The following is a 57,429-nucleotide window of genomic DNA, read 5'->3' as shown; positions in this document are numbered from 1 at the left end:
GGAGTACGTCGCGATCCGCGAGAACGTCTCCCCCGAGGTCGTCCGCGAGGAGATCGCCGCAGGTCGCGCGGTCATGCCGGTCAACGTGAACCACCCCGAGATCGAGCCGATGATCATCGGCAAGCGGTTCCTGGTGAAGGTCAACGCCAACATCGGCAACTCCGCGGTCACCTCCTCGATCGAGGAGGAGGTGGACAAGATGACCTGGGCGACCAAGTGGGGCGCCGACACGGTCATGGACCTCTCGACCGGTCGCAACATCCACACCACCCGCGAGTGGGTGCTGCGCAACTCCCCCGTGCCGATCGGCACCGTGCCGCTGTACCAGGCGCTGGAGAAGGTCGACGGCCGCGCCGAGGACCTGACCTGGGAGATCTACAAGGACACGGTCATCGAGCAGGCCGAGCAGGGCGTCGACTACATGACGGTCCACGCCGGCGTGCTGCTGTCGTACGTGCCGCTGACCGCCCGCCGCAAGACCGGCATCGTCTCGCGCGGCGGCTCGATCATGGCCGCCTGGTGCCTGGCGCACCACAAGGAGAACTTCCTCTACACGAACTTCGAGGAGCTCTGCGAGATCCTCGCGGCGTACGACGTCACGTACTCCCTGGGTGACGGCCTGCGCCCCGGTTCCATCGCGGACGCCAACGACGCGGCGCAGTTCGCGGAGCTGAAGACGCTGGGCGAGCTGAACACGATCGCCAAGCGGCACAACGTGCAGACGATGATCGAGGGCCCCGGGCACGTCCCGATGCACAAGATCAAGGAGAACATCGACCTTCAGCAGGAGATCTGCGAGGAGGCGCCGTTCTACACGCTCGGCCCGCTGACCACCGACGTCGCGCCCGCGTACGACCACATCACCTCGGGCATCGGCGCCGCGATGATCGCCTGGTGGGGCACCGCGATGCTCTGCTACGTCACGCCCAAGGAGCACCTGGGCCTGCCGAACCGCGACGACGTGAAGACCGGTGTCATCACGTACAAGATCGCGGCCCACGCGGCGGACCTGGCCAAGGGCCACCCGGGCGCCCAGGAGTGGGACGACGCCCTGTCGGACGCACGGTTCGAGTTCCGCTGGGAGGACCAGTTCAACCTGGCCCTCGACCCGGACACGGCCCGTGAGTTCCACGACGAGACCCTCCCGGCCGAGCCGGCCAAGACCGCGCACTTCTGCTCCATGTGCGGTCCGAAGTTCTGCTCGATGAAGATCTCCCAGGACATCCGCCGCCAGCACGGTGGCGACCTGGGCGCCGAGGAGATCGAAGCGGGCATGGCGGAGAAGTCCGCCGAGTTCGCGGCCTCGGGCAACCGCGTGTACCTGCCGCTGGCCGACTGACCACCGACCCGGTACGCACGCACGGACGGACGGCCCGCGACACCGAGGGGGGAGTCGCGGGCCGCCGTTGCGTACGCCGTGTGCACGGCGGGCTCCCGAACATCCGGGCTCCCGGAGGCTCCGCCGGGGCTTGTGATGGAGTGCGCTTCAGCTTTTAGAGTGCGGCCCATGAGCATGCGATACCGAATTCTGGGCGGGACCGGCATCGAGGTCAGCGCGCACTGCCTCGGCACGATGATGTTCGGCGCGGTGGGCAATCCGGATCACGAGGACTGTGTGCGGATCGTCCATGCCGCGCTCGACCACGGGATCAACTTCGTCGACACCGCGGACATGTACTCCGGCGGGGAGTCCGAACAGATCGTGGGCAAGGCCCTCAAGGGCCGGCGGGACGATGTCGTCCTCGCGACCAAGGTGCACTTCCAGATGGGCGAGGGCCGCAACCGCAGCGGGAACTCCCGGCGGTGGATCACGCGTGCCGTCGAGGACAGCCTGCGCCGTCTGGACACCGATTGGATCGACCTCTACCAGGTGCACCGGCCGGATCACGGGACGGACGTAGAGGAGACCTTGTCGGTCCTCGGCGATCTGGTGCGGGCCGGCACGATACGGGCCTTCGGCTGTTCCACCTTCCCGGCCGAGGAGATCGTCGAGGCGCAGCACGTCGCCGAACGGCGGGCGCTGCCGCGTTTCCGGACCGAGCAGCCGCCGTACTCGATCCTCGCGCGCGGGATCGAGAGCGGTGTGCTGCCGGTGGCCCGGCGGTACGGGATGGGGGTCTTGACCTGGAGCCCGCTCGCGTCCGGGTTCCTGAGCGGGAAGTACCGGCTCGGCGGGGCCATCGACCTGACTTCGGGGCGTGCGGCGCTGACTCCTGCCCGCTTCGATCCCGCGATTCCGGGCAACGTCGCGAAACTGGAAGCGGTGGAGGAGCTGGTGGAGCTCGCCGACTCGATCGGCTGCACACTGCCCGAGCTGGCAGTGGCCTTCCCGCTCGCGCATCCTGCCGTCACGTCGGTGATCATCGGGCCGAGGACCATGGAGCAGCTCGAGTCGCTGGTGAAGGGCGCCGGGCTGGTCCTCGACGACGCGACCCTCGACCGGATCGACGAGATCGTGGAGCCGGGACGGAATCTGTACCACCCGGACGGGGCCTGGCGCCCGCCGGCGCTGGCGGATGTCGCGCAGCGGAGGCGGGCACTGGGAGACCGGTCCGCCGGTTAGACGGGTGAGCGCTCCGATGTTTCACGTGAAACAGGGATCGATGTTTCACGTGAAACAGGGATCGATGTTTCACGTGAAACATGGCTCGCGGCGAAGCCGCGGTTGATTTCGGTCTGGCGGCGGTAGGGCTCGGGCAGGTCGGGGAGGGCGAGCAGCCGGTCGCAGGCCCGTAGCGAGGTGTCCATGTCTCCCACCCAGTACGCGGTGATGGAGTGCTCGAAGAGCAGACCCCACCGGTACACCCAGGGCTGGACGAAGAGCAGGTCGTTGGGGGCCGGCCGGTCCAGGACCGCCCCGGTGATCGCGTGCGCGGCGTGGTGGTGACCCAGGAGACGCAGCCTGGCGGCGAGTTCGTAGCAGGCTTCCAGGCGGGCCGGCCGGGATTCCCAGGCGCGGGAGAGTGCGTCCAGGGCGGCGGGGTGGTCTCCTGATTCCCCGTGCAGGATGCCGACTTGCAGCAGGGCGTAGTAGACCTCCTCGTCCCATCCGCCCATGGCCGCACGGCGTTCGTAGAGCCGGGCGGCCTCCGCCGTGTCGCCCATGTCGCGCATGGTCTGGGCGAGGTAGAAGACGGTGCGTGTGTTCGAGGGGTCCCGCTGGAGCTCGGCGCCGAGCAGGCGGGCGTCCCGTTCGAACTTGTCGTGCCGGGAGCCGCCGTCGGCGTAGTCCTCGATCACGAGCGCGTCCAGGTTCTCCTGTACCCCCGGGCGCTGGTCGTTCTCGTGGGGGCGGTCGCAGGTGAGGTACTCGTGGGTGACGCCCTCGTACCGCCAGGGGATGTCGCCGCGGACCAGGCGCTTGATCCGGTACTCCAGCGTGCCTTCGTGGCGCAGCATGTACGAATCCGCGGTGAGCGGGGGCAGCGGTCCGGTACGGCGCAGGACGAGGTCGGCGTCGAGGAGCAGCAGGTAGTCGGCCTTGTCGCGGGCGTGGCCGATGTTGAGGCTCCGGTTGTGCCCGAAGTTCGCCCAGGGCTCCTCGTGGAGCTCCCCCGGGATCCCGTGCAGAGCCTTGCGGATGAGGTCCTGGGTGCCGTCGGTGGAACCCGTGTCGGAAATGACCCAGGTGTCGATGAGGTCCCGCACGGAGTCGAGGCAGCGCTCGATGACGGCGGCCTCGTTCTTCACGATCATGCAGAGGCAAATGGTCGGCTTCACGGCGGCTGACCCTAGGGAGGGCTCTCAGCCCGATGGGTGCGGCACGCCGGGGCGCCGGGGCTCGAACCCGAGTGGCCGTGTGGCAGTCCGCCAAGTGGCGGTGTGCACTGCGCCGTTCCGCTGACCGGTGGGCGCGCCGGTCCGTGTCGCGGCGGCGGGGGTCCTCAGGATGGCCCGCGGAGCCCGGTCCTATTTCCGGACTTCGCAGATCTGATCCATCCGGTGTGCGCGAGGAGCGGTAGATGAGTTCTGAGAAGAAGGCCCGCAACTACCTGGGGCCGATGCCCCGACGGGCCGCCTGGCTGACGGGAGGCACGCTCGCCTCGGTGGCGCTGGTGCTGGCCGGCTTGGCGTCCCCGGCGGTGGGGCTGGCCTCGACGCCGGTCGGTGCGGACAAGTGCAAGTCGGGACACAACAGGCCAAATGCGAAGGCGCAGGAGGCGGCGGTCGGAGCCGGGCAGCTGGTACACGGCGGCGACAAGTGCAAGGTGGGCCCGGCGGGTCCGCGGGGTCCGCGCGGTCCCAAGGGCAACACCGGTGCGACGGGTCCGCGGGGTCCGCAGGGCCTGACGGGCCCGCGGGGCCTGACCGGCCCGCAAGGTGTGACCGGGCCGCGGGGCGTCACCGGTCCCACCGGTCCCTCCCTGTGCGTGGACATCGACTCCGTCCGGGACAACGCCGACCGCGAGTTCAAGGCAGTGCTCCCGGGAGACGGCAATGCGTACGCCGGCATCCGTGAACTCACCATGGGTGGCGCCGAGGTAGGGCCCTGGACCTGGTACGACCTGACCCTCAACCCCATGGGCAGGTATCCGGCCGATGCCTGCGGAATCTCCATCGGCCACCAGAACAACCGGCTGGTGATCGAGACGGTGACGAGTGCGGGCGTCATCTGGGAGACCTTCTGCACGGTCAACACCGGAACCAACACCCTGGCGTGTAACGGCGTGTGGCGCCCGGACGTCCCCCAGCCCGACGCCAACGACCCTGACCTCCGCGCCCGGTCCGCAGGGGCGCCGATCAGCCCGATCGATGCCAACCACCTTCCCAAGGCCCTGAAGTAAGGGCCCGGGCCGAGTGCCCTGAGTCCTACTCCGATGTGGTCTCCGGACCTCCGAAGTCCGGGCTGGTGAAGTCCGGAGACGCGTAACCGGGACGGGGCCCCTCCGCCGGGGCCCCCGGACTGGTGAAATCGGGCCGGGTGTATCCCAGGTTGGGGATGCGCCCGGCTCCCGGCTTTCGGGGGGCCGGAAAGCCTGCCCTCGCGCTGGGATCGGCCAGCGCGTCCCGGAGGAAGGGCATGATGCCCCGCTCCAGCAGGGCGTTGCGCCAGGCCTCCCGGGCCCGCGCCACCTCGTCGGGCACCGCCTCGGTCTCGTCGGCCGCCACCTCCGTGGAACTGTTGCGGAGGGCCGTCACGAGCAGCCCGACCACGGCGAAGAGCAGTGCGGCGGCGGTGAGCCCGCCGAAGAGCCAGCCCGCCGTCAGCATCGTGTCGGCGAAGGCCGGTTCGGGTTCGATCATCTTCAGGATGTAGCCCACCAGCAGGAAGATCAGCATGGCGGTGCCGGCCAAGACCGGTGCGAGGACCGCGACCACGGCGCTGACGCCCGCGCCACCGCCCGCGCCCTGCCCGTCTCCCTCCTCCGCCGTCGTTCCGGGGGTGGACAGGATCTCGTCCTGCCGCTCCTTGCGGACCTTCACGTAGTGGTCGTACTCGGCCGCGGCCGCGGCCGTCAGCAGCGAGGTGGCCCCCATGGCCATGGTGCGCAGCTGTTCGGCGTTCAGCCGTTCGCCGAGGGCGGCGAGCTCGGGCCTGGCGTTCGCCGTGCGCAGCGCCTCGTCGAGGAGCCGATCGAACTCCGGTCGGTCTTCGGTGAGCAGGTGCGGAGCGCTGGTCATGTGCATCCCCCGATGCTCCGTAGGGACCGGTATGCCCGCGTAGAACGGGGCGCCGGCACAAACGGAGGAGAGCCTGCTACGGATAGAGCGATGGTAGAGCGCCCACGCCGTACGTCGACAGGGGCTTTCCGGAAATACCCAGCCCCAGGAAGCCTCAGTCGTTCAGCGGGAGTTGCACGACGAGTAGTTTGCCCGCCATCGTCACGCCGCCGTCCATCGCGATGGCGAGGCCTTCCGCGTAGACGTGCGGGCCTACGACGGCCTCCGGACCGTGCGCGCCGTCCCCGTCCTCGGTGCCCACCTCGCCCAGCAGGTACGGGATGGGGCTGTGGCCGTGCACGACGCGACTGCCGCCGTAGGTGCCGATGAGCTCGCGGACGGCCTGCGGGCCGGTCTCCTCGTCGCGGAAGGCGAAGCGTTTGGTGAACTTGCGGAACAGGTCCCAGGTGATGTCGGCGTCGTTGCGGTTGAGCAGCTCGTGGATGGTGTCGTTGACGTCCTCGACCGAGTCGCCGTAGTCGAGATAGGCGGTGGTGTCGGAGTGGAGGAGCAGGTGGTCGTCCACCAGGACCGCCGCGTCCAGCCGGGACATCCACTGGAGGTGGACGTCCTGCAGCCGGTCCATGTCGGTGCGCTGGCCGCCGTTGAGGAGCCAGGCGGCCTGGAAGGTCGCGGTGCCGGCGCCGGAGACGACGGGGGTGTCCCCGAACCGCTTGGCGCCGATGAGCAGCAGCTCGTGGTTGCCCATGAGGGCCTTGCAGTAGCCGCCCGCGGCGGCTGCTTCGGCGGAGAGCCGCATGACGAGGTCGATGACCCCGATGCCGTCGGGGCCGCGGTCGGTGAAGTCGCCGAGGAACCAGAGCCGGGCGTTGCCGGCGGACCAGTTGCGGTCGGCGTCGATGAGGCCCTGGAACTGTAGTTCGGCGACGAGTTCGTCGATGTAGCCGTGGACGTCGCCGACGACGTAGAGGGGGCCGGGCCCCTCGCTCGGGGTCTCCTGGGGGACGTACTGGACCTGGACGGTGTCGCCGGGGCCGCCGAGGGCGCCGCGCCCGATGACGGGCAGGTCGCGCTGCGTCGGGGTGTACCCGTCGGGGTCGCTGTCCTCGGAGACGTGGCCCATCGGGCGGCTGGGCTCGCCGAGGGCGGCGGTGGCACCGTACGGGGCGTCGTGGCCGTACCCGTGCTGCGCGGGGACGGGGGCCGGGCCCGCGTCGTAGTACGCGGGGTACTCGCCGTAGACGGGGGCGTCCGCCCCGAGCCCGACGGAGCCGCCCGATCGGGCTGCTGCGGTTCCCGGGGGAACGGTATGCGAGGCGGGTACGGCGACCGGCAACCGGAAGTCCCGCTCGGTGTCCGTCCGCACCGCGGGTCCCTGACCGGCCCCCTGAGTCATCGACCCCTCCACCACCGTCGCGCTGCCGTACACCTGCGGACCTTGCCGCCGCCGGGGCGGCGGGTCCGTGATGTCGTGCGCCCATCATAGGAATGCAGCTCGCGCTCTGTGACGCACCAGGGGTGGTGAATCCTGGTCGGAGCTGACTCTTCCTGCCGGTTTATCCCAATATCGGTGTTGTTCAGTTCCTCGGCGGGGCCAGTGGCCCCGCCGTTGGGCCGGCGTGGTGGTCAGTCCTGTGCCGGGGATCGGGGCGGGCTGACGGTCGTACGGGGCTGCCTGCGCTGGGACGAGGTGCGGATGATCAGCTCGGTCGGGATGACCTGTTCGACGGGTCCGCCCGTGTCGACGCCCTCGATGGCGTCGATGAGCAGCTGGACGACGGCGGTGCCGATGCGGCGCGGTTTGAGGGACAGGGTGGTGATGGGCGGTTCGGTGTTGGCGTACACGGTGGATTCGCTACAGCACACGAGCAGTAGATCCTCGGGAACGCGCAGGCCGTAGCGTCGGGCGGCGGCGAGCAGGTCGGTGCCGTTGGGGTCGAACAGGCCGTAGACGGCATCGGGTCGGTCGGGCCGGGCGAGCAGCCGGTCGGCGGCGACGGCGCCGGCGCACGGATCGTGGGCGGGGTAGGACTCGTAGACGGGATCCTGGCCCACGCGCTCGCACCAGCGCAGGTAGGCCGTGGTGGAGAGCCGGGTGTAGGTGTCGGTGGTGGTGCCCGTCAGGAGCCCGATGCGGCGGGCTCCCGCGGCGGCGAGGTGGTCGAGGAGGCCCAGTACGGCGGCCTCGTGGTCGTTGTCGACCCAGGCGGTGACGGGGAGTGAGCCGGCCGGGCGTCCGTCGGAGACGACGGGCAGACCCTGGCGGACCAGTTCGGTGACGACGGGATCGTGGTCGGAGGGGTCGATGACGACGGTGCCGTCGAGGGCCACGTTGGACCAGACGTCGTGTCGTGAGGTGGCGGGGAGGATGACGAGGGCGTAGCCGCGAGCGAGCGCGGCGGAGGTGGCCGCTCTGGCCATCTCGGCGAAGTATGCGAATTCGGTGAAGGTGAAAGGTTCATCCCCGTACGTCGTCACGGTCAGGCCGATGAGGCCCGACTTGCCGGTACGGAGGGTGCGGGCCGCCGCGGAAGGGCGGTAGCCCAGTCGGTCCGCGACCTCGCGAACGTGGCGGCGGGTGGCGTCCGGCAGCCGTCCCTTGCCATTGAGGGCGTCGGAGACGGTCGTGATCGAGACGCCCGCCGCGGCGGCCACGTCCCTGATGCCGGCCCGGCCTTGTCGGCCGGCGGCCCGCCGGGTGGTCTCGGTCCGGCTCACCTGATGCTTCCCTGCTGCTGTCATGGCGAGCCGATAGTAGGGCGCGGTGGGCAGGACGGTCCGGATGCATATGCACGCGTTGACAGCAACGATTCTGCACGGTTCGCCACCCCCAATGACCTTGGAAATAAAGGTGTTTGGCTGCGCGGAGGGTGTCGTGCCCTTGTCGACGGGACCGTGCATGCCAAAACGGTGCGCTCTCGGGCTCTACTCAACTCACCTGTACGAGGGACGCGCGCCACGGCGCAGGCCACCGGCGCACGCATATATGCGTGCGCTCTCCCGCATTCCTGGCGCCTGCCGTTCTCGGATGGACGGAATCCTCATAAGGTGAGGAGTATTGAGTCGACGGCGACGTCGTACGGGACGGTCGAGGAGGACCTGCGGTGAGCGAGAAGAGCCCGAAGCTGCGCGCCGAGCTGGACGGCATCCCCACCTACAAGCCCGGGAAGCCCGCTGCGGCGGGCGGCCCGGTCGCTTTCAAGCTGTCCTCGAACGAGAACCCCTACCCGCCCCTGCCTGGGGTGCTGGAGAGCGCGGTCGCGGCGGCCGGTCACTTCAACCGGTATCCGGACATGGCGTGCACGGGTCTGGTGAACGAGCTCGCGGAGCGGTTCGGGGTCCCGGTCGAGCACATCGCCACCGGCACCGGCTCGGTCGGGGTCGCCCAGTCGCTGATCCAGTCGACGGCGGGTCCGGGCGACGAGGTCATCTACGCCTGGCGGTCTTTCGAGGCTTATCCGATCATCGTTCAGATCTCGGGTGCGACCTCGGTTCAGGTCCCGCTGGCCGAGGGGGACGTGCACGACCTGGACGCCATGTTCGAGGCGATCACCGAGCGGACTCGTCTGATCTTCGTCTGCAACCCCAACAACCCCACCGGCACCGCCGTGCGCCGTGCGGAGCTGGAGCGGTTCCTGGACCGGGTGCCCTCCGACGTCCTCGTCGTCCTCGACGAGGCGTACAAGGAGTTCGTCCGCGACGTCGAGGTACCGGACGGCATCGAGCTCTACCGCAGCCGCCCCAACGTCGCCGTGCTGCGTACGTTCTCCAAGGCGTACGGCCTCGCGGGCCTGCGCGTCGGCTTCGCGGTGGCGCACGAGCCGGTGGCCGCGGCGCTGCGCAAGACCGCGGTGCCCTTCGGCGTCAGCCAGCTCGCCCAGGACGCGGCCGTCGCCTCGCTGCGGGCCGAGGACGAGCTGATGGGCCGGGTCGGGTCGCTGGTGGGCGAGCGCGCCCGGGTTTACGGGACGCTGCTGGCCCAGGGCTGGACGGTGGTGCCCGAGACGCAGGCCAACTTCGTGTGGATGCGGCTCGGGGAGCGGACCGCCGACTTCGCGGCGGCCTGCGAGAAGGCCGGCGTGGTGGTCCGGCCCTTCGCTGGCGAGGGCCTGCGGGTCACGATCGGTGAGCCCGAGGCGAACGACCTCTTCCTGCACACGGCGGCGGCGTTCTTCAAGGAGTTCTAGGGCTTTCCGGAACCGGTGGGGCCGGTTCCGGTCAGGCCAGTTCCACGCGGATGGGGTCGCCGTCGCGGACGGTGGCCAGCAGGCGGGGGTCGCCGTCGAACGAGCCGAGGACGTTGCACGGGCTCGCCAGGCGGCTCTCGCCCCCGCGCGAGATCGGGGTGGGGCCGTAGGGCAGCGCGAGCGCGTCGCCCTCGGTCCAGAACGCGACCGTGCCGGGCTCGACGACCTGCTGGGCGTCGTGCTCCAGGGCCACGGAGACGCCGGTGTCGAAGTAGACCTCCTCGCCCCAGGTGTTGGCGGCGGCGGAAATGGGGAGCGCGTCGGCGAGGGCCTTGGCGGTCGGGGTCTCGTCGAGCGTTGCGGTGAGCTGGCCGGCGGGCCAGAGGAATCGAATCTTCATGGGTCGCATTCAACAATCTGTTGAATCCATTCGCTAGGGGTACCCCCCTGAAAGATGCCGACAGCGGTACGACATAATGCTTGTGAATGTGAACGCGTTCACAAGCGCGTCCTCTTCCTCCCGGATTGAGTGGGATGCAAGGGGCAAACTGCGGCTGTGACCACGGCGAAACGAAGGAGACGACGACGTGGACCTAGCTTTGGCGCCAGAGACCCTGGCGCGATGGCAGTTCGGTATTACGACCGTCTATCACTTCCTCTTCGTTCCCTTGACGATCTCGCTGGCCGCGCTCGTCGCGATCTTGCAGACCGCCTGGGTGCGTTCGGAAAAGGAGAAGTACCTCAAGGCCACCAAGTTCTGGGGCAAGCTCTTCCTGATCAACATCGCGATGGGTGTGGTCACGGGCATCGTGCAGGAGTTCCAGTTCGGCATGAACTGGTCCGACTACTCGCGGTTCGTCGGTGACATCTTCGGAGCCCCGCTGGCCTTCGAGGCGCTCATCGCCTTCTTCTTCGAGTCCACCTTCATCGGCCTGTGGATCTTCGGCTGGGACAAGCTGCCGAAGAAGATCCACCTGGCCTGCATCTGGATGGTCTCGATCGGCACCATCCTGTCCGCGTACTTCATCCTCGCGGCGAACTCCTGGATGCAGCACCCGGTCGGCTACCGGATGAATCCCGAGCGGGGCCGTGCCGAGCTCACCGACTTCTGGCTGGTGCTCACGCAGAACACCGCGCTGACCCAGTTCTTCCACACCATGACGGCGGCCTTCCTGGTCGGCGGCGCGTTCATGGTCGGCATCGCGGCCTTCCACCTCGCCCGCAAGAGGCACATCCCGGTCATGCGCACATCGCTGCGACTCGGCCTCGTCGTCATGATCATCGCCGGTCTGGGTACCGCCATCAGCGGCGACCTGCTCGGCAAGGTGATGTTCAAGCAGCAGCCGATGAAGATGGCCGCCGCCGAGGCGCTCTGGGACGGCGAGGCGCCGGCCCCCTTCTCCCTCTTCGCCTACGGCGACGTGGAGAAGGGCCACAACACGGTCGCCATAGAGATTCCGGGCCTGCTGTCCTTCCTGGCCAACGACGACTTCACCTCGTTCGTCCCGGGCATCAACGACGTCAACAAGGCCGAGCAGGAGAAGTTCGGGCCCGGTGACTACCGGCCCAACATCCCCGTCGCCTACTGGGGCTTCCGCTGGATGATCGGCTTCGGCATGGCCTCGCTCGGGGTCGGCATGCTGGGGCTCTGGCTGACCCGCAAGAAGTTCATGCTGCCGCCGGGGCTGCGCACCGGTGAGGAAGAGGTCCCGCACCTGGTCCTCTTCAAGAAGGCGCTGAGTCCCAGGTTCACCAACTGGTACTGGATCATCGCGCTCTGGACCATGGGCTTCCCGCTGATCGCCAACTCCTGGGGCTGGATCTTCACCGAGATGGGCCGCCAGCCCTGGGTGGTCTACGGGGTCCTGCGCACCAGGGACGCGGTCTCGCCGAACGTCTCCCAGGGTGAGGTGCTCACCTCGATGATCGGCTTCACGCTGCTCTACGCCGTGCTCGCGGTGATCGAGGTCAAGCTCCTCCTGAAGTACGTGAAGGCCGGCCCGCCGGACCTCACCGAGGCCGACCTCAACCCGCCGACCAAGATCGGCGGAGACGACAAGAACCCCGACCGGCCGATGGCCTTCTCGTACTGAGGCTGAGGAGACCACACCATGCAACTCCACGACGTCTGGTTCGTGCTCATCGCCGTTCTGTGGATCGGCTACTTCTTCCTGGAGGGCTTCGACTTCGGAGTCGGCGTCCTGACCAAGCTGCTGGCCCGCAACCGTACGGAGAAGCGGGTCCTGATCAACACGATCGGGCCCGTGTGGGACGGCAACGAGGTCTGGCTGCTCACGGCCGGAGGCGCGACTTTCGCCGCCTTCCCCGAGTGGTACGCCACGCTCTTCTCCGGCTTCTACCTGCCGCTCCTGATCATCCTGATCTGCCTCATCATCCGCGGGGTCGCCTTCGAGTACCGGCACAAGCGGCCCGAGGACAAGTGGCAGACCAACTGGGAACACGCGATCTTCTGGACCTCGCTGATCCCCGCGTTCATGTGGGGCGTGGCCTTCGCCAATATCGTGCGCGGAGTGAAGATCGACCAGGACATGGAGTACGTCGGAACGTTCTTCGACCTGCTCAACGTCTACTCGATCCTCGGCGGCCTGGTCACCCTGACCCTGTTCACCTTCCACGGCGCGGTGTTCACCTCGCTCAAGACGGTCGGTGACATCCGGGACCGCTCGCGCAAGCTGGCCACGCGGCTCGGGGTGGTGACCGCCGTCCTGGCGCTCACCTTCCTGATCTGGACCCAGGTCTCGCGCGGTGATGGCTGGAGCCTGGTCGCCATGACCGTGGCGGTACTCGCCCTGGTCGGAGCCCTCGGCTTCAATTTCGCGGGCCGGGAGGGATGGTCCTTCGGCCTGTCGGGGGTCACCATCGCGGCGGCCGTGGCGATGCTCTTCCTGACGCTGTTCCCGAACGTCATGCCGTCCTCGCTGAACGACGCCTGGAACCTCACGGTCACCAACGCCTCGTCCAGCCCGTACACCCTGAAGATCATGACCTGGTGCGCGGCGGTGGCGACCCCGGTCGTCCTGCTCTACCAGGCCTGGACGTACTGGGTGTTCCGCAAGCGCATCGGTACGCAGCACATCGTCGACGTGCACTGAGACGTGCACTGAGACGTGCGCCGTCGACTCCGTCCGCTCCGCTCCGCCTGCTCCTGCCTGGGGGATGTTTCACGTGAAACCGATCGACCCGCGCCTGCTCCGGTACGCCCGGTCCACCCGACTCTTCCTGGGAGCGGTGGTGGGCCTCGGGCTCGCCGGGGCGGGGCTGGTCGTCGGCCAGGCCATGCTGATCGCCGAGATCGTGGTCGGTGCCTTCGAGGACGGACTGGACGGCGGAGCCTTGCGGACGCCCCTGCTGCTGCTCGCGGCGGTGGCGCTCGGCCGGGGCCTGGTCGCCTGGCTGACCGAGTTGGCCGCGCACCGGGCGAGCGCGGCGGTCAAGTCGGAACTGCGGGGCCGGCTGCTGGAGCGGGCGGCGGACCTCGGACCCGGCTGGCTGAGCGGACAGCGGACCGGCTCCCTGGTGGCCCTGGCCACCAGGGGCGTCGACGCGCTCGACGACTACTTCTCGCGGTACCTGCCGCAGCTGGGGCTCGCGATCGTCGTCCCCGTGGCGGTGCTCGCGCGGATCGTCACCGAGGACTGGGTGTCGGCGGCCATCATCGTGGTCACGCTCCCGCTGATCCCCCTCTTCATGATCCTGATCGGCATGGCCACCCAGTCCAGGATGGACCGCCAGTGGCGGCTGCTGTCCCGGCTGTCGGGGCACTTCCTGGACGTGGTGGCCGGCCTGCCGACCCTCAAGGTCTTCGGCCGTGCGAAGGCGCAGGCGGAGTCCATCCGCACGATCACCGATGACTACCGACAGGCGACCATGCGCACGCTGCGCATCGCGTTCCTGTCCTCGTTCGCGCTCGAACTGCTGGCGACCCTGTCGGTGGCCCTGGTCGCCGTGACCATCGGGATGCGGCTCGTCCACGGTGAGCTGGACCTGTACACCGGCCTGGTCATCCTGGTCCTTGCGCCCGAGGCGTACCTGCCGCTGCGTCAGGTCGGTGCGCAGTACCACGCGGCGGCGGAGGGACTGGCCGCCGCGGAGGAGATCTTCGAGGTGCTGGAGACCCCGGTCGCCGCTTCGCGGGGGACGGCCGCCGTCGCGGTCCCGGGACTGCGGATCGAGCTCGACGGGGTGGCGGTCCGGTACGAGGGCCGGGGCGAGGACTCCCCCGGGCCGGTATCGCTGACCGTGGGACCGGGCGAATGCGTGGCCCTCACCGGGCCGAGCGGCGCGGGCAAGTCCACGCTGCTCCAGGTGCTGCTGGGCTTCGTGACGCCGAGCGCGGGCCGAGTCCGGGTCGGGGGCGTGGACCTGGCCGGGCTGGCGCCCGAGCAGTGGCGGGAGCGGATCGCGTGGGTGCCGCAGCGGCCGCACCTGTTCGCGGGGACGATCGCGGAGAACGTACGGCTGGCGCGGCCGGGCGCCGCCGATGCCGAGGTGACCGCAGCACTGGTGGACGCCGGGGCATGGGACTTCGTACGGGCCCTGCCGCGCGGGGCGGACACCCTCCTCGGCGAGGGCGGGGTCGGACTGTCCGCCGGGCAGCGCCAGCGCCTCGCGCTGGCGCGGGCGTTCCTGGCGGACCGGCCGGTGCTCCTGCTCGACGAGCCGACGGCGGCACTGGACGGCGAGACCGAGGCGGCCGTGGTGGAGGCGGTACGCCGCCTCGTGGTCGGCCGGACCGTCCTGCTGGTGGTGCACCGGCCGGCGCTGCTGGCGCTGGCCGACCGGGTCGTGCGGGTCGGGGCCGGCCCCGCCGTCGCGTCCCCCGCCGCGCCCCTCCCCGCCGTGCGGGCGGGACGGGCGGCTCCGGCAGTGCCGCGCGATCCCGGCGAGTGGATCCTCGGGGACGCTCCGGAGCGGGCGGGCGGTGCGGGCGGCGGCGATGCCGGCGGCGGAGATCCGCTCAAGCGGGTGCGGGGGGTGGCCAGGGCCTGGCAGGGGCGGTTCAGGCTCGGGCTGTTCCTCGGGGCGCTGGCCGTCGGGTGCAGCGTCGGGCTGATGGCCGTTTCCGGATGGCTGATCTCACGCGCCTCCGAACAGCCGCCCGTGCTCTACCTGATGGTGGCCGTCACCGCCACGCGCGCCTTCGGCATGGGACGGGCCGTCTTCCGCTACGCGGAGCGGCTCGTGTCCCACGACGCGGTCCTGCGGATGCTCGCCGACCTGCGCGTTTCGGTGTTCCAGCGGCTGGAGCGCATCGCGCCCGCCGGGCTGCGCACCCAGCGGCGCGGGGATCTGCTGACCCGGCTGGTGGCCGACGCCGACACCCTGCAGGACTACTGGCTGCGCTGGCTGCTGCCCGTCGGCACCGCGCTGCTCGTGAGCACCGGCGCGGTGGCGTTCACCGCCTGGCTGCAGCCTGCCGCCGGGGCGGTGCTCGCCGTCGGGCTGCTGGCCGCCGGGGTCGGGGTACCGCTCGTCAGCGCGATCTGCGCCCGGCGGACGGAACGCCGGCTCGCGCCCGCCCGGGGAGAGCTCGCCACCCGTGTGGCGGATCTCCTCACCGGAACCGCGGAGCTCACCGTCGCCGGAGCGCTCGGCGGGCGCAAGGCCGCCGCGAATGAGAGCGACCGCACGCTGACCGGGATCGCGGCCCGCGCAGCCGCCGTCACCGGGCTCGGGAGCGGCCTGTCGGCCTTCTTGAGCGGACTGACGGTGGTGTGCGCGGCCGCCGTCGGGGCCGACGCCGTCGCCGGGGGCCGGCTGTCCGGGGTGGCCATGGCCGTGGTCGTGCTGACCCCGCTGGCCGCCTTCGAGGCCGTCAGCGGCCTTCCGCAGGCCGTGCAGTACCGCCAGCGGGTCCGGCGCAGCGCCGAGCGGGTCTACGAGGTCATCGACACGCCCGTCCCGGTCATCGAACCGGAGCGGCCGGAACCCCTGCCCGCCTCGCCCTTCCCGCTGCGGCTGACGGGGCTGGCCGCCCGCCACGCCGGGCAGGAGACGGACGCGCTGAGTGGGCTCGACCTGACCCTGGAAGCGGGCCGCCGCATCGCGGTCGTCGGGCCCTCGGGAGCCGGCAAGACCACGCTGGCACAGGTCCTGCTGCGCTTCCTGGACCAGCACGAAGGCTCGTACACCCTGGGCGGGACCGACGCGCGGGCCCTCGACGGGGACGATGTGCGCCGGGTCGTCGGCCTGTGTGCCCAGGACGCGCACATCTTCGACAGCTCCGTGCGGGAGAACCTGCGCCTGGCCGCCCCGGGGGCGAGCGAAGCCCGGCTGCGGGACGCCCTCGCCGCGGCCCGGCTGCTGGAGTGGGCCGAGGGGCTCCCGGAAGGACTGGACACGCTGGTCGGCGAGCACGGCGAGCGGATCTCCGGTGGCCAGCGCCAGCGGCTGGCCCTGGCGCGGGCGTTGCTCGCGGACTTCCCGGTCCTCGTCCTGGACGAGCCGGCCGAGCACCTGGACCTGGCCACCGCCGACGCGCTGACCGCGGACCTGCTGGCCGCGACCGAGGGCCGCACCACCGTGCTCATCACGCACCGGCTGGCCGGTCTGGAAGAGGTCGACGAGGTGCTCGTCCTGGACGGCGGTGCGGTGGTCCAGCGCGGTGCGTACGCGCAGCTGGCGGCGGCCCCCGGTCCGCTGCGCGGGCTGCTGGAGCGGGAACGGGAGGCGGACGGTACGGGCAGCTCGGGGCAGGCTCGACTTTCCTCGCCAAAGGGGACTAACTAGGCTCAAGAGCATGTCAGCGCAGGAGTCCCAGGAATCGCCCGAGCACCCGCCGGAGCCCTCACCGGAATCGCCCGACCCGATGGAGGCCGCGACGGCCGCCACCCGGAGTCTCCAGGGGCTGTCCACCGAGCTCACGGCCCGGGTGCCGCAGTTGCTGGAGGCCATGCGCTCGGTGGGTACCGGCCTCGAACTGCACTCCACGCTGGACCGGATCTGCGAGACGGCCGCCGAACTCGCGGACGCCCGCTACGCGGCCATCGGCGTGGTCGACACCGAGGGCCGGGGGCTCTCGGACTTCGTCACCTTCGGGATCAGCGACGCCCTGGCGAAGAAGATCGGGCACCGCCCGGACGGGAAGCGCGGCCTGCTCGGCGCGCTGATCTCGCACCCCGACACGGTGCAGCTCGCCGACCTGGCCAAGGACCCGCGCTCGGCGGGTTTCCCCGCCCACCACCCGCCCATGAAGACCTTCCTCGGCGTTCCGATCCGGGTCCAGGGGGAGATCTTCGGCAACCTCTACCTGGCGGAGAAGAACGGCGGCGGCGCGTTCAACGACTACGACGTCCACATGGTCCGGGTGCTGGCCACCGAGGCGGGCATCGCCATCGGCAACGCCCGGCTCTACGAGGCCGCCACCCAGCGCGAGCGATGGATCGACGGCTCCGTCGCCGTCACCACGGCCCTGCTGTCGGGCGGGGACGCGGACGACGCGCTCGCGGTCGTCGCCGAACAGGCCCGCAGGCTCGCCGATTCGGCCGCCGGGATCGTGATGCTGCCTGCCGAGGAGGGCGGGATGGAGATCGTCGCCGTCTCCGCGGAGAACCCGGCGACCTCCCTCGGCCTCGTCATCCCGGCCGAGAGCCCTGTGGTGGCCAGGCTGCTGGAGGGCGAGCCGGTCTTCGTGGACGATGCCGCCTCGGACCCGCGCATGATCAGCCGCCTGACCAGCCAGTACGGGGCCTGCATGATGCTGCCGCTGCAGAGCGGGGGCCGGGTGCTGGGGGCGCTCGTCACCCCGCGGGCGCGCGGAAAGCGGCCGTTCACCGAGGCGGAGCGGACCCTGGCCACGCAGTTCGCCTCGCAGGCGGCCCTGGCGCTGATGATGGCGGAGGCGCAGCGGGACCGGGAGCGCCTCGCGGTGTTCGAGGACCGCGACCGGATCGCCCGCGACCTGCACGACCTGGTCATCCAGCGGCTCTTCGCCACCGGGATGATGCTGGAGGGTGCCCAGCGCCGCTCCATCGTCCCCGAGGTCCGGGACGGCGTCGGCAAGGCCGTGGACGAACTCGACGTGACGATCCAGGAGATCCGCACCGCGATCTTCGCGCTGCAGCAGGGACCGGCGGAGGCCCCCTCGGGGCTGCGCACCCGGGTGCTGCGGGAGATCAACATGGCTGCCGTGCCGCTGGGCTTCAAGCCCGCGCACCGCTTCCTCGGACCGATCGACGCGGTCGTCGGGGAACTCGTCGGGAAGAACCTGATCGCCGCCCTGCGTGAGGCCCTGTCGAACGCGTTCCGGCACTCGGAGGCGTCCCGGATCGAGGTGGTGCTCGACTCCACGGTCAGCCTGGCCGACGGGCGGCCCGGGGTCCGGCTGGAGGTGGCCGACGACGGGGTGGGCATCCCGGAGGGCGGGCGGCGCAGCGGGCTGCGGAACCTGCGCCGGCGGGCCGAATCGCTCGGCGGATCCAGTTCGTACGGCCCCGGCCTCGGCGAGGAGGGCGGCGGGACCACCCTGGTGTGGGAGGCCCCGCTGTGACTAGGCGTCGGTGCGGGCGATCCGTGCGGCCAGGATGCGCTCGATGACCAGGGCGACGCCGTCCTCGTTGTTGGCGACCGTCCGGCCCGACGCGGCCGCGATCACATCCGGATGGGCATTGCCCATCGCGTACGAGGTGCCGGCCCAGCCGAGCATCTCCACGTCGTTCGGCATGTCGCCGAAGGCGACCACCTCGGCCGGAGAGATGCCGCGCTCCTCGCAGCACAGTGCCAGGGTGCTCGCCTTGGATACCCCCGGGCCGCTGATCTCCAGGAGGGAGGTCGGGCTGGAGCGGGTGATCGAGGCGTACGCGCCGGCGACGGAGCGGGCCAGGGCCAGGAACTCGTCCGGAGCCAGCTCGGCATGGTGCGCGAGCACCTTGAGCACGGGCGCCGAATCGTCGTCCGTGGCCTCGTGGAGCAGTTCCTCAGCGGTGGCGACATTGGCGCCGGGGTCCTGGAAGAACGGCGGGTACAGCGGCTCGTAGTTGATGCCGGTGGTCAGCTCGACGGCGAAGGAGGAACCGGGGGCGGCGGCCCGCAGGGCCTCCACCACCTTGAGCGCCGTGATCCGGGGCAGGGGCCTGACCTGGACGAACTCCCGGCCCGTGGGCCGCGCGTCGGCGGCGTTCCCGGCCGCGGCGTGCCGGTCGATGGCATGCAGGTCGACGACGGCGGCGCCGTTCGCGCAGATGGCCAGGCCGTGGCCCTGGACGTGGTCGCTGACCACACCCATCCAACGGGCCGGGCGTCCTGTCACGAAGAACACCGCGATGCCGGCCTCCTCGGCGGCGGCGAGTGCGGCGACGGTGCGCTCCGAGACGGATTTGTCGTCGCGCAGCAGGGTGCCGTCGAGGTCGGTGGCGATGAGCCGGGTCGCGGGGGTAGGCCCGTCCGGGCGCTGGGGAGCCGAGGTCACGGCTCCATCTTCGCCCATGCTGCCCGTCGCCGATGTTTCACGTGAAACATCGGCACATGGTTGTCAGTGGGTGGTGGAAGGATCTCCTCGCCGGTTCCGCTGCCTTTGGCGCTCCCGGCTCGGTGCCGGTTCCGACGACATCACACGGGGGCGACGTGCTCATCCCTTCAGCCCGCACGCCGGACTGCGAAGCCTGTGGCGGCCCGCCGGCCAAGTGGATCGCGAGCCTGGCCATGTTCCTGTGCACGCTGTGCGAACGGGCGGGCGCCCGCCATCCGGAGCGCGAACCGGTCCTCGTGGGCGAGGTACTGGCCGGTGCGGCCGACGCCGCCCGCACCGCGGCCCCGGCCCGCCCCTACTCCGCCGTCCTGCTCGCCCTGTGGCGGACCACGTCCCAGCGCCATGAGGCGGAGCACGTCCCAGCACCATGAGGCGCGGGGGCCACCGCTGTACGTGATGTGATGCGCGACACAAGCGTGCCGGGTGTTGCCGAGCGCCCCACGTGGGTGCCGTGCGGGCGGACGTAGGCTCGGGGCATGAGTCTGCGCCTGAGCACCGTGATCCTGCCCGTCGACCGCTGGCACGAGGGAGGCCGCGCCACGTGGCAGCGGGCCGAGGAGCTGGGGTTCCACACGGCCTACACCTACGACCACCTGTCCTGGCGGACCTTCCGGAACGGCCCGTGGTTCGGCGCCCTGCCGACGCTCACGGCCGCCGCGACGGCTACCGAGCGGCTGCGCCTGGGCACGCTCGTCACCTCGCCGAACTTCCGCCACCCGGTGACGCTCGCCAAGGAACTGATCTCCCTCGACGACATCTCGGGCGGACGGATCACGCTCGGCATCGGGGCCGGCGGCAACGGCTTCGACGCCACCGTGCTCGGCCAGGAGCAGCCGTGGACCCCCAAGGAGCGCGCCGACCGGTTCGGTGAGTTCCTGCCGCTCCTCGACCGGCTGCTCACCGAGGACTCCGTCTCGGAGCGGGGCACGTTCTACTCGGCGGAGGAGGCCTTCAACATCCCCGGGTGCGTCCAGCGGCCCCGGCTGCCCTTCGCCGTCGCCGCGACCGGCCCGCGCGGACTGAAGCTCGCCGCGCGGTACGGACAGGCGTGGGTGACGACCGGCGACCCGAAGATCTTCGACGAGGGCACCCCGGAGCAGTCGGTGCAGGCACTGCGCGGCCAGGTCGAGAAGCTCGGCAAGGCGTGTGCGGAGACCGGCCGGGAGGTGGCCGAGCTGGACAAGGTCCTGCTCACGGGCTTCACCCCGGACCGGGGGCGGCCGCTGGAGTCCGTGGCGGCCTTCGTCGACTTCGCCGGCCGCCACCAGGAGCTCGGCTTCACCGAGCTCGTGATCCACTGGCCGATCCCTGACTCCGACTTCGCCGCCGACCAGGGCGTCTTCGAGCGGATCGCCACCGAGGCGCTCGCCCAGCTGGGCTGAGATGAGCTGAGCCGAATCGCGCTGCCGCTGTCACCGCTGCCGTCGCCCCGGGCGTTCGGAGCGACGGCAGCGCGCCGGCTCAGGACGAGGTGCGCAGCAGGTGTTCCGCGGTGCGTTCGGCGCTCTCCAGCAGCCACTCGGGGGCCACGCCCTCGGGCAGCGCGCGAACCTCGGCCGCCAGCGCCGAGACCCGGGCGGCGCCGGCTTCGGGCCGGCCCAGCTCGTGCTCGGTCCAGGCGGCGTTGTTCACGCACTGGAACCGGGCCTGCAGGTGGTCCGGGCCGAGCTCCGCGTGGAGGGCGGCGGCCCGCTCCCACAGCAGGATCTCCTCCAGCCGCAGCGCCTCCAGCTCCGCCGCGCCCAGCGGATCGGCGGACCCTGAACCCCGGCTCTCCTCCCGGCCGTCCTCTCCTTGACGGCCTTCCTCCCCCGACTTCTCGCCCGACTCCTCGTCCGGCTCCTCCTGGTCCGCCTCCTCGTCCGCCTCCTCGTCGGCGCGGACCCGGCGGTCGAGGACCTGGGCGAGCTGGTTCCAGGTCTCGGCCAGTTCGGCCCGGACCTCAGGGTCCCCGGGGGCGTCCGCCAGCGCGGCGGTCAGCACCTCGGCCGCCTCGTTCATCCGGGCCCGAGCCCCCGCCACGGCCGCGTCGGTGACCTCCTCGCGCAGCCCCAGCCAGGCCAGCGACCGCAGGATCCGTACCTCGGCGACCGGTGTGTCCTTCGACCGCCGGCGCAGTGCGAGGGCCCGCTCGTACGTCGCGACGGCCTCCGGCACCAGCCGCGCCTCGGAGAGCTGATCGGCGGCTGCCTGGGCGAAGCCCGCCTGCGGACGCGGATCTTCCCAGTCCTCGGACAGCTCCGCCGCCAGCAGGTACTGCTCGGCCGCGCCCCGGGGGTCGCGCAGTTCGCGCAGCAGGTCGCCCAGGAACTCCCGTACGGAGACGGCCTGGCCCTCGCCGTGCTCCAGCAGGTCCGGCAGCGTCGACTGCAGTACCTCGGCCGCCTCGGCGGTGTGGCCCTCACGGGCCTGGCACCGGGCGAGCAGCAGCCGCGCCTGGGCCCCGCCGTCGGCGGAGAGCCCGGCCTGGTCGAACCAGTGCGCCGCCTCCAGAGCGTGCCGCGCGGCCTCCGCGTAGGCCTCGCCGCGCCCCAGCAGGATGTCGGCGAGGGTGAGCCGTACGACGCCCTGCGCCTCGGCGCCGGTCACCTCGGAGGCGTGCGCCAGCCCGGCTCGGGCCGACTCCTCGGCCTCGGCCGGGCGGTCCAGCGACATCAGCACGCCGGCCCGCAGCACGAGCGGGTCCACGGCGAGCCACGGCCGGCCCGCCGCCACCGAGCGGTCGGCGGATCCGGCGAGCAGCGTCAGGGCGCGTTCCGGATCGCCCTGCGAGAGGGCGAGCCGGCCCAGCATCTCCTCGGCCTCCGCCACCACGTCGGGCAGGGACGTGGCGTAGGCCTCGGCGAAGGCGGCGAGTTCGGCGGCCAGCTCGTCGTGGCCGTGGCCGCCCTCCGGATCGTGCCCGTGTGCGGGGTCCTCGGTGGCCTCGACCGAGCGCAGGTACGACTCCACCCGGATCCCGGTCAGTTCCGCGAAGGCGATCCGCCAGGTCCGCAGCGGCTCGTCCGCGTCCAGCGCCTCGGCGGCGCGCAGGGCCGCGGCCAGCAGCTCGCGCAGCTCCCCCGCCTCGGTGCCCGACTGCGCGGCCACGGTCGCCAGCCGCAGCTCGGCCAGGGCCGCGCGCTCCGCGAGCCCCAGCTCCCGGTAGCGCTCGCGTACGCCGGCCAGCAGCTCCGGGGCGTCGACGGCGCCGGCCCGAGCGGCCGCCAGGGCCCGGTGGTCCGCCACATCGGCGGCGGCCAGCGGATCGGACCCGTCCGCCGCCTCGGGGCGCAGGGCCACCTCCTCCCAGAGCGCGTCCGCGCCGGGGTGCCCGAGGTCGCGGGCCGCCCGGGCCCGTTCCACGAGTTCCGCGAAGCCCTCGGCCGGAGCCGCCGCGGGCGCCGGGGCGGGGCCCGGCTGCGGGAGCGCCGCGAGCGCGGAGCTCCGTACGCCCAGCGGCAGCACCGCGGTCAGCGGGGCCCTGCCGATCCGCGCGAGGAACCGCTCCGAGACCCGGGAGGAGCCGTTGCGCGCGTCGAAGCGGCGGGCGATGTCGAGCGAGCCCGCGCGCAGCACCTCGTACAGCTCGGACACGGTGCGCGGGCTGCCCTCGTAGGGGACGGCGGGGCTCTGGCCGTGGCCCAGCTCCGTGAGCCGGCGCAGCAGGACGAGGATTCCGCCGTGGAAGGCCAACCGGTCGGCGAGGTTGGCGAGCGGGGCCACGTGCGCCGCGTGCTCGGCCAGGATCTCCAGGCCCCGGGACTCGTTCCCGGTGAGCGCGCAGAACTCGATGTGCCGCCCCACCGAGGGCAGCAGGCTCTCCTTGGACCGGGCCAGCCGGTATCCGCGCAGATGGGCCGAGCGGGCCTCGTCGAACCGGCCGAGCCGCACCAGCGGCAGCAGAGAGGTGGCCAGGATCCGGTGGGGCTCCTCGGCGCAGGTCTGCTCGCCGGACAGCACCGGCTGCCAGCGGCCCAGGGCCTCGGTGTCGTCACCGCGCAGCATGGCGTAGTGGCCCTGGCTGTTGAGTTCGCAGGCGTGGCAGTCGCTCATGTCGTCGCGGTCGGCGGCCTGCCACTTCGCGTACGCGCGTCCGGCCCGCTCGTCGTCGCCGGTCGCGTCGGCGAGCCACAGCTCGGCCTCGCGCACGGGACGTTCGCTGTAGCCGGCGATCCGGTAGCGGCGCTCCATCTCGTCCAGCCAGCCGACGGCCGATTCCAGCGGGATCTCCGGGGAGTTGCCGATGGCGCTGGAGATCCACTTGAACTGCCAGAACAGCGTGTGGGCGTCCCACTCGTCGAAGGCGCCGGGGTCCTTGTCGTACTCCTGGAGCAGCCGGGCGAAGGGGACGAGCATCTTCGGCGACTCTGAGCTGTACAGATAGGCGTTGATCAGGTTGTCCAGTGCCGCACGGAACAGCGGGCGGTCCCCGGTCGCTTCGGCGGCGGCGGACAGGGCCTCGGCGTGCGCGTTGCGTGCGGTCCCGCCCGGAGCCTGGCGGTTCTCGGCCAGTCCGCGCTCGATCTCCTCGCGGGTCAGCGTGCTCACTTCTGCTCCTCCTGGGTGTCGGTGCTGCCGGTACCGGCAGTGCTGTCCGTGCTGTTGACGGAGTGCGTCGCCCATTCCAGGAGCCCGAGGAAGGCCCGGTTGAGCAGGGTGGTGTCGGCCGCGCGCAGGGGCCGCTGCGACCTCAGCAGGGCCTGGCCGTACAGCGACTCGACGGCGGTGGCGGTCAGGGCCTGGTCGGGGAGGGCGGCGATCCGGCGGATGAGCGGGTTGTTGTGGTTGAGCACGAGGCGGGCGCGCGGGGCGGAGCCGCGCAGCGAACCGAGGATGCCGCTCCACAGCGAGTCGGCGGTCTCCAGGGCGGCGGTGCGGTCGCGCTCCTGGCGGGCCTGGCGGTCGTCGAGGTAGAGCGCGGGGACGGCGGCGGGCTGGAAGGCGCGCAGGACGACGTCGCAGCTCTGGGGTTCCAGCCGGGTCCGGGCGGTGGCCAGGAAGGGGGCCAGGGCCAGTTCGGCGGAGGTCGGGACCGGATCGAGCCGCTCGGTGACGGCTCCCGCGTCGAGCTCGGTGACCTTGAGCTCCGGCCGTACGGCGGGCAGCAGGGCCAGCAGGTCGGCGTCGTAGGTATAGCCGGCGTTGATGACTCCGAGGCCGTGGGCGGCCGCGATCGGGGCGATCTGGCGGAACTCCTCCACGGTCCGGGTGAAGTGGATCTCCGTGTGCGCGGCGGCGAACTCCTCCAGGTTCATCGAGCCGTCGCTGGTCTCGAACGGCAGCCAGGGCAGCATGAGGCCGAGCAGCTCGGCGTCGTGCCGGGCCAGCGACTTCACCCCGAGGTGGTGGACGCTCAGGAAGGCGGCCAGCCGCTCGGGTTCGCTCGTGGCGAGTTCGGCGAGCCAGGCGCGGACGCGGGCGCCGAGGGCCTCGCGCACGGCGGCCAGCGTCTCGTCGTCGTACAGGTTCTCGCGGGAGGCGGTGGGCCGCAGCGTGTCGGTGTCCAGGACGGCGCGGACGAAGAACGCCCAGTCGGGCAGCAGGTTGTCGGCCTTGTCGGTCAGCAGCATGCCCTTGAGGTGGACGCGGTGTCCGGACCGGTGGGCGGGGCTGGTGGGCTCGGGAAGGACGTACGCGACTCCGCGCACTCCGGCGACGGGCAGGTCGAGGTCGATGCTGTCGAGCGGGGTGAAGCCGAAGAGCTGGGCGCAGTGCCCGGCGAGCGCGACGCGGCGGGCCGCGGGGGTGGGGAAGGGGCGGTCCCAGACGGCGGGCCGGTCGGTGACCGGGCGGGGTCCGGCGGCGGAGCCGTCGTCGAAGGTGATGTCGTAGGGCAGCAGGGAGCCGTAGTCGCGGGCCAGCTGCTCGACCTTGGCCGGGGCGGTCCACTCCTCGGCGCCGGGGCGGGCCTCCAGCACGACGGTGGTGCCGGGCTCCGGGCGGGCGTCGGAGGGCAGTTCGCGGACGGTGTACGAGCCGTCGTCCGTGGCCAGCCATTCGACGGGCGCGGCCAGCGGATCGCGGGCGGAGCGGGTGACCACGCGGATCTGGCGGGCGACGACGAAGCAGGCGAGCAGACCGATGCCGAACTGACCGAGGAACTCCTGGCGGGTGGTCTCCAGGCCGTGCGGGCCCCCGCGCTTGGAGCTGCGTCCGATGGTGGCGAGGAGGGAGTGGGCCTCGTCGGCGGTCAGGCCGATGCCGCTGTCCTCGATGGTCACGCGGTTGCCGGTCGCCGACAGGCGGATGGCGATCTCGGCTTCGGGGTCCAGGGCGTGGCGGGCGGTGACCGCGTCGACGGCGTTCTGGAGGAGCTCGCGGACGTACACGCGGGGGCTGGAGTAGAGGTGGTGGGAGAGCAGGTCGACCAGGCCGCGCAGATCGACCTGGAAGGTGTTCGGATGTGCTTCGCGGGCTTCTCGGGTTTCTTCGGACGTCATGGGGCGTCACCTCGCGTGCTGGTACGGGTTGTTCGGCGACCGCGAGGTTCCCCCCTCACAGATCCCGGAGTGAGGAACAGCGTAGGGGGATGATCTGACAATCCCTCGGTGAATTCCGGGGCCCGTAGGGCTTCTCCGGATCTCCTCCCCAGCTTCTCCCGGGCATCTCCGGTGCTTCTCCCGGGCATCTCCGGGTTAGGGGAACCGCAGGAATTGCGGCGGCACCGAGTCCGCCAGCCACACCCCATTGGCGCTGATCCGAAAGACGTGCCCCGCGGCGCGCATCGCCCCCGCGTCCACGGCGAGCACGACCGGCCGGCCGCGCCGTGCGCCGACGCGGGTCGCGGTCTCCCGGTCCGGGGACAGGTGGACGTGGTGGCGGGCCATCGGGCGCAGGCCCTCCGCGCGGATCGCGTCCAGGGCTGCCGCGACGGTGCCGTGGTAGAGGTACGCGGGCGGTTCGGCCTCCGGCAGGCCCAGGTCCACGGGGACGGTGTGACCCTGGCTGGCGCGGATCCGGCTGCCGTCGACGGCGAACCGCTGCTTGTCGTTGGCGGCGACCACGCGGTCGAGCTCGGCCCGGCTGATGGGGAAGCCGTGGGCGGCCGTGGCGCGCAGAAGATCGTCGATCTCCACCCAGCCTTGCGGGTCGAGCACCAGTCCGATGCGTTCCGGCTGATGGCGGAGGTGTTTCGAGACGTATTTGGACACCTTGACGGTGCGCTTGTCATTCATTCGCCCAGCGTGACGGCTCCGCCGGGTCCGGCGCAGGGATTTTTCGCCTTCTCCGGAAGCTGGACCCCCTCTATCGCTCTTCCAAGATACGGAATACATTTTCCGCTGAACAGCCACTCAAGGGGAAGAAAAGTATGACAAACAGTGCGTCTCTGTCGCGGCGTGCGACCGCCGAGTTCATCGGCACCGCCGCCCTCCTCGTGGTCGTCATCGGATCCGGAATCCAGGCAGCCGCCCTCACGTCCGATACGGGCGTGGCCCTGGTCGCCAACTCGCTCGCCACGGCCATCGGGCTGGGGCTGATCATCACCCTCTTCGGGCCGCTCTCGGGCGCCCACCTCAACCCCGTGGTCACCCTCACGGCCTGGTGGGGGCGGCGCACCGGTGGCGAAGGCCTCGACGGCAGGGAGGCCCTGGTCTACGCGGCGGCCCAGACCGCCGGGGCCATAGGCGGCGCCGTCCTCGCGGAAACGATGTTCGGCCGCGTCCCCGGAGCCTTCGCCACCCAGGTCCGCGACGGCGGACACCTGCTCGTCGGAGAGGTCGTGGCCACCGCCGGACTGGTCCTGGTGATCCAGGGCCTCGGCCGCGTCGGCCGGCCGACGCTGATCCCGGCCGCCGTCGCCGCCTACATCGCCGCCGCGATCTGGTTCACCTCCTCCGGGTCCTTCGCGAACCCGGCCGGCACCATCGGGCGCAGCTTCAGCGACTCCTTCACCGGCATCGCCCCGCAGTCGCTGCCGGGGTTCGTCGCCGCCCAGTTCCTCGGCGGGATCCTCGGCCTCGTTCTCGCGGCCCTGGTCTACGGGAGCACCCGCAGGGGAGCCCCGGGCAGCGCCGGCACCACCGGCAGTGCGGACGCGAAGGACTCCACCCCCTCCTCCACCGACCCCACCCCCTCCTCCACCGACACCGCCTTCGTCTCCACCGTCCGCCCGGTGGCCGAAACCACCACTCCCGGAGCGGCATACCAAGCCGTCAGCTGACCCTCAGGGATGGTTCCCCACAGGCCGGTCGGACTTGTCCACAGCCCTTTGCGCCGGTTTCGCCGACAAAAGCGCGATCCGGCCTGTGGACTACTGAGCGAGCACTACCGGCCGCCTCGGCTGGCCAGATCGTTCATCGTCCGGGCCTGCAACTCCCGCTCCGTGGCGGCCCGGACGAACTCCGCCACATGGTCGGGCCCCACCAGCTCCTGCACCGCCCGCACGGTCTCCGCGGGCAGCGCCACCGGGGCCGGCCCGGACGGCTGGGGGGTCCCGACGGCTCCGAGGTGCTTCTGCAGGTGCCGGGTCGCGAAGAGGCGCATCGCCCGCGCCAGTTCCGCGTCCACCGTCTGCTGGGCCAATGGCCGCAGTCTCCGTACCATCGTCGCCGCCTCGGCAGCGTCGGAGTCCGTCGGGGGTACGGCCCCCAGGTACCGGGCGAAGACGTGCTCGGTGGTGAACTCCAGGAAGCGCGAGGCGATGAGCTCCACCTGACCGCGCAGCTCCCGCAGATGACCGGTGATCGCGGGCAGCGGGACCCCGGCGGCGTACAGCTCGGCGGCGACGGACAGCTCCTGCGGGGACGGTACGAGGAACTGGTCCGGGCGCCCCGGGATCCGCTCCAGCACACCCAGTTCGCACGCCTCGCCGACCGCTTCGTCGTCGGGCTTGCCGCCGAACCGCTCGTTCAGCTCGTCCCGGCTTATCCGGGCCGCCTCCTCGTCCGTCCACGGCCCGTGCACCTCGGCCACCAGCCCGAGGACTCCGCCGAGCCCGCGGCCCGCGTCCCAGGCCTCCAACAGTTCCTTGATGGAAGCCAGGGTGTAACCGCGGTCCAGCAGGTCGGCGATCTGGCGCAGCCGCGCCAGGTGCGTGTCCCGGTAGACGTTGGAACGGCCCCGCCGCTCCGGCTTCGGCAGCAGACCGCGGTCCTGGTACGCCCGGATCGTGCGGACGGTCGCACCGCTGTGGTGCGCCAGATCCTCGATCCGGTACTCGGCTACTGCCTGCTCGGACAATCCCGGCTCCCTACGACATGGCGGCTCGGCCGACCGCGCCCGCAGCGGACCGGGCGGCAGGTGAAGCCGCGAGGTACTCGACCGCCCTGCGCAGCGAGCCCTCCTGCGAGGGATGGTACGACCGCCGCAGGTAGCGGGGTATGGCCATGCCGAGCTCTCTCCAAGTGGGCAGCAGCCCCTTGGCCACGGCCCGGTTGTGCTCGCGCAGCGAATAGCGGGTCCGGCGGTGCGGTTCGGGGTCGTTGCGCAGGAGGTACGAAGCCCCCGAGATCCACAGCCACGCCAGGACCGGCGCGACCACGGCCATGCCCTCGACGCGGCGGACGTAGCGGGGCAGGCCGGCGCCCCCGCAGTGCTGGTACATGTCGAAGGCCACGGATCGGTGCTCCACCTCCTCCGCTCCGTGCCAGCGCAGCAGGTCGAGCATGACCTCGTCCGCGCCGGCCGCGTCCAGGCCCTCGGCGCCGAGCACCCAGTCCCCGAGAACCGCCGTGAACTGCTCGATCGCGGCGACCAGCGAGAGCCGGAAGCGCAGCCACTCCTGCGCCGTGATCGGGGCACCGAACGGCGGGGTCTCCCCCAGCAGCTTCTCGAAGAGGAAGTCCACGTACTTCGTGTACGCCTCGGTGGGCAGCCGCTGTTCGGAGAGGTGCTCCAGGACGTAGGAGTGCTGCACGCTGTGCGTGGCCTCCTGGCCCATGAACCCCTTCACGTCACTGCGCAGCTGCGGGTCCGTGACCAGGGGCAGGCCCTCTTTGAAGACCTTCACGAACCACCGCTCACCGGCCGGCAGCAGCAGGTGCAGCACGTTGATGACGTGGGTGGCGGTGGGCTCGCCCGGTATCCAGTGCAGCGGGGTGCCCTTCCAGTCGAAGGCCACCCGGCGCGGCGCGATCGCGTACGGGGCGGCCCTGCCCGCGACCGCCCCGCTCACAGCTTGGGCTCCAGCTTCGCGAACCGCCGCAGGGTCCCCGGCGCGAACCGGGACATCCACAGGGCGCCCTTGGACTCGGGGGTCACCGGGACCACGGCCTGGTTCTTCACGACCGCGAGCAGGATCGCGTCCGCGACCTTCTCCGGGGGGAAGTTGCGCAGCCCGTAGAGCCGGGAGGACTTCTGCTGGCGCCGCTTCTCCTCGGCCTCGTCCACTCCGGCGAAGCGGGAGGTTGCGGTGATGTTCGTGTTGACGATGCCGGGGCAGATCGCCGACACCCCGATCGACTTCGATGCCAACTCGGCCCGCAGGCATTCGCTGAGCATCAGCACGGCCGCCTTGGAGGTGCTGTACGCGGGCAGCGACTTGGACGGGAGGTAGGCGGCGGCGGAGGCGGTGTTGACGATGTGCCCGCCCTGGCCGCGCTCGGCCATCTGCTTGCCGAAGAGCCGGCAGCCGTGGATGACCCCCCACAGATTGACGTCGAGGACCTTCTTCCAGTCCTCGGCGCTCGTGTCCAGGAAGGGGCCCGACAAGCCGATCCCGGCGTTGTTGACCAGGACGTCCACGATCCCGTACTCGGAGGCGACCTTCGCGGCGAGCTTCTCCATGGCCTGCTCGTCGCTGACGTCGACGCACTCGCCCCAGGCCTGCGGCGAGCCGATCAGGCGCGCCATGTCGGCGGTGCGGGCAGCGCCGTCGGCGTCCCGGTCCACGCACACCACACGGGCGCCGGCCTCGGCGAAGGCGAAGGCGGTGGCCCGGCCGATGCCGCTGGCGGCCCCGGTGACCAGCACCAGCTGGCCGCCGAAGCGGTCCGCGTACCGGCCCGGAGCCTTCTGCTCCGGAGCGCGCGTGGCGGGCTCCTCCCGGGAGGTCACGAACTCGGTGACCCACGCGGCCACCTGGTCGGGCCGGGTCCGCGGCACCCAGTGCTTGGCCGGCAGGGTGCGGCGCACCAGGTCCGGGGCCCACAGCTCCAGCTCGTCGTAGAGCCGCTCGGAGAGGAAGGCGTCCCCGGTGGGGGTGATCAGCTGCACCGGTACGTGGGCGTACGCGTCGGCACGCGGCCGGCGCAGCCGGGCCCGGACGTTGTCCCGGTAGAGCCAGGCGCCGTGCGCGGCGTCGGAAGGCAGCGAGGCCGTCGGGTAGTCCCCGGCCGGGAGCCGCTCCACCCGCTGCAGGATCTTCGGCCACTGCTTGCCGAGCGGCCCGCGCCAGGCGAGCTCCGGCAGCACGGGAGTGTGCAGCATGTACACGTACCAGGACTTGGCACCCTGGTTCAGCAGCTGGGCCGCCCGGCGCGGGGTGGGCCGGGCCATCCGCTTCTTGATCCAGTGTCCGAAGTGGTCGAGGGAAGGCCCCGACATCGAGGTGAAGGAGGCGATCCGGCCCTCGGTACGGGCGACCGTCGCGAACTCCCAGCCCTGTACGGAGCCCCAGTCGTGGCCGACCAGGTGCACCGGGCGGTCCGGGCTGACCGCGTCCACGACCGCGAGGAAGTCGTCGGTCAGCTTCTCCAGGGTGAACCCGCCGCGCAGCGGCTGCGGGGCGGTGGAGCGCCCGTGGCCCCGCACGTCGTAGAGCACGACGTGGAAGTGGGAGGCCAGCCGCTCGGCGACCTGCGACCAGACCTCCTTGCTGTCCGGGTACCCGTGCACCAGGACCACGGTCGGCCGGTCCGCTTCACCGAGTTCGACGACGCACAGCTCGACCCCGCCGGTGCTCACCCAGCGCTCCCGAGCGCCCGCCCGGCCCGCATCCGTCATTGCGCTCATGCCGCCTTCTCCTCAGCCCAGCGCCGCACGTGCGGCAGGTCGTCGTCCAGCCAGTACGCGCTCTCCTCGGGGTCCCGGGAGTCGGTGACGACCAGGATCTCCTCGAACTTCGCGCCCGTGCCCCGGAAGCCCAGGTGCGGCTCCACCGCCCACAGGCCGGGCTGCGGCGGATGGTCGGAGAAGCGGTACGGGCTCCACAGCGGGGACCAGCCCTCGCGGTGGCCGCGCAGGGCGTCGGAGGCCAGCCCCTTCAGGGCCTGGGTGCCGAACCCGAACGCGGTCGGTGCCCAGCTCCGCTCCTTGACCCGGTCTATCTTGTGCGCGATGACCCCGAAGGGGTAGGCCCGGTGCCTGTTCGTGTACCCCTGGCGGATCATCAGCCGCTCCACCTCCTCGTAGATGTCGCGCAGGGAGCGTCGCTCGCGCACCTGGTCGAGGATCAGCGCGCGGTGCGCCTGCAGATCGGACATCAGCCGGTCCTGCACCGGGTTGAGGCCGAGGCTGCCCGAATACCCGATGTCCGCGGTGTGGCCCTTGTAGACCGGGGCCATGTCGAGGATGAACGGCATCCCCGGCTCCAGGGCCCGGTTCGTCGGGAAGAACTGCAGGGGGATCTTGAAGCCGGTGAAGGCGGTCCGGTCCCCGAACCACGCGAACGGCATGTGGAACCAGTCCCGCACCCCGCGCTCGCGCAGCCAGTCGCGCTGCATCCGCGCGGCCTCGCGCTCCGTCACCCCGGGGCGCAGCTGCGCCGCGACGGCCTCCGCGCATTCGTAGGAGAGGCGCTGCACCTCCTTGAACCCGCTCAGCTCGGCGGAGAGTTCCGTGGTGCGTCGCTTCGTGCGTTGCCTGGTGTCCCCAGTCATACCAGCCGTCCGTCCATGTAGCCGTACGCGCCCGTAACTTGACACTGATGAATGTGACAATGACCGGAGATCACGTCAAGGCCCGTGCACGGACCTGTGGACAAACTTGTCCGGTACGCATCAGCCCTACGTCAGCCTTATGTCGGGGTCCGTAGTCCTGAAGGCGGAGAAAGGATCGAGCTCCAAGTCTGACGATCCGGGCTCCGTACGCCACTAACGTCGTTCACGTGACTGTCATCGCGACCGAAAGCCTGAGCAAGCGGTACCCCCGAGTGACCGCCCTCGACCGGCTCTCCTTGGACATCGGACCCGGAGTTACCGGGCTCGTGGGCGCCAACGGAGCCGGCAAGTCCACGCTGATCAAGATTCTGCTGGGACTCTCCCCCGCCACCGAGGGCACCGCCGCCGTGCTCGGACTCGACGTAGCCACCCATGGCAGCGCGATCCGCGAGCGCGTCGGCTACATGCCCGAACACGACTGCCTGCCCCCCGACGTCTCGGCCACCGAGTTCGTCGTGCACATGGCGCGCATGTCCGGGCTCCCGCCGACCGCCGCCCGTGAACGCACCGCGGACACCCTGCGGCACGTGGGGCTGTACGAGGAGCGCTACCGCCCCATCGGCGGGTACTCCACCGGCATGAAGCAGCGCGTCAAGCTCGCCCAGGCGCTGGTCCACGACCCGCAACTGGTGCTCCTCGATGAGCCCACCAACGGCCTCGACCCGGTCGGCCGGGACGAGATGCTGGGCCTGATCCGCCGCGTCTACACCGACTTCGGCATCTCGGTCCTGGTCACCTCCCACCTGCTCGGCGAGCTGGAGCGGACCTGCGACCACGTCGTGGTCGTCGACGGCGGCAAGCTGCTGCGCTCCAGCTCCACCAGCGACTTCACCCAGACCACCACGACCCTCGCGGTCGAGGTCACCGATTCCGACGCCCACCCGGACGGCACCGCCGCCCTGCGCAAGGCGCTCACCGAGGCGGGAGTGACGCTGCACGAGGGCGAGGAGGAGGGCCTGCCCGGAGCCGGCCACATCCTCCTCGTCGAGGCCACCGGCGAAGCCACGTACGACACCGTCCGCGACACGGTGGCCGATCTCGGAATCGGCCTGGTCCGCATGGAACAGCGCCGCCACCACATCGCGGAGGTCTTCCGCGACAGCGACGCGGCGGCCGCCCGGGCCGAGCAGTTCGCAGCCCAGTCCGCCCAGGCCACCGCCTGGGCCGCCACCCAGCAGAAGGGAGCCGGTTCCGATGGCGCCTGACACCTCGACCCAGATCCACAACATCGGCTACCGGTCCTACGACGGCCCCCGGCTCGGCCGCTCCTACGCCCGCAAGTCGCTGTTCGCACAGTCCCTGCGCGGCGCCTACGGACTCGGCCGCTCGGCCAAGTCCAAGGTGCTCCCGATGCTGCTCTTCGCGGTGATGTGCGTCCCCGCGCTGATCCTCGTCGCGGTCGCCATCACCGTGCCCGGCTCCACCGCGCTGCCGATCAAGTACACGACGTACGCCATGACCACCCAGGTCATCGTCTACCTCTACCTGGCCTCCCAGGCCCCGCAGTCCGTCTCGCGGGACCTGCGCTTCAAGACGGTGCCGCTCTACTTCTCGCGGCCGATCGAGCGCGTCGACTACGTCGTCGCCAAGTTCGCGGCGATGGCGTCGGCCCTGTTCATCCTCACCGCCACCCCGCTGCTGATCATGTGGATCGGCGCGCTGCTGGCGAAGTTCGACTTCGGCGACCAGACCAAGGGATTCGGGCAGGCACTGGTGTCGGTACTGCTGCTGTCGCTGCTCTTCTCCGGCCTCGGCCTGGTCATGGCCGCGCTCACCCCGCGCCGCGGCTTCGGCGTCGCCGCCATCATCGCCGTGCTCCTGATCCCCTACGGCGCCGTGTCCGTCGTCCAGGCCATCGCCCACGAGACGGGCTCGACCGGGGTCATCGAGTGGCTCGGCCTGTTCTCCCCGATGAGCCTCATCGACGGCCTGCAGACCGCCTTCCTCGGCGCCGACTCCGGCTTCCCCGGCAGCACCGGCCCCTCGGGCGCCGTCGGATTCGTCTACCTGCTCGTCATCCTCGGCCTCATCGCCGGCTCCTACGCCGCGCTGATGGCCCGCTACCGGAAGGCCGGGCTGTGAGCATCATCGACATCGACCACACCTCCCGCTGGTTCGGGAACGTCGTCGCCGTCAACGACGTGACCATGCGCATCGGTCCCGGAGTCACCGGCCTGCTCGGCCCCAACGGCGCCGGCAAGTCCACCCTCATCAACATGATGGGCGGCTTCCTCGCCCCCTCCACGGGCACCGTCACCCTCGACGGCACCCCGATCTGGCAGAACGAGCAGGTCTACAAGCAGATCGGCGTCGTGCCGGAGCGCGAGGCCATGTACGACTTCCTCACCGGCAAGGAGTTCGTCGTCGCCAACGCCGAACTGCACGGTCTCGACGAGGCGGCCGCCCAGCGGTCCCTGGCCACGGTCGAGATGGAGTACGCCCAGGACCGCAAGATCTCCACGTACTCCAAGGGCATGCGCCAGCGCGTGAAGATGGCCTCCGCCCTGGTCCACGACCCGTCCGTGCTCCTGCTCGACGAGCCGTTCAACGGCATGGACCCGCGCCAGCGCATGCAGCTCATGGAGCTCCTGCGGCGCATGGGCGACGACGGCCGCACCGTTCTCTTCTCCTCGCACATCCTTGAGGAGGTCGAACAGCTCGCCTCCCACATCGAGGTGGTCGTCGCCGGCCGGCACGCGGCCTCCGGTGACTTCCGGAAGATCCGCCGCCTGATGACGGACCGCCCGCACCGCTACCTCGTCCGCTCCTCCGACGACCGGGCCCTCGCCGCGGCCCTGATCGCCGACCCGTCCACCGCCGGGATCGAGGTGGACCTCAAGGAGGGCGTTTTGCGCATCCAGGCCGTCGACTTCGGGCGCTTCACCCAGCTGCTGCCGCGGGTCGCCCGCGAGCACGGCATCCGGCTGCTGACGGTCTCGCCTTCCGACGAGTCCCTCGAGTCGGTCTTCTCCTACCTCGTCGCGGCCTGAAGGAGCTGGCACCATGTACAACCCCACCGTTGCCCGGCTCACCTACCGGGCCCTGCTCGGCCGCCGTCGCGCACTGATCCTCTGTGCACTGCCCGTCCTGCTGATCGCCATCTCCATCGCCGTCCGCGCCTTCACGGGCCTCGACGACAAGGTCGCCGCAGACCTCCTCGGCGGATTCGCCCTGGCCACGATGGTCCCGCTGATCGGTGTCATCGCCGGCACCGGAGCCATCGGCCCGGAGATCGACGACGGCTCGATCGTCTACCTGCTCTCGAAGCCTGTGAAGCGCCCGACGATCATCCTGACGAAGCTGACCGTCGCGATCGCCGTCACCATGGTCTTCTCCGCGATCCCCACCCTGATCGCCGGCTTCATCCTCAACGGCAACGGCCAGCAGATCGCCGTGGCCTACACCGTCGCCGCCCTCGTGGCCTCGATCGCCTACAGCGCGCTGTTCCTGCTGCTGGGCACCGTCAGCCGGCACGCGGTCGTCTTCGGCCTGGTCTACGCCCTGATCTGGGAGTCGCTCTTCGGCAGCCTCGTCGACGGAGCCAAGACCCTCAGCGTCCAGCAGTGGTCGCTGGCCCTCGCCCAGAAGGTCGCGGGCGAGGGGTACGTGGACGCCACCGTCGGGCTGCCCACCGCGGTGATCCTGCTCGTCGCGGTCACCGTCGGCGCCACCTTCTACGCCGGACAGAAGCTCCGCCGCCTGACCCTGGCGGGCGAGGAGTAGGACGTCCACACCGGATGTTTCACGTGAAACAGTGCCCCGCCCGGCCCACCGGCAGGGCGGGGCACAGCTTTGCGCGGGATCATCGGTGCATGATCGAGTACACCGAGCCGGAGCCCTCCAGGCCTGTGCGGTCCTGGATACGCTCCGCGCCCGGCACCCACATCTGGCTGCTGATCATCGTGGTCACCAGCATCGTGGTCGTGATCGTGCCCGACCATCTCGAACACGTCCTGCTCCACCGCAACAGCAGCAATATCCACGAGCTCGCCCGGCACCCCATACGTGCGCTGATCAGCAGCGCGTTCTGGATCGCGGATCCGGCCTCGCTCCCGCTCTACGTCGTCCTCTTCGAGATCTTCCAGGCCAATGTCGAGCGCTGGCTCGGCACCCTGCGCTGGCTCGTCATCATCGCGACCGGACACATCACGGCCACGCTGATCAGCCAGAAGCTGGTCCTGATGGCCATCCAGGACAACCGCGCCCCGCGCAGCATGGTCCACGTCGTCGACATCGGCGTCAGCTACGGACTCGCGACCGCCGTAGGGGTGCTGACGTACCGCCTGCCCGGCCCCTGGCGCTGGCTCTACCTCGCGGGTTCCGTGGCCTTCTTCGGACTCCCGCTCGTCACCGACGGCACGTTCACCGACTTCGGCCACGCCATTGCACTAGCCGTCGGCCTCCTCGCCTGGCCGCTGACCCGCACCCGAAACCGAGCCGGACGCACGGCTGACGCACGGAAATTCACTGGTACGAGGCGTGCGGCGGGGGCAGAGTGAGCGGTGCGGGGAGAAACAAGAAGGTCCGGAACAGCCACTTCGAGCGCGCCTCGCGGCGCGGGCCGTTCCGGACCTTCCGTTCGTCCTCCGCCCGGTTACGCGGCGCCCAGCAGACGCTCCAGGACCACGGCGATGCCGTCCTCCTCGTTGGAGGTGGTGACCTCGTCCGCAACCGCCTTGAGCTCCGCGTGCGCGTTGGCCATCGCCACTCCGTGCGCGGCCCAGCCGAACATCGGGATGTCGTTGGGCATGTCGCCGAAGGCGATCGTGTCGGCCGCCTTCACCCCCAGCCGGCGCGCGGCCAGCGAGAGGCCCGTGGCCTTGCTCAGGCCCAGCGGCAGGATCTCCACGACACCCGGACCGGCCATGACGATGCCGACCAGGCTGCCCACGGTCGCCCGGGCCACCTGGACGAGGGCGTCCTCGTCCAGCTCGGGGTGCTGGATGTACAGCTTGTTCAGCGGGGCCGACCACACCTCGGAGGTGTCCTCCAGGTAGAGCGCCGGAAGGCCTTCCTGGACCTGGTAGCCGGGGCCGAACAGCACCTCGCCCTCGACTCCGTCCCGGCTGGCGGCGAGCGCCAGCGGACCCACCTCGGCCTCGATCTTCTCCAGAGCCAGCGCGGCCAGCTTCCGATCGAGCGTCACCGAGGTCAGCAGCCGGTGCGCGCCCGCGTCGTAGACCTGCGCGCCCTGTCCGCAGACCGCGATGCCCTTGTAGCCGAGGTCGTCGAGGACGTGGCGGGTCCACGGCACGGCGCGGCCGGTGACGATGATGTGTGCTGCGCCCGCCGCGGTGGCCGCGAGGAGCGCCTCACGGGTGCGTTCCGAGACGGTGTCGTCGCCGCGCAGCAGCGTCCCGTCGAGATCGGTCGCGACGAGCTTGTACGGGAACGGGGCCGGGCTCACTTGGTGATCGGCTCCAGGATTTCCCGGCCACCCAGGTAGGGCCGGAGCACCGGGGGAACCCGGACCGTGCCGTCGGCCTGCTGGTGGTTCTCCAGGATCGCGACGATCGTGCGCGGGACGGCGCAGAGCGTTCCGTTCAGGGTGGACAGCGGCGCGGTCTTCTTGCCGTCGCGGTACCGGATCGACAGGCGGCGGGCCTGGAAGCCGTCACAGTTCGAGGCGGAGGTCAGCTCGCGGTACTTGCCCTGGGTGGGGATCCACGCCTCGCAGTCGAACTTGCGCGAGGCGGAGGAGCCCAGGTCGCCGGTGGCGACGTCGATCACCTGGAAGGGCAGCTCCAGGCTGGTCAGCCACTGCTTCTCCCAGTCCAGGAGCCGCTGGTGCTCCGCCTCGGCCTCCTCCGGCGCGACGTACGAGAACATCTCGACCTTGTCGAACTGGTGGACGCGGAAGATCCCGCGGGTGTCCTTGCCGTACGTGCCGGCCTCGCGGCGGAAGCACGGGGAGAAGCCGGCGTAACGCAGCGGCAGCTTGTCCGCGTCGATGATCTCGTCCATGTGGTACGCGGCGAGCGGGACCTCGGAGGTGCCGACCAGGTAAAGGTCGTCGTTCTCCAGGTGGTACACGTTCTCCGCGGCCTGGCCGAGGAAGCCGGTGCCCTCCATGGCGCGCGGGCGGACCAGCGCCGGGGTGAGCATCGGGGTGAAGCCGGCCTCGGTCGCCTGGGCGATGGCCGCGTTGACGAGCGCGAGTTCCAGCAGGGCGCCGATACCCGTGAGGTAGTAGAAGCGCGAGCCGGAAACCTTGGCGCCGCGCTCGACGTCGATGGCGCCCAGGGACTCGCCGAGTTCCAGGTGGTCCTTTGGCTCGAAGCCCTCGGCTCCGAAGTCCCGGATGGTGCCGTGGGTCTCGAGGACGACGAAGTCCTCCTCGCCGCCGACGGGCACGTCCGTGTGGACGATGTTGCCGAGCCGCAGGAGCAGCTGCTTGGCGGCTTCGTCCGCCTCGTTCTGCTCGGCCTCGGCTGCCTTGACGTCCTGCTTGAGGAGGTCGGCCTTCTTCAGCAGCTCGGCCCGCTCCTCCGGAGAGGCCTTGGGGATGAGCTTGCCGAGCGACCTTTGCTCGTTGCGGAGTTCATCGAATCGCATGCCGGAGGACCTGCGGCGCTCGTCGGCGGAGAGCAGTGCGTCGACGAGGGCGACGTCCTCTCCACGGGCGCGCTGCGAGGCGCGGACACGGTCAGGGTCTTCACGGAGCAGCCGGAGGTCAATCACTCCTCCAGGCTACCGGGCCGGGCTTCCGGGGATCGCACCGATATCACGCTGCGTGTCGCTTTGTCTCAATTGCCGCGAATGGAAAACTTTCGGCAGGGGGCTGGAACCGACCCTTCCGTGACGGGCGATAAAACCGGCCCCATTCCCTGAAAAGGGACACAACGGCGATGGCCGGGCACCCCCTGAGCAGGACGGGAAGGCCTTCCTTGTCCACAGGAATTCCCCAGGCGACCGGCTTATCCACAGGCTGTGCGCCGGATCTGTGGACACAGGAATAGATCAATCCCGCGTGTGGAGCGAGCGGGCTCAATCGGGGTTCAAACCGCCCTCACACACTCATTCGGGTGGGAATGACTCGCCCCAAAGAGTTGATCGGCGGTACGGCGGTGACGCCGTTCACCTCCCGCTCGTCAGCGCGAAACCTGTGCCACCCGACCGATTTGTCGACCTTGTCGTGCCGCTCTGTCGACTTGTCCCCAGGTCCGCAGTCACGCCTGTGGATAACTCTGTGGACAGTGGACGGAGAGTTAGGGACGCCCGTCGAGGCAGCGCGTCAGCCAGTCGGAGGCCGCCGTGAAGTCGCCGTCGGAGGTCCCCGCCCGGGGGCCCAGGACGTCACCCTGAGCGACACCGGCCCGCGGGTAGGAGCCGAGGAAGCGGATCTGGGGGCAGGTGCGCTTGAGACCCATGAGGGCCTCGCCGACCCGGCGGTCGGAGATGTGCCCCTCGGCATCGACGGCGAAGCAGTAGTTGCCGATCCCCGCGCCCGTCGGCCGGGACTGGATCAGCATCAGGTTCACCCCGCGGACGGCGAACTCCTGGAGCAGCTCCAGCAGCGCACCGGGGCGGTCGTCGCCCATCCACAGCACGACGGAGGTCTTGTCGGCACCGGTCGGTGCGGCCGGCCGGGCCGGACGCCCGACGAGGACGAAGCGGGTCTCCGCGTTCTGCGCGTCGTGGATTTCGGTGACCAGCGGGACCAGCCCGTAGGTGGCGGCCGCGAACTCGCCCGCGAAGGCGGCGTCGAAGCGGCCCTCCTGGACCAGCCGGGCACCGTCGGCATTGGACGCCGCCGACTCCCACAGGGCGTCGGGCAGGTTCGACCGCAGCCAGTTGCGCACCTGGGGCTGGGCGACCGGGTGCCCGGTGACGGTCTTGACGTCCGACAGCTTGGTCCCGGGCCGCACCAGCAGCGCGAACGCGATGGGGAGGAGCACCTCGCGGTAGATCATCAGCGGTACGCCGGAAGCCAGCTCGTCCAGGGTCGAGGTGACCCCGCCCTCCACCGAGTTCTCGATCGGGACCAGGGCCGCCGCGGCCTCGCCGTTGCGCACGGCGTCCAGGGCGGCCGGGACGGAAACCATCGGGACCAGCTCCCGGGTCGCGGCTTCGGGGAGGGTGCGAAGGGCGGCTTCGGTGAACGTGCCTTCGGGACCGAGATAGGTGAAGCGGGTGGCCGACATGCGATCAGCCTAATGCCGGGGCCCGGACGCCACCTGGCCTGTTCACCCTTCGAGCAGCCGCTGACCCACGTACTCCCCGGCGCGCGCGCCGGGCGGCACCGCGTACAGGCCGCTCGACTCGTGCCGGATGAATTCGGACAGGGCGTCGCCACGGTCGAGCTTGCGCTGGACCGGGACGAAACCGCGGGACGGGTCGGCCTGCCAGCAGATGAAGAGCAGCCCCGCGTCCGGTGTTCCGTCGGCGGCGATCCCGTCGTGGAAGGAGAAGGGACGCCGGAGCATGGCCGCCCCGCCGTTCTGCGCGGGTGCGGAGATCCGGGCGTGCGCGTTGGAGGGGATGACCGGCTTCCCGTCGGCGCCGGTCTTGTCGAGGGCCATGGCGGTGGTCTCGCCGCCGCCGGTCAGCGGTGCGCCGGTGGCCTTGGTACGCCCGATGACCTGCTCCTGCTGGGCGAGCGGCTGCCGGTCCCACTGGTCGAGGAGCATGCGGATGCGGCGTACGACGGCGTACGAGCCCCCGACCATCCAGGCGTGCTCGGGCGGCACCGTGCCCTGGACGAAGATCCGCTGGTCGAAGTCGGCTTCGGTGGGCTTCGGATTGTTGGTTCCGTCGACCTGGCCCATGAGGTTGCGGGCGGTCATCGGGGAGGCGGTGGCACCGGGTGAGCGGTTGAAGCCGTTCATCTGCCAACGCGGCCGGGCGGCTTCTCCGGCGTCCTTCTGCAGCGCGCGCAGCGCGTGGAACGCGACCAGCGCGTCGTCGGAACCGATCTGGACCCACAGGTCACCGTTGCTGCGCTGGGGGTCGAGCCGGTCGGCGGAGAAGTCCGGCAGCGGGTCGAGGGCGGCGGGGCGGCGGGCGGTGAGGCCGGTGCGCTCGAAGAAGGAGTGGCCGAAGCCGAAGGTCACGGTGAGGGAGGAGGGACCGGAGCCGAGGGCGATGCCGGTGTCGGCGACCGCCGCGGGTTCGCCCGCCGTCAGCCGCAGCGCGGTGTCCGACCAGCGCCGCATCAGGGCGGCTGCCTCCGTACGCCCGGCACCGGGCACCAGGTCGAAGGCGAGGACGTGCCCCTTGGCCTGGAGGGGCGTGGTGATGCCGGCCTGGTGATCCCCGTGGAAGGCGACCCGGGTGGCGCCGAGGCTGCCGGGCGCCCCGCCGGAGCCCGCCGTCCCGGACCCGGACACCTCGGACTGGACGAGGGCCCCCCCGGCGGCGCCGAGCGCGAGCCCGGCCGCGCCCGCGGCGCCGACCGTGCCCAGCAGGCGGCGCCGGGAGATCTCGATACCGGGGAGTTCCGGGGTGCTCTCGGTGCTCTCGGTGCTCTCGGTGGGTTCGTTGTTCTGGGGCACGCTGGTCAGCCGATCTTCACGTTCTTCTGGACGGTCGTCTGGTCGATGTCGGAGGTGCGGATGGTCAGGTCGATCCGCCAGTCGCCCGGCAGCGGCAGCTGCACGCCCGATGCGGTCCAGTGCCCGGGAGCGGGGCGCTCGGGGAGGACCGGGAGCGGGCCGATCTCCTTGGCCTCCAAGGTGAACGACACCTTGAGTTCGGGCAGGTCGAACGGCTTGCCGTCGGGGGTCTCCGCCCACACGTGGAGCGTGTTCGCGCCGACGCGGCCCGGGTTGAGCTCGAGTCGGACCGAGCCCTTGCCGTTCTGACCGCCGGTGTCGAAGGGCAGCGTCACCTTGACCGCGCGGTCCGGAACGGCGGTGGCGGTGGAGCCGCGGCCGGTCTCCAGCTCCGCGGCGCGGCCGGGCTCGGTACTGGTGAGGATGGTGGTGACGGCCAGCAGGACCACGGCGACCCCCGCCTCGGCGAGGACGGACCGGCGCAGACCGGTGCGGTCGGGGTCGGCGTCGCGCACCTGCTTCTCCCGCGCGGTGCGCCGGGCGGCACTCTGGCGGGCGAGCTGCGCCGCGCGCTCGGGGTCGGAGGCGGCGCTGGTGTCGGGGACGGCGGTGTCGGGGACGGCGGCGTCGGCCGGGGCGACGGTCACGGGCGATGTTTCACGTGAAACACCGGAGACGCGCTCCCCTTCCCCTTCGGCCTTGCCGTCGGCCTCGCTCTGGCCCCCGACCTCGCTCCGGCCGCCGGCCAGTCGCGAAGTCCACTTCCGGGAGGTGTAGGCGATGGCGACGATGATGGAGACGAGGCTGATCTTGACGCACAGCAGCCGACCGTAATCGGTCCCGGTCAGCGCGGACCAACTACCCACCTGGCGCCATGCCTGGTAGAGGCCGGTGCAGGCCAGGACGAGCACGCTGGTGAAGGCGACCGTGGAGAAGCGCTGGATGGCCGTGCGCTCGATCCCGGGGACCTTGTGGAGCGCGACGAGCAGTGCGGTGAGCCCGCCGAGCCACGTGGCCACGGCCAGCAGGTGCAGGATGTCGACGGGCATGGCGAGGGCGGGCTGGATACCGGTGGAGGCGTGCTCGGACAGCGCCCAGGTGGCGGCGATCCCGCCGGCGACGACGGTCCCGCCGATGCCGAGCCCGAAGACGAGGTCGCTCTCCTGCTTGGCGCGCTCCTCGGAGGTCTCGGACGCGTCCGAGCCGTCCGGGGCGTCCGAGCCGTCCGGGGCGTCCGAGCCGTCCGGGGCGTTCGAGCCGTCCGGGGCGTTCGAGCCGTCCGGGGCGTTCGAGCCGTCCGACGCGTGGCGCCGGGCGTAGGAGCCGAACAGGACGGTGATGAACAGTGCGGCCGCGCCGAGGAGGAGCAGCCGCGAGACGAGCGAGGCCCCGGACTTGGTCTCCAGGACGGTCTTCAGACCGGCCAGGTCGAAGGCTTCGGCGAAGTTCCCCGAACCGGTGTACGGGTTGCGGAGGAGCAGCATCACGAGGGTGGCCACGGTGAGCGCGACCCAGGCCCGTACGACCAGCTTCTGCATCGGCCGCTGCGCGGCGCCCCGGCGCCAGCACAGCAGGATGAAGGCGGCGGCGCCGACGAGCACCGCGAACCCGGCGTAGGCCACGTAGCGCGCGATGCCGTAGGCGACGGCGACGGGCCCGTCGCCTGCCGTCCGCGAGGGCAGTGAGACGGTGGTCTCGGAGGGGGCTCCGATGGAGAAGGTGAAGGCGCCGGCGATGGGGTGGCTGTCCGCGGATATGGCCTGCCAGGCGACCGTGTAGGTGCCGTCGGGCAGCCCCGGACGCAGGGCGGTGCCGTAGCGGATGATGCTCCCGCTGCAGAGGTCGCGCAGTTCCCCGGTGTCGACGCGCTTGCCCTGGGGATCCAGGACCCTGATGGAGTCGCCGTTCATGGCGACCCCCTCCGAGAAGGAGAGGTTGATCTGGGCGGGCGCCGTGGCGACCACCGCCCCGTCCGCGGGGTCGCTCGCGGTCAGCGCGGCGTGTGCCGAGGCCGGCGCGGCAGCGGCGAAGAAGGCTGCCAGCAGAGCGGCGAGGACCAGCGTGAGCCGCGGCAGGAGAGCCGTGGCGCGGACGCGGGCCGCAGATGGGGTCGGGGCGGTGGCCGTCATGGCGTGTCAGTTCCTCGGTCCGTCAGTGGGCGGTGCCGTTGGTGGACGTCGGAGCCTTGTACGTCCGCTCCTTGACGTCCAGATCGACCTTGACCGGGCCGGACTTTTCGAAGCGCAGTTCGATGGTGACCTTGTCGCCGACCTTGGGGGTGTTCTTGAGCCCCATGAACATGACGTGGTTGCCGCCGCGCTCCAGCTTCAGCTCGCCGTTCGCGGGCACGTCCATGGACTGCACCTGCTGCATCTTCTGATCCTTGGTCTCGTGGATCTGCAGGTCGTCGGAGAGCGTGCTCGTGGCGCTGGTCAGCTTGTCGGCCGTCTTGGAGCCGTTCTTGATGACCATGAACGCGCCGGCCATCTTGTCGTTCACGGGTTCCGGCATGTAGCCGCCGCTGACCGTCAGCTTCGGCGCGTCACCGGTAGCGGACCCGGAGTCCGAGGAGCAGCCGGATATGGCGAGCGCGGCCGTCAGGGAGAGGGCGGCGGCGAGGGTGCGGGTGGTGCGGGCGTTCACGGGTTCTCTCCCTTGACGATCTTCGGCAGGTCCTTGGTGTAGTCATCGACGCTGGTGTTCTCGCCGTAGAGGAGGTATCCCTCGTCGGTCTTGGGCGAGAAGACGATGACCTGGGCGCCATGCATGGAGACGACGTTGCCGGCGGCGTCCTTGGTGGCGGCCTCGATACCGATGCCGAGCGTGCGTGCGGCGGCCTGGATGGTGGCGAAGTCACCGGTCAGCCCGGTGAATGCCGGGTCCAGGCTCTTCAGCCACGGGCCGAGGGACTCGGGAGTGTCCCGTTCCGGGTCGGTGGTGATGAAGACGACCTGGAGCTTGTCCTGGTCGGCCTTGGGAAGTGCCTTTTTGGCGACGGCGATGTTGCTCATCGTCAGGGGGCACACGTCGGGGCAGTGGGTGTAGCCGAAGTAGATGAGCGTCGGCTTGCCCTTGGTCTGCTCGCGCAGGTTCCACGGCTTGCCGGTGGTGTCCGTGAGGACGACGTCCGGCTTGTCGAAGGGGCGGTCGAGCACCGTGGCCGAGCCGGCTTTCGCCTGGCTCTCGCTGATCTGGGTGACCTGGCCGTTCTTGGCCGGTTCACCACCGCAGGCGGTGAGGGTGAGGGCGGCCGCGGCCATGAGGGCGGCGAGCGTCACACGTGTGGTGTGCATGGGGAAAGTCCCTGAGATTCGGGGGTGCTACGGGTGGATCCGCGAGCCCGGCCGGCCCGGTCGACCGGGCCGGCTGCGCGGGATCAACAGGTCAACGGGTCAGGAGGATCAGGAGGTCAGGCGGTTCAGGAGGTGCGGCGGCGCGAGGCGACGCCGAAGGCCACACCGCCGAGTCCGATGACGATGCCGGCGATGCCGAGGGCACGGGCGGTGGTGTCGGAGCCGCTCTTGGCGGCCGCCTCGTCGTGGCCGTCCTTGTGGTCGGCGTCGGAGTTCTTCGCCTCGTCCGCCGGCTTCTTGGCAGCGTCGTGGTGGTCGGCGCCGGCGGCGGTCAGCTTCAGAACGGGCGCCGGGGCCTGCGGTTCGGCGGCGCCCTCCTTGGGCTCCTCGATCCAGCGGACGACCTCGCCGTTGTCGTAGGTCTGGATCGACTTGAAGACCATCTGGTCGGCGTTGTCGGGCAGCTTGCCGACGGAGACCGGGAACTGCTGGAACTTGCCGGCCTCGATCCGGCCGCCGGACCAGGTCACCTTGGTGACGACCTCGTTGACCTGCTTGCCGTGCACGGTGAGCGGCTTGTCGAGCTTGGTCTTCTCGACGCTGGACGTCCAGCCGGGGATGTCCTGCGGCATGACGGACGTGAGCGGCTGGCCGACCGGGAAGTTGACCTCGAGCTGCGTGGTCGCGGCGTTGTCGCGCTCGTTGGGGACCTTGAAGTTGAGCGTCGCGTAGCCGCCCTTGGCGGCCTCCCCGACGGGCTGCACGCCGACGTGGGCGGAGGCGGTACCGGAGAGGAGGAGGACGGAACCGGCGGCGAGGGCGGCGGCGAAGGAGACGCGAGAGGTCTTCATGGCAGAAACACTCCACGGAAGCTGGGGTGACGGTGGCTCCGCGCACGGCGCGCGCGGAGTTCGCGGCACCGGTGCTCCGGTCGTGAGTCCCGGGAGGAGGGGTGCCGCTTCAGGCTGCGAGGGCGCATGCCGGGGGCGGCCCGCGCCTGATCACCGTGTGCTGGAGGGCGTTCCGGCCCGTGGAGAGCGCGGGTCCGGTTGCCGTGGCCGCTGCCCGCGGGGTACGGGCGGGCCGTCCCGGAAGGCCCGCGCCGAGGGCTCGTACGTAGGCCAGTGCGGCACGCAGCGGGCGTACCGGTCCGGCTTCGGCCGAGAGGCGGGACAGTTCGAGGAGGCGGAACAGCGCGGCGTCGCCGCGCCCGAGCAGCCAGCCCGCGGCGAGCGCGGCCAGCAGGTGCCCGATCAGCATGGCCGGGCTGAGCAGCCCGACCAGTCCGGTGGCCGGTTCTACGAGGCCCTGCCCCAGGTGGGTGTGGGCCACGTGCCCCTGCGCCTCGGCCTGTGCGGCCAGGGCGTCCGGGTCCAGCCCGGCGCTCTCCAGGATCCGCCGGGCATCCGACGGGTGGATCGGGACGGAGTTGCCCCCGCACACCAGTTGGGCGGCCAGCGCCGCGAGCGAGGACTCCGTAGAGGTGCCGCCGGCCGCGGAGGCGTTGTGCTGGCCGAGGCCGAACACCGTGTGCAGCGCGAGCTGTCCGCCCCCCAGCGCGGCGGCGAGGCCGGGCAGCGAGCGGCGGCGTCCCGCGAGCGGGGCCGCCACCGCGAAGACGGCGAGGAAGCCGGCGCAGAGGGACCACCAGGGCACCGTCGCGCAGGAGACCAGTGCGTGCCCGGCCGCGGACAGCAGGACACAGACCGCGGTGAAAACCGCGGCCCGGATCAGCCTGAGGCCGGGTCCGGCCTGCGTCGCGTGGGGGGCAGTCATGGCCGGGCCATCATCGCACTGGCCGCAGGGCCCTCATGCGGCAGGTGCGACAGATCGTTCACGTTCCCGCGCACTTCGCCAAGTCGGCCCCCGGCGTCCACCGCCGCATACACCGCCGCCCGGGAGCGCCGCATCGGCTGAACGAGGGCTCTGCCGGTCCCCGGGGGCTTAGCCCCGGCCCCGGGCGGCAATAGGTAACCGTATGAGCATCTGGTGGTCTCTCCACTTGAGGCGCGAAGCAGCGAGTGTGCCCCTCGCGAGGCGACTGCTGTTGGGGACGATGGAGACCGCGGGGGTGGACCCGGACATCTCCTTCGACCTGTCGGTGGCGCTGAGCGAGGCGTGCGCGAACGCGGTGGAGCACGGCGGCCGCGAAGCCGTCCCGCGCTCCGGGTACCTGGACGACGCGTCCTCGGGCGGCGGATCCCCGGACGGGACCGGGGCGTACCACGTCACGGCCTATCTGGACGGGGACCGCTGCCGCATCGAGGTGAGCGACTCGGGCCCGGGGTTTCCACCCGCGACGGTGGCCCGCCGCAGACCGTCCATGGCGGAGCACGGCCGGGGCCTGCACCTGATCGAGGAACTCGCCGACCACGTCCGCTTCCGCAACCGGCCGGGCCGGGGCGCCGTGGTCAGCTTCGACAAGATGCTGAAGTGGCGGGACGACTCACTGCTGAAGGTGTCGTAGACGCGCCGATGGGCGGAACCCGTGGAGGGTCCCGCCCATCGGCGCGTACGAGCGGTGGCGTCAGCCCTTGAGCCGTGCCATCCAGGCCTCGACGTCGTCCGAGGTGCGGGGCAGCCCGTCCGACAGGTTCCGGTTGCCGTCCTCGGTGACGAGGATGTCGTCCTCGATCCGGACGCCGATGCCGCGGTACTCCTCCGGCACCGTCAGGTCGTCGGCCTGGAAGTACAGGCCGGGCTCGACGGTGAGGCACATTCCCGGCTCCAGCGTGCCGTCGACGTACGCCTCGGTGCGCGCGGCGGCGCAGTCGTGGACGTCCATGCCCAGCATGTGACCGGTGCCGTGCAGGGTCCAGCGGCGCTGCAGACCGAGCTCCAGGACACGCTCGACCGGTCCCTCCAGCAGGCCCCACTCGACGAGCTTCTCGGCGAGCACGTGCTGCGAGGCGTCGTGGAAGTCGCGGAACTTCGCGCCCGGCTTGACGGCGGCGATACCGGCTTCCTGGGACTCGTACACCGCGTCGTAGATCTTGCGCTGGATGTCGGTGTACGTGCCGCTGATCGGCAGCGTCCGCGTGACGTCGGCGGTGTAGAGGGAGTGGGTCTCCACACCGGCGTCGAGCAGCAGCAGGTCGCCGGAGCGGACGTCGCCGTCGTTGCGGACCCAGTGCAGGGTGCAGGCGTGCGGGCCGGCGGCGCAGATGGAGCCGTAGCCGACGTCGTTGCCCTCGACACGGGCGCGCAGGAAGAAGGTGCCCTCGATGTAGCGCTCGGAGGTGGCCTCGGCCTTGTCGAGCACCTTCACGACGTCCTCGAAGCCGCGGACGGTGGAGTCGACGGCCTTCTGCAGCTCGCCGATCTCGAACGCGTCCTTCACGGCGCGGGCCTCGGAGAGGTAGACGCGCAGCTCCTCGTCGCGTTCCTTGGTGACCTTGTCGGTCAGGGCCGTCTCGATGACGGCGTCGTGACCGCGCACGGAACGGACCGGGCCCTCGGCCTCGGCCAGCTCCTCGGGAAGCTTGCGCACGTCCTTGGCCGGGATGCCCAGGAGCTGCTCGGCCTCCGTGAGGGAGTGGCGGCGGCCGACCCACAGCTCGCCGCTGCCGGAGAGCCAGAACTCTCCGTTCTCGCGGTCGGAGCGGGGCAGCAGGTAGACGGCGGCGTGGTGGCCGGTCTCCCCCGCGGGTTCCAGGACCAGGACGCCGTTCTCGGTCTGGTCACCGGTGAGGTACGCGTACTCGGTCGAGGCGCGGAAGGGGTACTCGGTGTCGTTCGAGCGCGTCTTCAGCCGGCCGGCGGGGATGACGAGGCGCTCTCCGGGGAAGCGCCGGGACAGCGCGGAGCGGCGCGCGGCGGTGTGCGCGGCCTGGGCGATCGGCTCCAGCCCGCGCAGCTCGGTGTCCGCCCAGCCCGTGCGCATGCTCGCGGCGAGCTCCTCGCTGACACCCGGGTACAGCCCGTTCTTGCGCTGCTTGTGCTTCTTCTTGGGCTGCTCTTCTTCCGGGGTCTCCGGGGTGAGCTCGTCAGCCACGTCTTCTCCTCAGTACGACGGACACGGACCGGGTATGGACCTCATCCATCGTATGTGTGAGCGGACGCTCCCCGACGGGGCGTGTGACAAATCCGCCAAACCAGGTCACACGCCCCGCACCACAGCTCCTCGTCGCCCTTCGTCACTCGAACCGCGCCGCGAGCAGCACGATGTCCTCGGAGGCGTCCGCCGGGGCGGCCGGGCCGTCCCCTTCGCCGTCCGGCAGCACCGTCCGCAGGATGTGGTCGCAGATGGCGGCGGGGTCCTCGCGGGCGCTACGGGGGATCCCCGCGGCGGCGGCGTGCAGCCGCGCGTACGCCCGGTCCATCGGGTCCCCGGTGCGCCGGAGCAGCCCGTCGGTGTACAGCAGCACCGTTTCTCCGGGTGCGGGCTCGATCTCCACGCTCGGAGCCTCCCAGCAGGACAGCATTCCGAGCGGCGCGGAGAGGGTGGTCTCCACGTACTCGGTGCGCCGTTCGCCGATCAGCAGCGGCGGGGTGTGCCCGGCCCCGGCCAGGATGATCTTCCGCCCCCGGCCGCCGGTCGGGCCGCCCGCCTGGCTCCCGGCGGGCTCGCAGTAGGCGAAGAGCGCGGTCGCCGAGCGCGCGGGCTCGGTCAGGCGCAGCAACAGCTCCAGGTCGGAGAGGACGGCGACGGGGTCCTCGCCCTCCATGACGGCGTACGCCCGCAGCGAGGCGCGCAGCCGCCCCATCGCGGCGACGGCGCTCGGGCCCGAGCCGGTGACGGAGCCGACGGCCAGGCCGAGGGCTCCCTCAGGCAGCGGCAGCGCGTCGTACCAGTCGCCTCCGCCGTGCGGTCCGGTGTGGTGCCGGGCGGCGAGCTGGACCCCGGAGATCCGGGGGAGTCGGCTGGGCAGGAGTTCCTCGGCGACGGTGGCCAGGCTGGAGCGGGCGCGCTCCACCTCCAGCATCCGGGCCAGGTGCTCGGCGGCGTGCCGGACGTACAGCCCGACCAGGTCGCGCTGGCGGTCGCTGGGCTCGGCCTGTTCGTCGTAGAGCCAGACGGCCGCGCCGAGCCGGCCGGTGGCTTCGGCGGTCAGCGGCAGCGCGTAGCTGGCCGCGTAGCCGAGGCGGGCGGCGACCTCGCGGTGGCGGGGGTCGACGGGGGTGGCGTACCCGCCGGCACCGCTGCCGGGGGTGGTGCCGGGCTCCGGCAGGACCTCCGAGCCGCCGTGGGCGTCGGGGAGGCCGTCGAGGATGCGGCCGTACGAGGTGGCGCTGCGCGGCACCGTCTCGATGTGGCCGAGGTCGGCGTGGCCGAGCCCGAGGCCGATCGTGGTGGTGGGGCCGAGCCCGTCGGAGGGCTCCAGGACGATCAGGCCGCGACGGGCGCCGACGAGGGCCGCGCCGGCCCGCAGGAACTCCTGGAGGGAGGTGGTGAGGTCACTGGCGCGGGCGAGCCGCTCGGTGAGCTCGTGGAGGGTGGTGAGGTCGGAGACCATGCCCGCGAGGCGGTCCTGAATGACCGAACTCGCGGCAGGGCCCTGCGCCGGGGCGTGGGTCGTTCGCGGGGCCGTCGAGGTGGACACGGCCGTGGGCACCGGTGTGGGCGCCACAGTGTGCGGGGACGCTGTGGCAGCTGGATCGATTCCAGCCACTTTCGGCAGATGCGGGGCGCTCATGGCGTCCGCCTTTCCAGCTGGTGCGATTCGCCATATAGCATCGCAAACCCCCAGATCATGCTGCGCCGCTATCAATGAATCCACATCTACACGCACACGAGGAGCGATGTCCAGCATTGCCCAGGTGGGAATCCTGGTGTCCGTGGGACGGCAACTCAGTGTCCGGTCAGGGCTAGAACTTGGCCGGAAAAAGTGGGAAGCGGATGGTTTTTGCGGTCGACTGGGCGGGTCAGTCGGCCGGTCCGGGTACGTAATCCGTTGCACCCGGGGAGAGTTGGCGCAGTGCGGTGCCCGCCGGGAACCGCCGGGCACGGCCCGTCGTCCCCATCGACGACAGCCGTCCCCCGCGCGGTCCCGGGTCGCGTACCGCCCCCGACGGACGTTTCATGGACCCGTAAGAAAACTGCACGAACCGTGTGAACCTGCTTCAGGCGGACAGTGACGCGAAACGTGTACGTGTGGTGAAACACCGCTTACATGGTGTGATCTGGCCCTCGGCGTTCAACGGAAAGGAACGAGCGCTCATGCGCGAGATCCTCGGAAGGCGTCTCCAGCGGCTCCGCAATCGCTTGCAATCCCTGCGCCCCGCCCCTCCGCAGGGTGATGCGCCGGCTCTCCTCGACGCGGCGCTGACCTGCGCCACCACCTGGAACTGGCCCGTGCTGCCGGGCGTCGGGCGCTCCGCCGCCGACAGTGCCCGGTGCGCCTGCCCCGACCCCGACTGCGTCGTCCCCGGCGCGCACCCCTTCGATCCCGGGCTGCTCGCGGCCACCACCGACCCCCGGATGGTGTCCTGGTGGTGGGCCAACCGGGCGGGCGCCCCGATCCTGCTGGCCACCGGCGGGAGCGCGCCCTGTGCGGTGAGCCTGCCCGCCGCGGCGGCCGCGCGTGCCGTCGTACGCCTGGACACCGAGGGGATGCGGCTCGGGCCGATCGTGGCCACGCCCACGCGGTGGTCGCTGCTCGTGGCGCCGTACTCGCTGGAGCGGCTCGGCGAGATCCTCTACGCCAAGGACTACGTGCCCGCCTCGCTGCGTTTCCACGGCGACGGCGGCTACTTGCTGCTGCCGCCCTCCAGCGCGGTCGGTGGCGGCCAGGTGCGGTGGGAGCGCGAGCCGGCGGTGGCCGGGAACGTCTGGCTGCCGGAGGTGGAGTCGGTCGTGGACGCGCTGGTGGAGGCGAGCAGCGGTGCGTCGGGCGGCGGGAGCCGACTCGCGTACTGACGTCCGTGTACGGACGGATCACTCGTACGGGTGTCAGCAAGACGAGTTTCCAGGGGAATTGGGCGCGGGGATCTCCGTGCCCCATTCCCGCATCGCTATCTTCGGCGAATGAATCTCCGCCTGATCGGTATCGGCGCCGGTGTGTTGATCATCTTGTCGCTCCCGCTGGCGGGGGCGATCGCCGGGCCGGATTTCGCCGGTCAGAGCGACGGAAAGGGCGGCGGGCTGCTCTCCACCTTCGGCCTCGGCCATCCGCCCAAGGGCGGCTCGGGGTCATCGGACTCCGCGGCCGCGGAGAAGTCCGGGGGCTCGGCCGATTCGGGCGGTTCGGGAGCGAGTTCCGCGCCGGGCCGGTCCCGTACGCCGTCCCCCGCCGCGGCGCCGGCTCGGCCGGGCCCGGCCGAGCAGCCGCGCACGGACGCCCGTTGCGGACCCGAACTGTCCTCCCCACAGGGGGTGGAGGCGCAGACGTGCGTCCTGTCGGGCGAGGGGCGGACGTGGGGGCGCAGCTACTACCGGAACACCAGCGGCCGCGCGCTCGACGCGGTGCTCACGGTGATGGGCCCTGCCGGGCGCACGGTGCAGATCCGCTGTGCGGTCGGCGCGGGCGACGAACCGGGGCTGTGTGAAACGCCGAGGGAGGAGTCGGCCGGAGCTCCGGAGGACTACTCGGCCGTAGCGGAATTTGCAGTTCCGGATGATGAAGGAGCCCTGCTCCTGCGGTCCGGGAGCAACTCACCGGTACCGGGCGACGGTTGAGCGTCACCGGAAAATCAAGGGCCCGGTCGCTGGCGACGGGGGATGCACCAGCGACCGGGCTACAAGAACGGTAACAAGAGATCGCCTGTTCGCAAATTCGATCTCTGATATTCGGACACCGATTTGCAGGCGATTAGCGGGAGTTGTGACACCGGTCACCGGTGACCGGTCAGGTGTGACCCTCCCGAGGCCCTTCCAACGGCTCCGTGTGGCCGGCCCGCGGACGGGCCCGGCCGTCCGTTCAGCTGAGCGTGACCTGGCGGTTGGTGAGGCCGCCGCGGGCGCGGCGCTCCTCCGTGGTCAGCGGAGCGTCCGTCGCGAGGGCCGCGGCGAGCCGCTCGGCGAGCTCGGCCGCGGGCTTTTCCACGTCCTCGGCGGAGACCCCGGTCGGCAGGTCCCAGACGGGGACCATCAGGCCGTGGGCGCGGAAGGAGCCGACCAGCTTGGTGCCCTCGCCGAGCGAGGACGTGCCCGCCGCGGAGAGCCGCGCGAGCGCGTCGAGCAGCTTCTCCTCGGGGTGCGGCATGACCCAGCGCAGGTGGTTCTTGTCCGGGGTCTCGCACCAGTAGGCGGCGTCCACGCCGGTCAGCTTGACGGTGGGGATGGCGGCGGCGTTGGCGCGCTCCAGGGAGGCGGCGACCTCCGGGGAGGCGTTCTGGGCGCTCTCCGCTTCCGGAATCCAGAATTCGAACCCGCTGTGGACAACCGGCTCGAAAGCGCCGTCCACGGACAGGAGATCCTGAAGTCGCGGACCCTCGGCCGGAACCCGGCGGGCCGCGACGACGGTGCCGGGCTCGGCCACGAGCGCGCGCTCCAGGGTGTCGGCCATGTCCCGCGCGAGGTCGCCGCTGGTCGAGTCGTTCTGCAGGCCGAGCAGGACGGAGCCGTCCTCGCGGCGCAGTGCCGGCGAGGCCAGCGGGAGTACGGTCACCAGCGTGACGGAGGGGACGCCCTCGGGCAGTCCGCCCTTGAGGGTGAGCGGCACGGTGGCGGCGGGGACGAGCTCGCGCAGCGCGACCCAGTCGCACTCGCCGGGCAGGCCCTCGAACGGCCGGGCCACGTGCTCGGTGACGGCGTGCGCGGCGGCTGCGCCGTGGCAGGCCTTGTAGCGGCGCCCGGATCCGCAGGGGCAGGGCTCGCGAGCGCCCACCACCGGGATCTCCCCGTTGTTGAGCTGCGGCTTTGCGGACTTCGCGGCGGGGCGCTTCTTGGCCATCGTGGGTGTCTCCCGGTTGCGGCGGTACGGCGTCGGTATGGGCGCGAGCCTAGCCGTTCGTACCGCCACAACCGGTGGGGTGCGGCCGGGAGCACGGTCGGCGTGCGCTCCCGGACGGCCGCCATCCGTCCACCCGCGGTCGAGGACCGGTCGGATCAGGTATCCAGATCGTCGAAGGCCGTACTGAAATCGATCGCCGGGGGCGCAACGCGCGTAGCGAAATCCTCGTGCCGGGGCCCACAGGCTACGGTCGCCCAGACGGTGACCTCACCCGCCGCTCCGTCCCGGACACCCCAGTCCTGGGCCAGGGCGCTGATGATGTTCAGCCCCCGCCCGCCCCGTGCGGTGACCGAAGGCTTGGCCGGGATGGGGCGGGTGGGCCCGCCGCCGTCCGTGACCTCGACCGTCAGCCGCCCCGCCTTGTCGACGCGCCACGACGCGTGTATCCCGCCGTCGCCGATCTCCCGCGCGCCCAGCGGTCTGCCGTGCCGGCAGGCGTTGCTGAGCAGTTCGGAAAGGATCAGTACGGCGTCGTCCACGATCGATTCGGACACTCCACTGATGCGCAACTGCTCGCGCATCCGGTGCCTCGCCTCGCCCACGCCCGCAGGACCATGGGACACGTCCATGCACGACGACGTGGGCACTTCTTGTGCCACCATCAACGCCACCCCCGGAACCTCCTTAGCCCCACGCATGGTCTGGATGCCCCAATGGCCTGGACCGGAAACCGCCGGACCGGCACCCTCTGACGCACTCACGGCGACCGAACGCGGAGTGGATGCGCCGGTGCACACCCCGTAACGGGTGTGCCGCGTGGGACGGGCGCGCAAAGCGGGACGTCAGCGCCCGAGCTGTGACAAAACTTGTCGCGGCCTGTTCGTGATGATCGCTTCCACACCTAGATCAGCGCAGAGCTGAACATCTTCCGGATCGTTAACTGTCCATACGTGAACGGAATGCCCCGCGGCCTGAAGTTTGCGAATGAAGCCCGGATGGCTGCGCACGATGCGCATCCCCGGCCCGGCGATCCGCACCCCGGCCGGCAGCCGCCCGTCCCGCATCCGGGGCGAGATGAACTGCATCAGGTAGACGGTCGGGACCGTCGGCGCCGCCGCCCGCATCCGGTGCAGGGAGCGCGCGGAGAAGCTCATCACCCGGATCGGGTGCGGCCCCTCGACGGCCGGGGCGTCCAGCGCGAAGCGCTTGAGGAGGAAGAGCAGACGCTCCTCCACCTGTCCGGCCCATCGGGTCGGGTGCTTCGTCTCGATCGCCAGCTGTACCGGCCGTCCGGCGTCGGCGACCAGTTCCAGCAGCCGCTCCAGGGTGAGCACGGAGGTCCGCTCGGGGTCCGCGTCCCAGTCGGGGGACTCCTCGCGGTCCTTCCACGAGCCGAAATCGAGGGCGGCGAGATCGGCCAGCTCCAGGGCGGAGACGGCGCCGCGGCCGTTGGAGGTGCGGTTCACCCGCCGGTCGTGGACCAGGACCAGGTGGCCGTCGGCCGTGAGCCGGACATCGCATTCGAGGGCGTCGGCCCCGTCCTCGATGGCCTTGCGATAGGCGGCCAGCGTGTGTTCGGGGGCATCCTCCGAGGCGCCGCGGTGGGCGACGACCTGGATGGGGCGCGGCGTTGCGTGGGTCACCGGCTCATGGTGCCACCGAGACGGGGCCGGATGTCGGGGAGGGCCCGGCGGGTGCTTCTGGGGATGCGTCCGAAATGTCGGAGATAAAGGATGGGGGAGACTCACAGGTCCGGCTTACAGTGCTCTGACGGGTCATGGGAAAGGCTTTGCCCAGGAACTTGTACGGCACGTCGAACGTTCTGTCGGACCGATATCGCCCGTATTTCTGAAGCCGTGTGTGACGAGGAGAGAGCGCTGTGAGCACCGAGAACGAGGGCACCGCGGCCCCGACGCCCCCCGCGGCTCCGCCCGCACCCCCGGTGGCCGCGCCCGTCGACGCCGCGCCGGGCGCGCACGCCGCTCCGGCGCCCGCGGAGCCGGGGACGCAGCAGGTGCCGCCGGCGCACGCGCCCGGCACCGAACCGACCCAGCAGCTCCCCCAGGCCCCGGGGGCGCAGCCCGCTGCGGCCGTCCAGCCTCCGGCCCCGGCCCCGGCTCCCGTGTACGCCGACAGCCCGGTCCCGCCGGTCACCCCGGCGTACGCCCCCGCCCCCGCGCCGCAGGCGATGGGTGCGGAGGGCTGGCCTCCCCCGCCGCCCGCGGCCCCCGCGTACGGGGCCGGTGACGGCCAGGGCGGTGGTGGCTGGGGCGTGCCCCTCGCCACCGACGGCGCACCGCAGCCCAAGCGGAAGGGCAAGGGCGGCCTGATCGCGGGCGTGCTCACGGCGGCGCTCCTGGCGGGCGCAGTCGGCGGCGGCGTCGGCTACTGGGCCGCCGACCGGAGCGCCAACGGCTTCGGCTCGACCACGGTCAGCGCCGGCAACACGCCCAAGGACCTCAAGCGGGATCCGGGTACGGTCGCGGGTCTGGCCGCAGGGGCGCTGCCCAGCGTCGTCACGATCGAGGCCTCGGCCGGCGACGGCGAGGGCGGCACCGGCACCGGGTTCGTCTACGACCAGCAGGGCCACATCCTCACGAACAACCACGTGGTCGCCTCCGCGGCCAACGGCGGCAAGGTCAGCGCGACCTTCTCCGACGGCAAGAAGTACGAGGCCGAGGTGGTCGGCAGGGCCCAGGGGTACGACGTCGCCGTCCTCAAGCTGAAGAACCCGCCGTCCGGGCTCAAGCCGCTGCCCCTCGGAGACTCGGACAAGGTCGCCGTCGGCGACTCGACCATCGCGATCGGCGCCCCCTTCGGCCTGTCCAACACGGTCACCACCGGCATCGTCAGTGCCAAGAACCGCCCGGTCGCCTCGGGCGACGGCTCCAGCGGCAAGAACTCGTACATGAGCGCCCTCCAGACGGACGCCTCGATCAACCCGGGCAACTCCGGCGGTCCGCTGCTCGACGGCCGCGGCGCGGTCATCGGCATCAACTCCGCGATCCAGTCGGCCGGCAACGGCGGCTTCGGCGGCGGCCAGGCCGGCTCCATCGGCCTCGGCTTCGCCATTCCGGTCAACCAGGCGAAGAACGTCGCCGAATCGCTGATCAAGACGGGCAAGCCGGTCTACCCGGTGATCTCGGTCTCCGTCGACCTCGCGGCCAAGACCGACGGCGCGAAGATCTCCGAGACGGGGGCCTCGGCCAACGAGCTGGTCGACCCGAACGGGCCGGCGGGCAAGGCGGGGCTGAAGCCCGGCGACATCATCACCGAGCTCGGCGGCAAGCCGATCGACAGTGGCCCGACCCTGATCAGCGAGATCTGGACGTACAAGCCGGGTGACACGGTGAAGCTGACCTACCTGCGCGACGGCAAGCCGAACACGGTGGACATCACGCTCGGCTCGCGGGTCGGCGACAAGTAGCGGCCGGCCGCTCGGCGGCCGGCAGGATCGACTGGCTTGATAGTGGGGGGCCGTAGGCGCGATTGTGCCTGCGGCCCCTCCCAACGTCCGCTTATGCTTCGACCGTGTTCGATTCGCGGCACATACGGACGTTCCACGAGGTGGTCGCCTCGGGGTCCTACTCGGCGGCCGCTAGGGCCCTCGGGTACACACAGCCCGCGATCACCCAGCAGATGAAGGCGCTCGAACGCGCCGTCGGCACCCCGCTCTTCACGCGTGTCGGCCGCCGCATGCAGCTCACCGAGG

The 57,429-nt window shown here is 71.2% G+C and carries 48 protein-coding genes (2 of these 48 cut by a window edge); 21 read left to right on the top strand and 27 right to left on the bottom strand.

All coding sequences use genetic code 11. The annotated features are described in order from the left end of the window. A protein-coding gene (gene thiC, locus AC6CKD_RS19550) for a phosphomethylpyrimidine synthase ThiC (RefSeq protein WP_498328729.1) crosses the window boundary here: on the top strand, positions 1-1,339 show its 3' portion. 452 nt of this gene lie to the left of the window's left edge; the window shows 1,339 of its 1,791 coding nt (coding positions 453-1,791); its start codon lies beyond the left edge, outside the window; the stop codon is at positions 1,337-1,339. Between the two features lie 174 nt (positions 1,340-1,513). Beyond that, positions 1,514-2,563, top strand: a complete 1,050-nt coding sequence (locus AC6CKD_RS19545) for an aldo/keto reductase (protein ID WP_498328940.1) — start codon at positions 1,514-1,516, stop codon at positions 2,561-2,563. On the opposite strand, the gene AC6CKD_RS19540 is transcribed toward AC6CKD_RS19545, so the two are convergent. After that, positions 2,560-3,720 (bottom strand): tetratricopeptide repeat protein, encoded by a 1,161-nt coding sequence (locus AC6CKD_RS19540; RefSeq protein ID WP_498328728.1) that lies wholly within the window; start codon positions 3,718-3,720, stop codon positions 2,560-2,562. The genes AC6CKD_RS19545 and AC6CKD_RS19540 overlap by 4 nt on opposite strands. 242 nt (positions 3,721-3,962) lie before the next feature. Between AC6CKD_RS19540 and AC6CKD_RS19535 the strand changes: the two genes are divergently transcribed. Then, a complete protein-coding gene (locus AC6CKD_RS19535) occupies positions 3,963-4,784 on the top strand; it encodes a hypothetical protein (protein ID WP_498328727.1) in 822 nt (273 codons plus the stop codon). Between the two features lie 25 nt (positions 4,785-4,809). On the opposite strand, the gene AC6CKD_RS19530 is transcribed toward AC6CKD_RS19535, so the two are convergent. The 3 genes from AC6CKD_RS19530 to AC6CKD_RS19520 all read right to left on the bottom strand — a co-directional run bounded on the left by AC6CKD_RS19530 (position 4,810) and on the right by AC6CKD_RS19520 (position 8,364). Then, a complete protein-coding gene (locus AC6CKD_RS19530) occupies positions 4,810-5,628 on the bottom strand; it encodes a hypothetical protein (protein WP_498328726.1) in 819 nt (272 codons plus the stop codon). A 148-nt stretch (positions 5,629-5,776) separates the two neighbouring features. Beyond that, positions 5,777-7,018: a metallophosphoesterase gene (locus tag AC6CKD_RS19525; protein WP_498328725.1), complete on the bottom strand. Its 1,242-nt coding sequence runs from the start codon at positions 7,016-7,018 to the stop codon at positions 5,777-5,779. A gap of 230 nt (positions 7,019-7,248) precedes the next feature. Then, positions 7,249-8,364 carry a LacI family DNA-binding transcriptional regulator gene (locus AC6CKD_RS19520; RefSeq protein WP_214954921.1) on the bottom strand — a complete coding sequence of 372 codons (1,116 nt, stop codon included), beginning with the start codon at positions 8,362-8,364 and terminating at the stop codon, positions 7,249-7,251. A gap of 362 nt (positions 8,365-8,726) precedes the next feature. On the opposite strand from AC6CKD_RS19520, the gene hisC reads away from it, so the two are divergent. Next, positions 8,727-9,809: a histidinol-phosphate transaminase gene (gene hisC, locus AC6CKD_RS19515; protein ID WP_498328724.1), complete on the top strand. Its 1,083-nt coding sequence runs from the start codon at positions 8,727-8,729 to the stop codon at positions 9,807-9,809. 31 nt (positions 9,810-9,840) lie between these two features. On the opposite strand, the gene AC6CKD_RS19510 is transcribed toward hisC, so the two are convergent. After that, a complete protein-coding gene (locus tag AC6CKD_RS19510; RefSeq protein ID WP_469686515.1) occupies positions 9,841-10,209 on the bottom strand; it encodes a cyclophilin-like fold protein in 369 nt (122 codons plus the stop codon). A 187-nt stretch (positions 10,210-10,396) separates the two neighbouring features. On the opposite strand from AC6CKD_RS19510, the gene AC6CKD_RS19505 reads away from it, so the two are divergent. From AC6CKD_RS19505 to AC6CKD_RS19490, 4 genes are all read left to right on the top strand, one after another. After that, the gene (locus AC6CKD_RS19505) at positions 10,397-11,902 is read left to right on the top strand and encodes a cytochrome ubiquinol oxidase subunit I (protein WP_498328723.1); all 1,506 of its coding nucleotides are present in this window, start codon (positions 10,397-10,399) and stop codon (positions 11,900-11,902) included. 18 nt (positions 11,903-11,920) lie between these two features. Then, entirely contained in the window at positions 11,921-12,922 is a 1,002-nt protein-coding gene (gene cydB / locus AC6CKD_RS19500; protein ID WP_498328722.1) for a cytochrome d ubiquinol oxidase subunit II, read from the top strand. Between the two features lie 73 nt (positions 12,923-12,995). Continuing rightward, positions 12,996-16,559, top strand: a complete 3,564-nt coding sequence (gene cydD, locus AC6CKD_RS19495; protein ID WP_498328721.1) for a thiol reductant ABC exporter subunit CydD — start codon at positions 12,996-12,998, stop codon at positions 16,557-16,559. 79 nt (positions 16,560-16,638) lie between these two features. After that, entirely contained in the window at positions 16,639-18,318 is a 1,680-nt protein-coding gene (locus AC6CKD_RS19490; protein ID WP_498328939.1) for a sensor histidine kinase, read from the top strand. On the opposite strand, the gene AC6CKD_RS19485 is transcribed toward AC6CKD_RS19490, so the two are convergent. Then, positions 18,319-19,254: an HAD hydrolase family protein gene (locus AC6CKD_RS19485; protein ID WP_498328720.1), complete on the bottom strand. Its 936-nt coding sequence runs from the start codon at positions 19,252-19,254 to the stop codon at positions 18,319-18,321. Positions 19,255-19,391: 137 nt separating this feature from the next. Between AC6CKD_RS19485 and AC6CKD_RS19480 the strand changes: the two genes are divergently transcribed. Beyond that, positions 19,392-19,667 carry a hypothetical protein gene (locus tag AC6CKD_RS19480; RefSeq protein WP_498328719.1) on the top strand — a complete coding sequence of 92 codons (276 nt, stop codon included), beginning with the start codon at positions 19,392-19,394 and terminating at the stop codon, positions 19,665-19,667. Positions 19,668-19,772: 105 nt separating this feature from the next. Further along, complete coding sequence (locus AC6CKD_RS19475) at positions 19,773-20,678, top strand: LLM class flavin-dependent oxidoreductase (protein ID WP_498328718.1); 906 nt, start codon at positions 19,773-19,775, stop codon at positions 20,676-20,678. Between the two features lie 79 nt (positions 20,679-20,757). Here AC6CKD_RS19475 and AC6CKD_RS19470 read toward each other — a convergent pair whose 3' ends face one another. From AC6CKD_RS19470 to AC6CKD_RS19460, 3 genes are all read right to left on the bottom strand, one after another. Further along, positions 20,758-23,826: a tetratricopeptide repeat protein gene (locus AC6CKD_RS19470; RefSeq protein ID WP_498328717.1), complete on the bottom strand. Its 3,069-nt coding sequence runs from the start codon at positions 23,824-23,826 to the stop codon at positions 20,758-20,760. After that, positions 23,823-25,718: an HSP90 family protein gene (locus AC6CKD_RS19465; protein ID WP_498328716.1), complete on the bottom strand. Its 1,896-nt coding sequence runs from the start codon at positions 25,716-25,718 to the stop codon at positions 23,823-23,825. Before AC6CKD_RS19465 ends, AC6CKD_RS19470 begins: the two co-directional genes overlap by 4 nt. A gap of 195 nt (positions 25,719-25,913) precedes the next feature. Continuing rightward, a complete protein-coding gene (locus AC6CKD_RS19460; protein WP_498328715.1) occupies positions 25,914-26,453 on the bottom strand; it encodes an RNA 2'-phosphotransferase in 540 nt (179 codons plus the stop codon). A 134-nt stretch (positions 26,454-26,587) separates the two neighbouring features. Here AC6CKD_RS19460 and AC6CKD_RS19455 point away from each other — a divergent pair, with 134 nt between their 5' ends. Further along, positions 26,588-27,439, top strand: a complete 852-nt coding sequence (locus tag AC6CKD_RS19455) for an aquaporin (RefSeq protein WP_498328714.1) — start codon at positions 26,588-26,590, stop codon at positions 27,437-27,439. A gap of 104 nt (positions 27,440-27,543) precedes the next feature. On the opposite strand, the gene AC6CKD_RS19450 is transcribed toward AC6CKD_RS19455, so the two are convergent. Genes AC6CKD_RS19450 through AC6CKD_RS19435 form a run of 4 tightly spaced genes read right to left on the bottom strand, consistent with a single transcriptional unit; the run spans position 27,544 to position 32,036 of the window. Further along, on the bottom strand, positions 27,544-28,458 hold the full coding sequence (locus AC6CKD_RS19450) for a MerR family transcriptional regulator (protein ID WP_498328713.1): 915 nt from the start codon (positions 28,456-28,458) through the stop codon (positions 27,544-27,546). A 10-nt stretch (positions 28,459-28,468) separates the two neighbouring features. After that, on the bottom strand, positions 28,469-29,392 hold the full coding sequence (locus AC6CKD_RS19445) for a metal-dependent hydrolase (RefSeq protein WP_498328712.1): 924 nt from the start codon (positions 29,390-29,392) through the stop codon (positions 28,469-28,471). Continuing rightward, positions 29,389-31,161 (bottom strand): SDR family oxidoreductase, encoded by a 1,773-nt coding sequence (locus AC6CKD_RS19440; protein ID WP_498328938.1) that lies wholly within the window; start codon positions 31,159-31,161, stop codon positions 29,389-29,391. Before AC6CKD_RS19440 ends, AC6CKD_RS19445 begins: the two co-directional genes overlap by 4 nt. A gap of 5 nt (positions 31,162-31,166) precedes the next feature. Continuing rightward, on the bottom strand, positions 31,167-32,036 hold the full coding sequence (locus AC6CKD_RS19435; protein ID WP_498328711.1) for a M24 family metallopeptidase: 870 nt from the start codon (positions 32,034-32,036) through the stop codon (positions 31,167-31,169). 227 nt (positions 32,037-32,263) lie between these two features. Between AC6CKD_RS19435 and AC6CKD_RS19430 the strand changes: the two genes are divergently transcribed. The 5 genes from AC6CKD_RS19430 to AC6CKD_RS19410 all read left to right on the top strand — a co-directional run bounded on the left by AC6CKD_RS19430 (position 32,264) and on the right by AC6CKD_RS19410 (position 36,595). Then, positions 32,264-33,301 carry an ABC transporter ATP-binding protein gene (locus AC6CKD_RS19430; RefSeq protein WP_498328710.1) on the top strand — a complete coding sequence of 346 codons (1,038 nt, stop codon included), beginning with the start codon at positions 32,264-32,266 and terminating at the stop codon, positions 33,299-33,301. Then, a complete protein-coding gene (locus AC6CKD_RS19425) occupies positions 33,291-34,178 on the top strand; it encodes an ABC transporter permease subunit (RefSeq protein ID WP_498328709.1) in 888 nt (295 codons plus the stop codon). Before AC6CKD_RS19430 ends, AC6CKD_RS19425 begins: the two co-directional genes overlap by 11 nt. Further along, on the top strand, positions 34,175-35,086 hold the full coding sequence (locus tag AC6CKD_RS19420) for an ABC transporter ATP-binding protein (protein WP_498328708.1): 912 nt from the start codon (positions 34,175-34,177) through the stop codon (positions 35,084-35,086). Before AC6CKD_RS19425 ends, AC6CKD_RS19420 begins: the two co-directional genes overlap by 4 nt. Before the next feature lie 13 nt (positions 35,087-35,099). Next, positions 35,100-35,819: an ABC transporter permease gene (locus tag AC6CKD_RS19415; RefSeq protein ID WP_498328707.1), complete on the top strand. Its 720-nt coding sequence runs from the start codon at positions 35,100-35,102 to the stop codon at positions 35,817-35,819. Between the two features lie 89 nt (positions 35,820-35,908). Continuing rightward, on the top strand, positions 35,909-36,595 hold the full coding sequence (locus AC6CKD_RS19410; protein ID WP_498328706.1) for a rhomboid-like protein: 687 nt from the start codon (positions 35,909-35,911) through the stop codon (positions 36,593-36,595). 95 nt (positions 36,596-36,690) lie between these two features. On the opposite strand, the gene AC6CKD_RS19405 is transcribed toward AC6CKD_RS19410, so the two are convergent. The 9 genes from AC6CKD_RS19405 to AC6CKD_RS19365 all read right to left on the bottom strand — a co-directional run bounded on the left by AC6CKD_RS19405 (position 36,691) and on the right by AC6CKD_RS19365 (position 46,659). Next, a complete protein-coding gene (locus tag AC6CKD_RS19405; protein WP_498328705.1) occupies positions 36,691-37,503 on the bottom strand; it encodes an HAD family hydrolase in 813 nt (270 codons plus the stop codon). Beyond that, entirely contained in the window at positions 37,500-38,777 is a 1,278-nt protein-coding gene (gene serS, locus AC6CKD_RS19400) for a serine--tRNA ligase (protein WP_498328704.1), read from the bottom strand. Before serS ends, AC6CKD_RS19405 begins: the two co-directional genes overlap by 4 nt. 527 nt (positions 38,778-39,304) lie before the next feature. Further along, positions 39,305-40,240 (bottom strand): prephenate dehydratase, encoded by a 936-nt coding sequence (gene pheA / locus AC6CKD_RS19395; protein WP_498328703.1) that lies wholly within the window; start codon positions 40,238-40,240, stop codon positions 39,305-39,307. A 42-nt stretch (positions 40,241-40,282) separates the two neighbouring features. After that, on the bottom strand, positions 40,283-41,524 hold the full coding sequence (gene efeB, locus AC6CKD_RS19390; RefSeq protein WP_498328937.1) for an iron uptake transporter deferrochelatase/peroxidase subunit: 1,242 nt from the start codon (positions 41,522-41,524) through the stop codon (positions 40,283-40,285). Between the two features lie 71 nt (positions 41,525-41,595). Further along, positions 41,596-43,719, bottom strand: a complete 2,124-nt coding sequence (locus AC6CKD_RS19385) for a copper resistance CopC/CopD family protein (protein ID WP_498328702.1) — start codon at positions 43,717-43,719, stop codon at positions 41,596-41,598. Between the two features lie 22 nt (positions 43,720-43,741). Beyond that, positions 43,742-44,233 carry a copper chaperone PCu(A)C gene (locus AC6CKD_RS19380; protein WP_498328701.1) on the bottom strand — a complete coding sequence of 164 codons (492 nt, stop codon included), beginning with the start codon at positions 44,231-44,233 and terminating at the stop codon, positions 43,742-43,744. Next, positions 44,230-44,883 carry an SCO family protein gene (locus tag AC6CKD_RS19375; protein ID WP_498328700.1) on the bottom strand — a complete coding sequence of 218 codons (654 nt, stop codon included), beginning with the start codon at positions 44,881-44,883 and terminating at the stop codon, positions 44,230-44,232. The genes AC6CKD_RS19380 and AC6CKD_RS19375 overlap by 4 nt, the downstream gene beginning before the upstream one ends. A 125-nt stretch (positions 44,884-45,008) precedes the next feature. Then, positions 45,009-45,734 carry a YcnI family copper-binding membrane protein gene (locus tag AC6CKD_RS19370; RefSeq protein ID WP_498328699.1) on the bottom strand — a complete coding sequence of 242 codons (726 nt, stop codon included), beginning with the start codon at positions 45,732-45,734 and terminating at the stop codon, positions 45,009-45,011. Between the two features lie 109 nt (positions 45,735-45,843). Continuing rightward, positions 45,844-46,659 (bottom strand): hypothetical protein, encoded by an 816-nt coding sequence (locus AC6CKD_RS19365; RefSeq protein ID WP_498328698.1) that lies wholly within the window; start codon positions 46,657-46,659, stop codon positions 45,844-45,846. A 202-nt stretch (positions 46,660-46,861) separates the two neighbouring features. Between AC6CKD_RS19365 and AC6CKD_RS19360 the strand changes: the two genes are divergently transcribed. Then, on the top strand, positions 46,862-47,350 hold the full coding sequence (locus AC6CKD_RS19360; protein ID WP_498328697.1) for an ATP-binding protein: 489 nt from the start codon (positions 46,862-46,864) through the stop codon (positions 47,348-47,350). Between the two features lie 60 nt (positions 47,351-47,410). Here the strand turns inward: AC6CKD_RS19360 and AC6CKD_RS19355 are convergent, their stop codons facing one another. Then, positions 47,411-48,877, bottom strand: a complete 1,467-nt coding sequence (locus AC6CKD_RS19355) for an aminopeptidase P family protein (RefSeq protein ID WP_498328696.1) — start codon at positions 48,875-48,877, stop codon at positions 47,411-47,413. A 142-nt stretch (positions 48,878-49,019) separates the two neighbouring features. After that, complete coding sequence (locus AC6CKD_RS19350) at positions 49,020-50,636, bottom strand: PP2C family protein-serine/threonine phosphatase (RefSeq protein ID WP_498328695.1); 1,617 nt, start codon at positions 50,634-50,636, stop codon at positions 49,020-49,022. A gap of 407 nt (positions 50,637-51,043) precedes the next feature. Between AC6CKD_RS19350 and AC6CKD_RS19345 the strand changes: the two genes are divergently transcribed. Beyond that, on the top strand, positions 51,044-51,742 hold the full coding sequence (locus tag AC6CKD_RS19345) for a bifunctional DNA primase/polymerase (protein WP_498328694.1): 699 nt from the start codon (positions 51,044-51,046) through the stop codon (positions 51,740-51,742). Positions 51,743-51,850: 108 nt separating this feature from the next. Further along, on the top strand, positions 51,851-52,501 hold the full coding sequence (locus tag AC6CKD_RS19340) for a hypothetical protein (RefSeq protein ID WP_498328693.1): 651 nt from the start codon (positions 51,851-51,853) through the stop codon (positions 52,499-52,501). A 241-nt stretch (positions 52,502-52,742) separates the two neighbouring features. Here the strand turns inward: AC6CKD_RS19340 and AC6CKD_RS19335 are convergent, their stop codons facing one another. The 3 genes from AC6CKD_RS19335 to AC6CKD_RS19325 form a co-directional block, all read right to left on the bottom strand. Continuing rightward, a complete protein-coding gene (locus tag AC6CKD_RS19335; protein ID WP_498328692.1) occupies positions 52,743-53,717 on the bottom strand; it encodes a DUF5926 family protein in 975 nt (324 codons plus the stop codon). A 155-nt stretch (positions 53,718-53,872) separates the two neighbouring features. Further along, positions 53,873-54,379, bottom strand: a complete 507-nt coding sequence (locus tag AC6CKD_RS19330; protein WP_498328936.1) for an ATP-binding protein — start codon at positions 54,377-54,379, stop codon at positions 53,873-53,875. Between the two features lie 180 nt (positions 54,380-54,559). After that, positions 54,560-55,360 carry a glycerophosphodiester phosphodiesterase gene (locus AC6CKD_RS19325; RefSeq protein ID WP_498328691.1) on the bottom strand — a complete coding sequence of 267 codons (801 nt, stop codon included), beginning with the start codon at positions 55,358-55,360 and terminating at the stop codon, positions 54,560-54,562. A gap of 236 nt (positions 55,361-55,596) precedes the next feature. On the opposite strand from AC6CKD_RS19325, the gene AC6CKD_RS19320 reads away from it, so the two are divergent. Together AC6CKD_RS19320 and AC6CKD_RS19315 are read left to right on the top strand one after the other, a co-directional pair. Further along, positions 55,597-57,144 (top strand): S1C family serine protease, encoded by a 1,548-nt coding sequence (locus AC6CKD_RS19320; RefSeq protein WP_498328690.1) that lies wholly within the window; start codon positions 55,597-55,599, stop codon positions 57,142-57,144. A gap of 104 nt (positions 57,145-57,248) precedes the next feature. Further along, positions 57,249-57,429, top strand: the start of a protein-coding gene (locus tag AC6CKD_RS19315; protein WP_498328689.1) for a LysR family transcriptional regulator. 725 nt of this gene lie beyond the right edge of the window; 181 of the gene's 906 nt are visible here — the first part of the coding sequence; the start codon lies at positions 57,249-57,251; its stop codon lies beyond the right edge, outside the window.

The sequence above is a fragment of the Streptomyces sp. GQ60 genome (assembly GCF_059758875.1).
Note: the sequence above shows the minus strand (reverse complement) of the source record. Positions and strands in the feature narration are given on the sequence as shown.

Bases quoted from the DNA above. Each gene is read 5' to 3' on its own strand.
- AC6CKD_RS19545 (WP_498328940.1), top strand. From the start codon at position 1,514: ATGCGATACCGAATTCTGGGCGGGACCGGCATCGAGGTCAGCGCGCAC.
- AC6CKD_RS19535 (WP_498328727.1), top strand. From the start codon at position 3,963: ATGAGTTCTGAGAAGAAGGCCCGCAACTACCTGGGGCCGATGCCCCGA.
- AC6CKD_RS19530 (WP_498328726.1), bottom strand. From the start codon at position 5,628: ATGCACATGACCAGCGCTCCGCACCTGCTCACCGAAGACCGACCGGAG.
- AC6CKD_RS19525 (WP_498328725.1), bottom strand. From the start codon at position 7,018: ATGACTCAGGGGGCCGGTCAGGGACCCGCGGTGCGGACGGACACCGAG.
- AC6CKD_RS19520 (WP_214954921.1), bottom strand. From the start codon at position 8,364: ATGACAGCAGCAGGGAAGCATCAGGTGAGCCGGACCGAGACCACCCGG.
- AC6CKD_RS19510 (WP_469686515.1), bottom strand. From the start codon at position 10,209: ATGAAGATTCGATTCCTCTGGCCCGCCGGCCAGCTCACCGCAACGCTC.
- cydB (WP_498328722.1), top strand. From the start codon at position 11,921: ATGCAACTCCACGACGTCTGGTTCGTGCTCATCGCCGTTCTGTGGATC.
- AC6CKD_RS19490 (WP_498328939.1), top strand. From the start codon at position 16,639: ATGGAGGCCGCGACGGCCGCCACCCGGAGTCTCCAGGGGCTGTCCACC.
- AC6CKD_RS19485 (WP_498328720.1), bottom strand. From the start codon at position 19,254: ATGGGCGAAGATGGAGCCGTGACCTCGGCTCCCCAGCGCCCGGACGGG.
- AC6CKD_RS19475 (WP_498328718.1), top strand. From the start codon at position 19,773: ATGAGTCTGCGCCTGAGCACCGTGATCCTGCCCGTCGACCGCTGGCAC.
- AC6CKD_RS19465 (WP_498328716.1), bottom strand. From the start codon at position 25,718: ATGACGTCCGAAGAAACCCGAGAAGCCCGCGAAGCACATCCGAACACC.
- AC6CKD_RS19460 (WP_498328715.1), bottom strand. From the start codon at position 26,453: ATGAATGACAAGCGCACCGTCAAGGTGTCCAAATACGTCTCGAAACAC.
- AC6CKD_RS19455 (WP_498328714.1), top strand. From the start codon at position 26,588: ATGACAAACAGTGCGTCTCTGTCGCGGCGTGCGACCGCCGAGTTCATC.
- AC6CKD_RS19440 (WP_498328938.1), bottom strand. From the start codon at position 31,161: ATGACGGATGCGGGCCGGGCGGGCGCTCGGGAGCGCTGGGTGAGCACC.
- AC6CKD_RS19435 (WP_498328711.1), bottom strand. From the start codon at position 32,036: ATGACTGGGGACACCAGGCAACGCACGAAGCGACGCACCACGGAACTC.
- AC6CKD_RS19425 (WP_498328709.1), top strand. From the start codon at position 33,291: ATGGCGCCTGACACCTCGACCCAGATCCACAACATCGGCTACCGGTCC.
- AC6CKD_RS19415 (WP_498328707.1), top strand. From the start codon at position 35,100: ATGTACAACCCCACCGTTGCCCGGCTCACCTACCGGGCCCTGCTCGGC.
- AC6CKD_RS19410 (WP_498328706.1), top strand. From the start codon at position 35,909: ATGATCGAGTACACCGAGCCGGAGCCCTCCAGGCCTGTGCGGTCCTGG.
- pheA (WP_498328703.1), bottom strand. From the start codon at position 40,240: ATGTCGGCCACCCGCTTCACCTATCTCGGTCCCGAAGGCACGTTCACC.
- AC6CKD_RS19385 (WP_498328702.1), bottom strand. From the start codon at position 43,719: ATGACGGCCACCGCCCCGACCCCATCTGCGGCCCGCGTCCGCGCCACG.
- AC6CKD_RS19375 (WP_498328700.1), bottom strand. From the start codon at position 44,883: ATGCACACCACACGTGTGACGCTCGCCGCCCTCATGGCCGCGGCCGCC.
- AC6CKD_RS19370 (WP_498328699.1), bottom strand. From the start codon at position 45,734: ATGAAGACCTCTCGCGTCTCCTTCGCCGCCGCCCTCGCCGCCGGTTCC.
- AC6CKD_RS19365 (WP_498328698.1), bottom strand. From the start codon at position 46,659: ATGACTGCCCCCCACGCGACGCAGGCCGGACCCGGCCTCAGGCTGATC.
- AC6CKD_RS19360 (WP_498328697.1), top strand. From the start codon at position 46,862: ATGAGCATCTGGTGGTCTCTCCACTTGAGGCGCGAAGCAGCGAGTGTG.
- AC6CKD_RS19350 (WP_498328695.1), bottom strand. From the start codon at position 50,636: ATGCTGGACATCGCTCCTCGTGTGCGTGTAGATGTGGATTCATTGATA.
- AC6CKD_RS19345 (WP_498328694.1), top strand. From the start codon at position 51,044: ATGCGCGAGATCCTCGGAAGGCGTCTCCAGCGGCTCCGCAATCGCTTG.
- AC6CKD_RS19340 (WP_498328693.1), top strand. From the start codon at position 51,851: ATGAATCTCCGCCTGATCGGTATCGGCGCCGGTGTGTTGATCATCTTG.
- AC6CKD_RS19335 (WP_498328692.1), bottom strand. From the start codon at position 53,717: ATGGCCAAGAAGCGCCCCGCCGCGAAGTCCGCAAAGCCGCAGCTCAAC.
- AC6CKD_RS19330 (WP_498328936.1), bottom strand. From the start codon at position 54,379: ATGGTGGCACAAGAAGTGCCCACGTCGTCGTGCATGGACGTGTCCCAT.